The sequence below is a fragment of the Methylomicrobium agile genome (assembly GCF_000733855.1).
Lineage (GTDB): Bacteria > Pseudomonadota > Gammaproteobacteria > Methylococcales > Methylomonadaceae > Methylomicrobium > Methylomicrobium agile.
This window is the reverse complement of sequence record NZ_JPOJ01000001.1, coordinates 1,656,859-1,713,485: the sequence shown is the minus strand read 5'-3', so window position 1 is coordinate 1,713,485 and position 56,627 is coordinate 1,656,859. Positions and strand designations below refer to the sequence as shown.

Annotated in this window: 55 protein-coding genes, 2 pseudogenes and 1 riboswitch (2 of these 58 only partly in view); of the genes and pseudogenes, 38 read left to right on the top strand and 19 right to left on the bottom strand. The window is 55.3% G+C overall.

The genetic code is table 11. The features are described from left to right. Together CC94_RS0108305 and CC94_RS0108295 are read right to left on the bottom strand one after the other, a co-directional pair. Positions 1-635, bottom strand: the beginning of a protein-coding gene (locus tag CC94_RS0108305; protein WP_031430459.1) for an aldehyde dehydrogenase family protein. It extends 811 nt beyond the left edge of the window; the window shows 635 of its 1,446 coding nt (coding positions 1-635); the start codon lies at positions 633-635; the stop codon falls past the left edge of the window. 356 nt (positions 636-991) lie between these two features. Further along, the gene (locus tag CC94_RS0108295) at positions 992-3,235 is read right to left on the bottom strand and encodes an Rne/Rng family ribonuclease (RefSeq protein WP_005368838.1); all 2,244 of its coding nucleotides are present in this window, start codon (positions 3,233-3,235) and stop codon (positions 992-994) included. Between the two features lie 529 nt (positions 3,236-3,764). Between CC94_RS0108295 and rluC the strand changes: the two genes are divergently transcribed. The 6 genes from rluC to CC94_RS0108265 all read left to right on the top strand — a co-directional run bounded on the left by rluC (position 3,765) and on the right by CC94_RS0108265 (position 8,281). After that, positions 3,765-4,727: a 23S rRNA pseudouridine(955/2504/2580) synthase RluC gene (rluC, locus tag CC94_RS0108290; protein WP_031430457.1), complete on the top strand. Its 963-nt coding sequence runs from the start codon at positions 3,765-3,767 to the stop codon at positions 4,725-4,727. Beyond that, a complete protein-coding gene (locus tag CC94_RS0108285) occupies positions 4,711-5,358 on the top strand; it encodes an HAD-IA family hydrolase (RefSeq protein ID WP_031430456.1) in 648 nt (215 codons plus the stop codon). The genes rluC and CC94_RS0108285 overlap by 17 nt, the downstream gene beginning before the upstream one ends. 7 nt (positions 5,359-5,365) lie before the next feature. Then, positions 5,366-6,340, top strand: a complete 975-nt coding sequence (gene sppA, locus CC94_RS0108280; RefSeq protein WP_031430454.1) for a signal peptide peptidase SppA — start codon at positions 5,366-5,368, stop codon at positions 6,338-6,340. A 120-nt stretch (positions 6,341-6,460) separates the two neighbouring features. Then, positions 6,461-6,712, top strand: a complete 252-nt coding sequence (locus CC94_RS0108275; RefSeq protein ID WP_031430453.1) for a PepSY domain-containing protein — start codon at positions 6,461-6,463, stop codon at positions 6,710-6,712. Positions 6,713-6,735: 23 nt separating this feature from the next. Beyond that, complete coding sequence (locus CC94_RS0108270; protein ID WP_031430452.1) at positions 6,736-7,413, top strand: response regulator transcription factor; 678 nt, start codon at positions 6,736-6,738, stop codon at positions 7,411-7,413. Between the two features lie 94 nt (positions 7,414-7,507). Then, the gene (locus CC94_RS0108265) at positions 7,508-8,281 is read left to right on the top strand and encodes a Mut7-C RNAse domain-containing protein (protein ID WP_031430450.1); all 774 of its coding nucleotides are present in this window, start codon (positions 7,508-7,510) and stop codon (positions 8,279-8,281) included. 80 nt (positions 8,282-8,361) lie between these two features. Here the strand turns inward: CC94_RS0108265 and rapZ are convergent, their stop codons facing one another. From rapZ to CC94_RS0108225, 8 genes are all read right to left on the bottom strand, one after another. Continuing rightward, on the bottom strand, positions 8,362-9,219 hold the full coding sequence (gene rapZ / locus CC94_RS0108260) for an RNase adapter RapZ (protein WP_005368826.1): 858 nt from the start codon (positions 9,217-9,219) through the stop codon (positions 8,362-8,364). Positions 9,220-9,309: 90 nt separating this feature from the next. Next, the gene (gene hpf, locus CC94_RS0108255) at positions 9,310-9,597 is read right to left on the bottom strand and encodes a ribosome hibernation-promoting factor, HPF/YfiA family (protein WP_005368825.1); all 288 of its coding nucleotides are present in this window, start codon (positions 9,595-9,597) and stop codon (positions 9,310-9,312) included. A gap of 40 nt (positions 9,598-9,637) precedes the next feature. Continuing rightward, entirely contained in the window at positions 9,638-11,086 is a 1,449-nt protein-coding gene (locus CC94_RS0108250) for an RNA polymerase factor sigma-54 (RefSeq protein ID WP_031430449.1), read from the bottom strand. A gap of 27 nt (positions 11,087-11,113) precedes the next feature. Beyond that, the gene (gene lptB, locus CC94_RS0108245) at positions 11,114-11,839 is read right to left on the bottom strand and encodes an LPS export ABC transporter ATP-binding protein (protein ID WP_005368820.1); all 726 of its coding nucleotides are present in this window, start codon (positions 11,837-11,839) and stop codon (positions 11,114-11,116) included. A 6-nt stretch (positions 11,840-11,845) separates the two neighbouring features. After that, a complete protein-coding gene (lptA, locus tag CC94_RS0108240; protein ID WP_031430447.1) occupies positions 11,846-12,364 on the bottom strand; it encodes a lipopolysaccharide transport periplasmic protein LptA in 519 nt (172 codons plus the stop codon). Then, on the bottom strand, positions 12,351-12,917 hold the full coding sequence (gene lptC / locus CC94_RS0108235; RefSeq protein WP_005368816.1) for an LPS export ABC transporter periplasmic protein LptC: 567 nt from the start codon (positions 12,915-12,917) through the stop codon (positions 12,351-12,353). Before lptC ends, lptA begins: the two co-directional genes overlap by 14 nt. Further along, entirely contained in the window at positions 12,914-13,438 is a 525-nt protein-coding gene (kdsC, locus tag CC94_RS0108230; RefSeq protein WP_005368814.1) for a 3-deoxy-manno-octulosonate-8-phosphatase KdsC, read from the bottom strand. Before kdsC ends, lptC begins: the two co-directional genes overlap by 4 nt. 8 nt (positions 13,439-13,446) lie before the next feature. Further along, positions 13,447-14,424 carry a KpsF/GutQ family sugar-phosphate isomerase gene (locus CC94_RS0108225; protein WP_031430445.1) on the bottom strand — a complete coding sequence of 326 codons (978 nt, stop codon included), beginning with the start codon at positions 14,422-14,424 and terminating at the stop codon, positions 13,447-13,449. 292 nt (positions 14,425-14,716) lie between these two features. Between CC94_RS0108225 and CC94_RS0108220 the strand changes: the two genes are divergently transcribed. The 8 genes from CC94_RS0108220 (at position 14,717) to thiC (ending at position 22,472) form a co-directional block, all read left to right on the top strand. Beyond that, positions 14,717-15,544 (top strand): ATP-binding cassette domain-containing protein, encoded by an 828-nt coding sequence (locus CC94_RS0108220; protein ID WP_005368810.1) that lies wholly within the window; start codon positions 14,717-14,719, stop codon positions 15,542-15,544. A 10-nt stretch (positions 15,545-15,554) separates the two neighbouring features. Continuing rightward, positions 15,555-16,337, top strand: a complete 783-nt coding sequence (gene mlaE, locus CC94_RS0108215; RefSeq protein WP_005368808.1) for a lipid asymmetry maintenance ABC transporter permease subunit MlaE — start codon at positions 15,555-15,557, stop codon at positions 16,335-16,337. Between the two features lies 1 nt (position 16,338). After that, on the top strand, positions 16,339-16,812 hold the full coding sequence (mlaD, locus tag CC94_RS0108210; protein WP_005368806.1) for an outer membrane lipid asymmetry maintenance protein MlaD: 474 nt from the start codon (positions 16,339-16,341) through the stop codon (positions 16,810-16,812). Next, on the top strand, positions 16,809-17,120 hold the full coding sequence (locus CC94_RS0108205; protein ID WP_005368805.1) for an STAS domain-containing protein: 312 nt from the start codon (positions 16,809-16,811) through the stop codon (positions 17,118-17,120). Before mlaD ends, CC94_RS0108205 begins: the two co-directional genes overlap by 4 nt. Positions 17,121-17,169: 49 nt before the next feature. Beyond that, positions 17,170-18,435, top strand: coding sequence for a UDP-N-acetylglucosamine 1-carboxyvinyltransferase (gene murA, locus CC94_RS0108200; RefSeq protein ID WP_005368803.1), 1,266 nt, complete (start codon positions 17,170-17,172; stop codon positions 18,433-18,435). A gap of 9 nt (positions 18,436-18,444) precedes the next feature. Next, entirely contained in the window at positions 18,445-19,077 is a 633-nt protein-coding gene (hisG, locus tag CC94_RS0108195) for an ATP phosphoribosyltransferase (protein ID WP_005368800.1), read from the top strand. A 4-nt stretch (positions 19,078-19,081) separates the two neighbouring features. Further along, positions 19,082-20,392: a histidinol dehydrogenase gene (gene hisD, locus CC94_RS0108190; RefSeq protein ID WP_005368798.1), complete on the top strand. Its 1,311-nt coding sequence runs from the start codon at positions 19,082-19,084 to the stop codon at positions 20,390-20,392. A gap of 77 nt (positions 20,393-20,469) precedes the next feature. After that, positions 20,470-20,570, top strand: a riboswitch (TPP riboswitch). A 33-nt stretch (positions 20,571-20,603) separates the two neighbouring features. Continuing rightward, positions 20,604-22,472: a phosphomethylpyrimidine synthase ThiC gene (gene thiC / locus CC94_RS0108185; RefSeq protein ID WP_005368796.1), complete on the top strand. Its 1,869-nt coding sequence runs from the start codon at positions 20,604-20,606 to the stop codon at positions 22,470-22,472. A gap of 844 nt (positions 22,473-23,316) precedes the next feature. Here thiC and eno read toward each other — a convergent pair. Next, positions 23,317-23,493: pseudogene (eno, locus tag CC94_RS24610) on the bottom strand (phosphopyruvate hydratase); the annotation flags it as partial. Positions 23,494-23,692: 199 nt separating this feature from the next. Here eno and CC94_RS0108175 point away from each other — a divergent pair. The 6 genes from CC94_RS0108175 (at position 23,693) to CC94_RS23680 (ending at position 28,608) form a co-directional block, all read left to right on the top strand. Further along, positions 23,693-24,004 (top strand): DUF190 domain-containing protein, encoded by a 312-nt coding sequence (locus CC94_RS0108175; RefSeq protein ID WP_031430443.1) that lies wholly within the window; start codon positions 23,693-23,695, stop codon positions 24,002-24,004. 24 nt (positions 24,005-24,028) lie between these two features. Beyond that, entirely contained in the window at positions 24,029-24,499 is a 471-nt protein-coding gene (locus CC94_RS0108170) for an HAD family hydrolase (RefSeq protein ID WP_031430442.1), read from the top strand. A 389-nt stretch (positions 24,500-24,888) separates the two neighbouring features. Next, entirely contained in the window at positions 24,889-25,233 is a 345-nt protein-coding gene (locus tag CC94_RS24245; protein ID WP_215731668.1) for a hypothetical protein, read from the top strand. A gap of 56 nt (positions 25,234-25,289) precedes the next feature. Next, positions 25,290-25,457: a hypothetical protein gene (locus CC94_RS24240; RefSeq protein ID WP_215731667.1), complete on the top strand. Its 168-nt coding sequence runs from the start codon at positions 25,290-25,292 to the stop codon at positions 25,455-25,457. A 37-nt stretch (positions 25,458-25,494) separates the two neighbouring features. Further along, entirely contained in the window at positions 25,495-28,155 is a 2,661-nt protein-coding gene (locus CC94_RS0108155; RefSeq protein ID WP_031430441.1) for a cation-translocating P-type ATPase, read from the top strand. Between the two features lie 66 nt (positions 28,156-28,221). Continuing rightward, on the top strand, positions 28,222-28,608 hold the full coding sequence (locus CC94_RS23680; RefSeq protein ID WP_157203406.1) for a hypothetical protein: 387 nt from the start codon (positions 28,222-28,224) through the stop codon (positions 28,606-28,608). A gap of 1 nt (position 28,609) precedes the next feature. Here the strand turns inward: CC94_RS23680 and CC94_RS0108135 are convergent, their stop codons facing one another. Genes CC94_RS0108135 through CC94_RS0108125 form a run of 3 tightly spaced genes read right to left on the bottom strand, consistent with a single transcriptional unit; the run spans position 28,610 to position 30,375 of the window. Next, positions 28,610-28,924 (bottom strand): DUF190 domain-containing protein, encoded by a 315-nt coding sequence (locus tag CC94_RS0108135; protein WP_005368785.1) that lies wholly within the window; start codon positions 28,922-28,924, stop codon positions 28,610-28,612. Further along, a complete protein-coding gene (gene crcB / locus CC94_RS25220; RefSeq protein WP_005368783.1) occupies positions 28,900-29,607 on the bottom strand; it encodes a fluoride efflux transporter CrcB in 708 nt (235 codons plus the stop codon). The genes CC94_RS0108135 and crcB overlap by 25 nt, the downstream gene beginning before the upstream one ends. A 39-nt stretch (positions 29,608-29,646) precedes the next feature. After that, positions 29,647-30,375: a TSUP family transporter gene (locus CC94_RS0108125; protein ID WP_031430440.1), complete on the bottom strand. Its 729-nt coding sequence runs from the start codon at positions 30,373-30,375 to the stop codon at positions 29,647-29,649. Between the two features lie 486 nt (positions 30,376-30,861). Here CC94_RS0108125 and CC94_RS0108120 point away from each other — a divergent pair, with 486 nt between their 5' ends. Beyond that, the gene (locus tag CC94_RS0108120) at positions 30,862-32,490 is read left to right on the top strand and encodes a copper resistance D family protein (RefSeq protein ID WP_031430439.1); all 1,629 of its coding nucleotides are present in this window, start codon (positions 30,862-30,864) and stop codon (positions 32,488-32,490) included. 387 nt (positions 32,491-32,877) lie between these two features. Continuing rightward, a complete protein-coding gene (locus CC94_RS0108110; RefSeq protein WP_005368777.1) occupies positions 32,878-33,600 on the top strand; it encodes a DUF3581 domain-containing protein in 723 nt (240 codons plus the stop codon). 239 nt (positions 33,601-33,839) lie between these two features. On the opposite strand, the gene CC94_RS22230 is transcribed toward CC94_RS0108110, so the two are convergent. Then, the gene (locus CC94_RS22230; protein WP_005368776.1) at positions 33,840-34,148 is read right to left on the bottom strand and encodes a hypothetical protein; all 309 of its coding nucleotides are present in this window, start codon (positions 34,146-34,148) and stop codon (positions 33,840-33,842) included. 496 nt (positions 34,149-34,644) lie between these two features. On the opposite strand from CC94_RS22230, the gene CC94_RS0108095 reads away from it, so the two are divergent. The 9 genes from CC94_RS0108095 (at position 34,645) to CC94_RS0108050 (ending at position 44,955) form a co-directional block, all read left to right on the top strand. Further along, the gene (locus CC94_RS0108095) at positions 34,645-35,100 is read left to right on the top strand and encodes a hypothetical protein (RefSeq protein ID WP_005368774.1); all 456 of its coding nucleotides are present in this window, start codon (positions 34,645-34,647) and stop codon (positions 35,098-35,100) included. 264 nt (positions 35,101-35,364) lie between these two features. Beyond that, positions 35,365-37,911 carry a magnesium-translocating P-type ATPase gene (gene mgtA, locus CC94_RS0108090; RefSeq protein ID WP_005368773.1) on the top strand — a complete coding sequence of 849 codons (2,547 nt, stop codon included), beginning with the start codon at positions 35,365-35,367 and terminating at the stop codon, positions 37,909-37,911. An 11-nt stretch (positions 37,912-37,922) separates the two neighbouring features. Next, a complete protein-coding gene (locus CC94_RS0108085; RefSeq protein ID WP_005368770.1) occupies positions 37,923-38,633 on the top strand; it encodes a TVP38/TMEM64 family protein in 711 nt (236 codons plus the stop codon). A gap of 57 nt (positions 38,634-38,690) precedes the next feature. Then, on the top strand, positions 38,691-39,044 hold the full coding sequence (locus CC94_RS0108080) for a hypothetical protein (RefSeq protein ID WP_031430435.1): 354 nt from the start codon (positions 38,691-38,693) through the stop codon (positions 39,042-39,044). A gap of 295 nt (positions 39,045-39,339) precedes the next feature. Continuing rightward, positions 39,340-41,484: a hypothetical protein gene (locus CC94_RS0108075; protein ID WP_005368768.1), complete on the top strand. Its 2,145-nt coding sequence runs from the start codon at positions 39,340-39,342 to the stop codon at positions 41,482-41,484. Between the two features lie 447 nt (positions 41,485-41,931). Beyond that, a complete protein-coding gene (locus CC94_RS0108065) occupies positions 41,932-43,296 on the top strand; it encodes an arylsulfotransferase family protein (RefSeq protein ID WP_169740949.1) in 1,365 nt (454 codons plus the stop codon). After that, positions 43,286-43,501: a hypothetical protein gene (locus CC94_RS0108060; RefSeq protein ID WP_005368764.1), complete on the top strand. Its 216-nt coding sequence runs from the start codon at positions 43,286-43,288 to the stop codon at positions 43,499-43,501. The genes CC94_RS0108065 and CC94_RS0108060 overlap by 11 nt, the downstream gene beginning before the upstream one ends. 18 nt (positions 43,502-43,519) lie before the next feature. Then, positions 43,520-43,888 (top strand): hypothetical protein, encoded by a 369-nt coding sequence (locus CC94_RS0108055; RefSeq protein ID WP_005368763.1) that lies wholly within the window; start codon positions 43,520-43,522, stop codon positions 43,886-43,888. Further along, positions 43,885-44,955, top strand: coding sequence for a sulfotransferase (locus tag CC94_RS0108050; protein WP_005368761.1), 1,071 nt, complete (start codon positions 43,885-43,887; stop codon positions 44,953-44,955). The genes CC94_RS0108055 and CC94_RS0108050 overlap by 4 nt, the downstream gene beginning before the upstream one ends. Positions 44,956-45,467: 512 nt before the next feature. On the opposite strand, the gene CC94_RS0108045 is transcribed toward CC94_RS0108050, so the two are convergent. Continuing rightward, complete coding sequence (locus CC94_RS0108045) at positions 45,468-46,409, bottom strand: YfdX family protein (RefSeq protein WP_005368759.1); 942 nt, start codon at positions 46,407-46,409, stop codon at positions 45,468-45,470. A 416-nt stretch (positions 46,410-46,825) separates the two neighbouring features. Continuing rightward, the gene (locus CC94_RS0108040; RefSeq protein WP_031430431.1) at positions 46,826-48,136 is read right to left on the bottom strand and encodes an MgtC/SapB family protein; all 1,311 of its coding nucleotides are present in this window, start codon (positions 48,134-48,136) and stop codon (positions 46,826-46,828) included. Between the two features lie 242 nt (positions 48,137-48,378). On the opposite strand from CC94_RS0108040, the gene CC94_RS0108035 reads away from it, so the two are divergent. From CC94_RS0108035 to CC94_RS0108020, 4 genes are all read left to right on the top strand, one after another. Next, on the top strand, positions 48,379-49,038 hold the full coding sequence (locus CC94_RS0108035; RefSeq protein ID WP_005368755.1) for a response regulator: 660 nt from the start codon (positions 48,379-48,381) through the stop codon (positions 49,036-49,038). Continuing rightward, positions 49,035-50,432: a sensor histidine kinase gene (locus CC94_RS0108030; RefSeq protein WP_005368753.1), complete on the top strand. Its 1,398-nt coding sequence runs from the start codon at positions 49,035-49,037 to the stop codon at positions 50,430-50,432. Before CC94_RS0108035 ends, CC94_RS0108030 begins: the two co-directional genes overlap by 4 nt. Positions 50,433-50,542: 110 nt before the next feature. Further along, positions 50,543-50,899 (top strand): YgiW/YdeI family stress tolerance OB fold protein, encoded by a 357-nt coding sequence (locus tag CC94_RS0108025; protein ID WP_005368751.1) that lies wholly within the window; start codon positions 50,543-50,545, stop codon positions 50,897-50,899. 71 nt (positions 50,900-50,970) lie between these two features. Beyond that, entirely contained in the window at positions 50,971-51,729 is a 759-nt protein-coding gene (locus CC94_RS0108020) for a DUF2490 domain-containing protein (RefSeq protein ID WP_005368748.1), read from the top strand. A gap of 216 nt (positions 51,730-51,945) precedes the next feature. Here the strand turns inward: CC94_RS0108020 and tnpA are convergent. Then, positions 51,946-52,170 (bottom strand): annotated as a pseudogene (gene tnpA, locus CC94_RS0108015) (IS200/IS605 family transposase); the annotation flags it as partial. Positions 52,171-52,693: 523 nt separating this feature from the next. Further along, complete coding sequence (locus CC94_RS0108010) at positions 52,694-53,098, bottom strand: helix-turn-helix domain-containing protein (RefSeq protein WP_005368744.1); 405 nt, start codon at positions 53,096-53,098, stop codon at positions 52,694-52,696. A 500-nt stretch (positions 53,099-53,598) separates the two neighbouring features. On the opposite strand from CC94_RS0108010, the gene CC94_RS22965 reads away from it, so the two are divergent. From CC94_RS22965 to CC94_RS0108005, 3 genes are all read left to right on the top strand, one after another. Next, entirely contained in the window at positions 53,599-53,910 is a 312-nt protein-coding gene (locus CC94_RS22965) for a hypothetical protein (RefSeq protein ID WP_005368742.1), read from the top strand. Between the two features lie 263 nt (positions 53,911-54,173). Continuing rightward, positions 54,174-54,971 (top strand): putative carbohydrate binding protein, encoded by a 798-nt coding sequence (locus CC94_RS23675; protein WP_005368732.1) that lies wholly within the window; start codon positions 54,174-54,176, stop codon positions 54,969-54,971. Positions 54,972-55,161: 190 nt separating this feature from the next. After that, positions 55,162-56,627, top strand: the 5' portion of a protein-coding gene (locus tag CC94_RS0108005) for a hydrogenase maturation protein (protein WP_005368730.1). Its footprint extends 298 nt past the window's final position; only the first 1,466 of its 1,764 coding nucleotides appear in the window; the start codon lies at positions 55,162-55,164; the stop codon falls past the right edge of the window.

The window sequence follows — 56,627 nt, the reverse complement described above, 5'->3', positions numbered from 1 at the left end:
TCCATCGGCAACACCGATAAGGCGCCTTTCGGCAGACCGGCACGGTCGATGATCTTGGCCAGCGTCAGCGCCGTGATCGGTGTTTTCGACGCCGGCTTCACGACAATCGGGCAGCCGGCCGCGATCGCCGGGGCGATTTTATGCGCGACCAGATTCAGCGGAAAATTGAACGGGGTGATCGCCGCTACCGCGCCGACCGGAAAATAGTTGACGATGGCGTCTTTATGCAGGCCGGAACGGTGCCAGTCGATGCTGAGCACTTCGCCCGGCAGGCGCTTGGCTTCTTCGGCGGCGGTCTGAAAAGTCTGCGCCGCGCGTTCGATTTCGGCGTTCGCGGTCTTCAGCGGTTTGCCCGCTTCGCGCGCCATGATCACGGCCAGCTCGTCGCGGTGGGCAAGAATGCCTTGCGCAGTTTCGGCCAAAATTCGGAAGCGCTCGTAAACCGGTAAGTCGCGCATCGATCGGCGCGCTGCGCAGGCAGCGGTAACGGCCGCTTCATATTCGTCTGCGCCGGCGGTAAAAGTCCGGAAAACGCACTGCTGCGTATAAGGACTGAACACAGCGAGCGTATCGACGGCGGTTTTGAACTCTCCGGCCACGTAAATCGGATGAGGAGATTGCTGAATATCTGCCATACGCGTCTAGTCTCACGGAAATTCTCTTGCAGATCGGGAGCGAGCAAATCGCCCGTCCGGCTGAATCTTACCCTCCGGTTAGCGTCCAGGTTTAAGCCAAGGGATATAATCCTTCAGACAGAAAAACGGGGGAATTTATCCGGAAAACGGCGCCGGCAAGACCACATTCGCCCGGCCGGCGCTATAAAAGCGCCGAATGGATTTTCGTGAAGAGATAAATCGAGATTTCCGATGGGGCAACCCGAGCCGCATTCGCCGGACCGTAAAAATGTCCGAAGCCGGTAGCGCCGGCAACGAATGCCGATCGATAAAGCGCATGGCGGGCCGAAAAACCCGTCATGTCTTGGCATCGGCAATCAGTTATCGGCGCCGGATTCGGAATGCGCATTTTCCACCGTAACAGGAGCGGATTTAGCCTCGGCGCGGCGCGGGCGTTCCGGTTTCGGCGCGGCCTCCAGCTGCGGATCGGCGCCGGGAACAAAATCGTTCTTGGATGCGGAAGCCTCTTGATGGCCGGCGGTTTCGGCTCCGGCTTCTCCGGCGGCGCCATTCGCCTCCTGCCTTTTTTGCCCGGAATGTCTCGAACGGCGGCGCGGGCCGCGGCGCTTGCCGTTGAACGGTTTTTTCTGCTCGCCGTTGCCGTTGGTTTCAACGATCTGCATCTCGGCGTCAGGCACCACCGCCGCCGTTTCCGAAGCCTGCGCGTCAGGCTCCAAGGTCGGCTCGGACGCTTCGGGCTTTTGTTGTCCGGCCGGCTTCTGCGGCTCGCGCGGAGGACGCGGCGGGCGCGCCTCCTGTTGTCTTTCGGTCTGTTCCTTGCCTGGCCGCTTTTTGTTCCTGTCGTGCCGCGACGGTTTGTTTTTCTCCGCCGTCGGCGCCGGCTTTTCCTTGGCGGGCGTCTCGTCCGGCTGGGGTTTCGGCAAGCCGACCAGTTTGTGCCAGAAGCGTTTGATCAGGCTGGCCGCCTCGCTGCGGTTCTGCATCGGGGCCGGCGATTCGGGCAGAAACTCCCGGATCGCGGCCTTTTCGACGCGCTGTCTCGCCTGTTGCGCAAATTCCGGCAGCGCAACCTCCTCGGCCTTGATCTGTTGATAGCTGACTTTTTCCTCCGTCGCATCCTTCTCCTTGATCCGCTCGATATCGTAGGCGGGCGTTTCCAGATGCTTGCTGGGCAGGATGATAATGTCGACCTTCAGCCGGTTTTCGATCTGCTCGATGTTGTTGCGTTTCTCGTTCAGTAAAAAGGTCGCGCAGTCGATCGGCAGATGCGCAATCACCTTTTCGGTGCCTTTTTTCATCGCTTCTTCTTCAATGATCCGCAGCACCGACAGCGCGACCGATTCGACGTTCCGGATCGTGCCCTGGCCCTTGCAGCGCGGACAGGGCAGTTGGGTCGACTCGCCGAGCGACGGGCGCATCCGCTGCCTGGACATTTCGAGCAGGCCGAAGCGCGAAATGCGGCCGATCTGGATCCTGGCCCGGTCGATCTTGAGCGCCTCGCGCAGCCGGTTTTCGACCGCGCGCTGGTTCTTGCTCGACATCATGTCGATGAAGTCGATCACGAACAGGCCGCCGGAGTCGCGCAGCCGCAATTGGCGGGCGATTTCGTCGCAGGCTTCGAGGTTGGTGTTCAGCGCGGTTTCCTCGATGTCGCTGCCTTTGGTGGCGCGGGCCGAGTTGATGTCGATCGAGGTCAACGCCTCGGTATGGTCGATCACCAGCGCGCCGCCCGAGGGCAGCGGCACTTCGCGGCCGTAGGCCAGTTCGATCTGCGATTCGATCTGGTAACGGCTGAACAGCGGCACCGAATCCTGGTAGAGCTTGGCCTTGGGCAGGAAATGCGGCATCACCTGCTTCATGAAGCTTTTGACCAGGTTGAACGATTCCTCGTTGTCGATCAGGATTTCGTCGATGTTGCCGCGCAAATGGTCGCGTAGCGCGCGGATGATCACGTTGCTTTCCTGGAACACCAGAAAAGGCGCGGTCTGCTCGGTCGAAGAACGTTCGATCGCCTCCCAGAGCTGCATCAGGTAGTTCAGGTCCCATTGCAGTTCCTCGGCGTTCTTGCCGCAGCCGGCCGTGCGTACGATCAGGCCCATGCTGTCCGGAATTTCGAGCGCGGCCATCACTTCGCGCAGTTCGCTGCGGGTATCGCCTTCGATGCGGCGGGAAATGCCGCCGGCCTTGGGATTGTTCGGCATCAGCACCAGATAGGTGCCGGCCAGGCTGATGTAGGTGGTCAGCGCGGCGCCTTTGTTGCCGCGTTCTTCTTTCTCGATCTGGACCAGGATTTCCTGGCCTTCCTTCAACTGGTTCTTGATCGATTTGCGGCCGCCGCCTTCGCTCTCGCCTTCTTCGGCGCTTTGACGGTAGGCGGGGGAGATTTCCTTGAACGGCAGGAAGCCGTGTTTTTCGGCGCCGTAGTTGACGAAGGCGGCTTCCAGGCTCGGCTCGACCCGGGTAATGATGCCTTTGTATATGTTCGACTTTTTCTGTTCTTTCGAAGGAACCTCTATATCAAAATCATAAAGCTTTTGACCATCTACCAAAGCGACCCGCAATTCTTCCGCCTGCGTGGCATTGATAAGCATTCTTTTCATTTTGTATCCTTGTTTGTATCCTGCTCCTTGGTCAGACTTTACTCTTGCAGACTGATCGTTGTCCCTTGACTGGTCCGGCTCGGCAAAACGCATCGAATCCTGGGCGTTTGCGGCCTCCAACGTGTTTGGCTTGGCTTGGCAGGGCTTGTTCACGGAGTCGAGGGGCTTTGCTCCCTGCCCGGAGATTCGGCGCCCAAAAGGCCGGCCGGATTAAAATCGTCTCAAGCTAAACACTTGCCATGCTGTCTTTCTATCGTCTTGACGGTAAATTCTGTCTTCAACAGGTGTTATAAATCGTTCTTTTTAATCGTTTTTGCTATTCGCGGGGGCATGTGCCCGGAATTCTTCGCCATCAATGGCTTACGCCCTGGGCTGATCTTTTTGACGACGGTTCGGGGCGGTTTTCCGGATGGAAAAGCCGCCGGGAAAAGGGAAGTTCTTATACTATAGCCAGTCTAATATAACAACCTTATGGCTTGACATCAATTTAAACAATTAATCCGGCCGTAATGCTGGTATCATTTACCGCATGAATAAAGATTCCGAACCCTTACTACCTACCGTACAACTAGTCGAAATCACCGAAGACAACAACGATCAGCGCCTCGACAATTTTCTGCTGACCCGCCTCAAAGGCGTCCCGAAAAGCCGGATTTACCGGATCGTTCGCAAAGGCGAGGTACGCGTCAATAAAGGCCGCGTCGACGTCAATTACCGGCTGATGACCGGCGATATCGTCAGAATCCCACCTGTTAGGGTCGCCGAAAAAGCCGAACAGGCCGCCTTCGTGCCGCAGGCCTTGCGCGATGTGCTGCAGCGCGGTCTTCTGTATGAAGACGAAGGCTTCATGGTGATCGACAAGCCGGCCGGCTATCCGGTGCACGGCGGCAGCGGCGTCGACGCCGGAATCATCGAAGGCTTGCGCCGGCTTCGCCCGGAGGCGACCTTCCTGGAACTGGTGCACCGGCTCGACCGGGACACCTCCGGCTGCCTGATCGTCGCGAAAAAGCGCAGCGCCTTGCGCAGGCTGCACGAGCTGTTCCGCGACGATCATATACACAAAACCTATCTGGCGCTTTTGGCCGGCCAATGGGCGCGCAAGAAAATGGTCGTGAACGCGCCGCTGCTGAAAAACGTCAGCAAGGGCGGCGAGCGGATGGTGGTCGTCAGCCAGGCGGGCAAGGCGGCCGAAACGGTGTTCCGGCGTCTGAAGTTGTTCAAAAACGCGACCCTGATCGAAGCCACTCCGAAAACCGGACGCACGCACCAGATCCGGGTGCATGCCGCCTGGCTCGGTCATCCGATCGTCGGCGACGAGCGTTACGGCTTGGCGGAGGTCAACAAAGCCTTTCACGGCAAAGGCTACAAACGGATGTTCCTGCATGCGCGGGAACTGGCTTTCGAGCACCCGCTCACCGGCAAGCCGATCCGCTTCGAAGCGCCCTTGCCGCCGCAGCTGCAGGAACTGCTGGACCATGAAGAACCGGTTTGATTTGTTGATCTTCGACTGGGACGGCACGCTGATGGACTCGATCGGCTGGATCGTGCATTGCCTGCAGACCGCCGCCGGCCGGCTCGGCTGCCCGATCCCGGCGCCCGAAGCCGCCAAGGATGTGATCGGCCTGAGCATCGTCCGCGCGATGGATGCGCTGTTCCCCGAGGCCGGCCCCGAACTTCGGGAACAATTGGTGCGGGCCTACAGTCAAGAGTATGCGTCCAGAACCCTGGGGCCCGGCGATTTGTTCGCAGGCGTCCGGGACATGCTGGAAATGTTGAACGGCGCGGGCTACCGCCTGGCTGTCGCGACCGGCAAGACGCGCGCCGGGCTGCAAAAAGCGCTGCAGGCGACCCAAACCGAAGCGCTCTTTTATACCACCCGTGCCGCGGACGAAACCGCCTCCAAACCCGATCCCCTGATGCTGCTGGAGATCATGAGCCATGCCGAGGCGGTGCCGGAGCGCACATTGATGATCGGCGATTCGATTCACGACTTGCAAATGGCGCAAAATGCCCGGATATCCGCAATCGGCGTTTGCTGCGGCGCGCATCCCGAAGAAATCCTGCAACAATACCGGCCGCTGCGATGCTTACGGCAACCGGCGGAGCTGCTGAATATCATTTGAGGTAACCATGACGGAAAATCAACAAGACAAAGCGGGCGCGAATCCCTCCGGCGAAGCGGGCTGGGAACGATCCGTGCTCGAAAAAGTCGCGCTGGCCGCGATCGAGGAGCAGGCCAGGGCGCGGCGCTGGGGCATCGTCTTCAAGTCCGCGACGCTCCTGTATCTGACCGTGCTGCTGGGCGTGGTCGCGCTGCCGGCGCTAAAAAAGGACATCGGCGGCGATAAGGAGCATACCGCGGTGGTCGAGGTGATCGGCATGATCGCGGAAGACAAGGCGGCGAACGCCGATTCGATCATCAAAAGCCTGCGCAAGGCGGTCAAGGACGAGCATACCAAAGGCGTGGTCCTGCACGCGAATTCGCCCGGCGGCAGTCCGGTGCAGTCGCATTATGTCTATGAAGAAATCCGCAAGCTGAAGAAAGAATATCCGAAAACTCCGATCTATGCGGTGGTCGGCGATATCTGCGCCTCGGGCTGCTATTACATTGCCTCCGCCAGCGACAAGATTTTCGTGAGCCAGGCCAGCCTGGTCGGCTCGATCGGGGTAATCATGGACGGCTTCGGCTTCGTCGAAACGATGCAGAAATTCGGCATCGAACGGCGGGTGCTGACCGCGGGCGCGCATAAGGCGATGCTCGATCCGTTCTCGCCGCGCAAGGAAGACGAAACCCGGTTCATGCAAGACCTGCTCGAACAGGTGCACCAGCAATTTATCAAGGCCGTCAAAGACGGCCGCGGCGACCGTCTGAAAGACTCGCCGGACCTGTTTTCCGGACTGGTCTGGACCGGCGAGGAAAGCCTCAAGCTCGGCATCGCGGATGCTTACGGCAGCGACGATTCGGTCGCGAAGGAAGTCATCGGCGCGAAAAAGCTGGTCGATTTTACTGAGCAGGGAAGCGTGCTGGACCGGCTGGCCGGCAAGCTGGGCACTTCGTTCGGGCGCGAGATCGGCAGCCTGCTGCAAAACTGGGACCTGAAGTAACTGCGGTTCATGGCTTATTCAGCCAATTGGGTTAATATTGATTTTTAAACTAACCGTTTTTCAGTTGCAGGCATGCCGCGGCTCCCGCCTTCGAGAGCGCATGCCGGTGTCCGGATCATTATGAGACAGTTATCCGTGTTGCTTTTATTATGCGCTGCGTTGGCCGGCCATGCCGCAGCCGATGACTTCATCGTCAGAATCAGCCTCGATCAGGCGACCCGCCAGGTGCTCGGCAGCGGCAACCACCGTGTCCTGGGCGCGCAGACGATCAGGATCGACGGCAGGGAAGTGCATGTGATCAAGGTGCTGACGCCCGACGGACGCGTCCGCTATTTCCGGATCGACGCCGAAACCGGCGCCCCCGTGGGCTGATCGGCGCAGCAAACGGAGTTCTCATGCGTATTCTGGTAGTCGAAGACGAACAAACATTATCCGAGCAGATTCAGCGGTTTCTGGCCGACAAAGGTTTTGCGGTCGATAAGGCGCATAACGGCCGGGACGGCTTGTTCATGGTCAGGGAATACCCGGTCGATGCCGCGATCATCGACCTCGGCCTGCCCGATTTTTCCGGAATAGAATTGATCCGGCGTCTGCGCAAGGACAAAATGACCGTGCCGATCCTGATTCTGACCGCGCGCAGCCGCTGGCAGGAAAAGGTCGAAGGACTCGAAGCCGGGGCGGACGATTACTTAGTCAAGCCGTTCCACTACGAAGAGCTCTTGGCGCGAATCAACGCCCTGCTGCGCCGTTCGGTCGGCCGGGCGCATCCGGTGCTGACCCACGGCAATATCGAGCTCGACACGGTCGCGCAGGAGGTCAGCGTCGACGGCGTCAAGCTCGAGCTGACCGCCTACGAATACAAGGTGCTCGAATATCTGATGTTCCGGAAGGGCGAGCTGATTTCGAAAACGGTATTGACCCAGCACATCTACGACGAAGATTTCGACCGTGACAGCAATGTGATCGAAGTCTTTATCGGCCGCCTCAGAAAAAAACTCGATCCCGACGGTACCCGCAAGCCGATCGAAACGCTGCGCGGGCGCGGCTACCGGATTCCGCTGGAGCCTTCCTGAAGGGCCTGTGTCGGCGGCTGACGAAATTTGAAGTACGCCGGCCTGGGCTTACGCCTCCCTTCTCCCGTTGGCTTGACGGTCAATCCCGCCTCCCATGAAAAGCCCGTCCTCTAACCCGGACTGCCGGTTTGAAAGTACCGCCGAGTTCCGTTTTTACGAAGAGCTGAACGATTTTTTGCGCCCGCAACAGCGCAAGCAAACGCTGATTTACCGCTTCAACGGCCATCCCGGCATCAAGGATCCGATCGAAGTGCTCGGGGTGCCGCATACCGAGGTCGATCTGATCGTCGTGAACGGCGCATCGGTCGGCTTCGGTTACCGTCTCAAAAATGCCGACCGGGTCGCCGTCTATCCGGTATTCGAAAGCTTCGACATTTCCCCCCTCGTCCGCCTGCGCGCGGCGCCGCTGCGCGCTACCGCCTTCATCGTCGACGTGAATCTGGGCAAGCTGACCCGATTGCTGCGGCTGTTCGGTTTCGATACGCTGTTTGCCGACGCGCTGGACGACGGGGAAATCGTGGCCGCTTCGGTCGAGCGGCAGCGCATCATTCTGACCCGCGACCGGCGCATGCTATACGCGAAAGCGGTCACGCACGGCTATTGGGTGCGGGCGGTCAAGCCTTTGGATCAGCTCGCCGAGGTGGTAAAACGCTTCGACCTGGCTAATCAACTGAAGCCGTTCAGCCGTTGCGCGGCCTGCAACGGCCTGATCGAGCCGGTCGAAAAACGGGCGGTGATGGATTTGCTGGAGCCGAAAACCCGGCGGTATTACGAACGCTTTTACCGGTGCCCGGCTTGCGGGAAAGTGTATTGGGAGGGATCGCATATCGATCATATTCGGCAGCGCTTTGCCGAATATCTTCGGTAAGATCAGGCAACTTCGTTTTCATCGTCAATCGATGCTTCCAATTGCCCAGGTTTGTAAAGCCCGGCAGGTCTTCGCAATCATCAATGCAATTCCCGGTGCCGGACGATCACGTTCAGGAACGGGCTGCGGAAACGCTTGGCCAGCGAGTCGATCAGGTAGACCGAGCGGTGCTGGCCGCCGGTGCAGCCGACCGCGATGGTCAGATAACTGCGGCCTTCGGCTTCGAAGCGGGCAACCCAGCGTTCGAGAAGACCGGCGATGTCCTGGTAAAACTCGTTGACCAGCGGCTGGCTTTTCAGAAATTCGATCACCGCATCGTCCTTGCCGGTCAAACCGCGGAGCTCGGGCAGCCAGTAAGGATTGGGCAGGCTGCGCGCGTCGAACACGAAATCGGCGTCCAGCGGAATGCCGTGCTTGAAACCGAAGGACTGGAACTGCAGCGAGATTTGCCGGGTATCGCGCTCGCCGATCTGATTGCGGATCAGTTCGCGCAATTCGTGGTAATGCGTCCGGCTGGTATCGATCACGAAGCTGGCGTAGCGCGCGATCGGGGTCAGCATTTCCTTTTCGATCCGGAGCGCTTCCTTGAGCGGGGTATTGAAATCGGTCAGCGGGTGCTTGCGGCGCGTTTCGCTGTAGCGCTTCAGCAGCACCGACTCTTCCGCCTGCATGAAGATCACTTCGCAATCGATTTTTTTCTTGCGAATCGCGTTCATGCTCTCGGAAAAATTCAGCAGGCTGTCCGACGGGTTCCGCGAATCGATTCCGATCGCGGTTTTGGCGTAAGTGACCTTATCGGTCAGCATCACGCGGGTGATGAAATCGTCCAGCAGCGAGACCGGCAGGTTGTCGATGCAATAATAACCGCAGTCCTCCAATGTATCGAGGGCAATGCTTTTGCCCGAGCCTGAAAGTCCGCTGACGATCAATAGTTTCATGGGAAAAAGGTCCAGGGTTCAGGGTTCACGGGGAGAGGCCGGATGCGGCTGCGCTATGTCCCTTGCACCCTGTACCCTGTGCCCGCTTTATCAATGCCCCAAATGCTTTTCTTTGTGTTTGATGATTTGACGGTCCAGTTTGTCGACCATATTGTCGATCGCAACATACATGTCGTCCTGCTGGTCTTCGGCGAACAACTTCGCGCCGCTGATTTGCAGAGTCGCCTCGGCTTTGTGAATCAACTTTTCGACGGCCAGGATGACATGGACGTCGGCCACGTTGTCAAAATGGCGAGCCAGCTTTTCAAATTTCGAATCCACGTGCGCTTTCAGCGAGTCGGTGATTTCGAGATGATGGCCGGTGACGATAACGTGCATATTAAACTCCTCTTTTGTTGAATGATTGTTATGCGAAGGCCTACAAAATGCGTTTTCTTTCGCTTGATGAGGCGATCAGCATGGCTTCGCGATATTTCGCAATGGTTCTGCGGGCGACTTGAATGCCCTTTTCTTGCAGCAGTTCGGCTATTTTACTATCACTGAGCGGTTTTGCCGGATTTTCGTTACCGATAAGTTCCTTGATGAAGGCGCGTATCGCGGTGGACGAGCATTCGCCGCCGCCTTCGGTCGAGACGTGGCTGGAGAAAAAATATTTGAATTCGTAGATGCCGCGCGGCGTGTGCATGTATTTTTGGGTGGTGACCCGGGAGATGGTCGACTCGTGCAGTTCGAGTTCTTCGGCGATTTCTTTCAAGACCATCGGTTTCATCGCGATCGAGCCGTGTTCGAGAAAGCCGGTCTGTTTTTCGACGATGCTGCGCGCGACCCGGAGCAGCGTATCGTTGCGGCTGTTCAGGCTCTTGATGAACCAGCGCGCCTCCTGCAGATGATCCTTCATGCAGACGTTGTCCTTGCTGTCGTCGGCGCGTTTGATCATCGACGAATAGTACGGGTTGATGCGCAGTTTCGGCGCGATGTCGGGATTCAGGCTGACCTGCCAGCGGCCGTTCCGTTTGGCGACGTAGACGTCGGGAATCACATAGCTCGATTCGGCCTCCTGGATTTTGGCGCCGGGCTTCGGGTCGAGGGTCCGGATCAGCGCGACCGCGGCGGCAAGCTGCTGCTCGCCGAGATTCAATTTCCGCATCAGTTTGTTGCGTTCCTGCGTAGCCAACAAATCCAGATATTGGGTCACGATGCGCAAGGCTTCCGCGTGGTAAGGCGTATCCGGCGGTAACTGCTCCAGCTGCAGACGCAGGCTCTCGGCCAGATCGGCAGCCGCCACGCCGGGCGGGTCGAAATGCTGGAGCCGGTGCAGAACCGCCTTGACTTCGTCGACGTCGAGCTCGCCGATCTGGCTGGAAAGGCCTTCGAAAATCTCCTCGATGCCAGCCGTTAAATAGCCTTCTTCATTGATCGAATCGATGATCGCGAGCGCAATCGCATGGTCGCGTTCGGTAAATTTGGTCAGATCGACCTGCCAGAGCAGGTAGTCGTGCAGCGTCGACGATTTGCTGCGCTGGGATTCGAAATCATGCTCGTCCGAACCGTCGTTGCCGCTCCATTCGGGCGTGGCGTCGAAAATGTCTTCCCAGGAAGAATCGACCGGCAATTCGTCCGGAATGTCGGTCAGCGAACCTTCGCTGGTGACCGTGTCGGAGTTGTCGACCTTTTTTTCCGGTACCGGCTCGAGCATCGGCGCATTATTCTCGTCTTCGCCGAGTTCCAGCATCATGTTCGATTCGAGCGCCTGTTCGATTTCCTGCTGCAAATCGAGCGTCGACATCTGCAAGAGACGGATCGCCTGCTGCAATTGCGGCGTCATCGTCATTTGCTGGCCGAGTTTGAGATGGAGCGACTGTTTCATGGCGGTGAGTAAGGTAAGCGTTCGGATTTAAAGACTAAACTTATCGCCCAGATACACTTTGCGCACCTCTTCGTTGGCGACGATCGCATCGGCCCCGCCTTCGGCGATGACCCTGCCGTCGTTAAGTATATATGCTCTGTCGCAAATACCCAGCGTTTCCCGGACATTGTGTTCGGTGATCAAGATGCCGATGCCGCGGTCTTTCAGATGGACGATGATGTTTTTGATGTCTTCGACCGAAATCGGATCGACGCCGGCGAACGGTTCGTCCAGCAGGATGAAGCGGGGATGGGTCGCCAGCGCCCTGGCGATTTCCAGACGCCGCCGTTCGCCGCCCGAAAGACTCATGGCCATTTGCTTCCGAAGGTGCGGAATGTGCAGTTCCTCCAGCAGGTTTTCGATGGCCAGATTGACCTCGCCGCGGCTCAGGTCGCCGCGCAGTTCCAATACGGCCCGAATATTGTCCGCGACGCTGAGTTTGCGGAAGATCGACGCCTCCTGCGGCAGATAGCCGATGCCCAGACGGGCGCGCAGGTGCATCGGGTGATGGGTAATGTCCAGGTCGTCGAGGGATATCCGGCCGCCGTCGGCCTTGACCAGGCCCACCATCATGTAAAAGCTGGTCGTCTTGCCGGCGCCGTTCGGCCCCAGAAGGCCGACGATCTCGCCGGTATTCACTTCGAGCGAGACGCCTTTCACGACATGGCGCTGATTGTAGTTCTTGATCAGTTGGCTGGCGGTGAGTCGGGTCATCGCGGTTTATTTCTTGGCTTTCGCTTTCGGTTGCAGGGTTACGCGCACGCGCTTGGAATCGGTCGATGTGTCGCCGGCCTTGACCAGCGAAGTAGTGATGTCGTACTCGATATAATCGCTCTTGTAGGTGCCGTTGCCTTGTTTGACCGTGGCGTTGTTCTTCAGAATCAGCAGGTTCTTCTTCGGGTAATACTCGCCGATCAGCGCATCGCCGAGAATGTCTTCCTTGCCGGGGCTCGGTGTTTGCTTGAAATGGGCCGGATTACCGGTAAACACCAGTTTTTCCGCATCGCCGTCGACGAAATGCACGACCAGTTTGTCCGAATTGACCTTGATGCTGCCCTGAATCGAAATCACGTCGCCGGTGTAAATGCTGACCGCGGCCTTGTCGTCATAGGTCGCGGTATTCGAATCGATCGTGATCGGCTGCTCCGCATCGGTCGCCAATGCATAGGCATCGGTCCCGTATAGACCGGACAGCAGCAGACAAAGGCTTAAAAAGCCGCAAAATTTACTTGGTTTCATATTTACCCTGTACTTTCGACAGCAGCTGCAGATGCACCGGCTGCTCGAAGACCAGTTTCATACCGACGCCGACGGTACGGTTGGGCGGACTGATCAATTCGGCCCATTCGTCGGTTTCGGCGTAATGCGTTTCGGGTTTGACCCTGGCATTCGAGGTATTGATCAGCAGCGGCCTCACGCCTTTGCCCGCGGCCCGCTCGACCTTCACCTTGCCGTTCAATTGCAGATCCTTGCCGTCGGCGGACAAAATACCCGCTTCCGCATGGATCACCCAGGAAGGCGCCGTTTCATTATGGAAAATCATCAGCGGTTTGTCCAAATGGGTGGTGCCGTCGTCGCTGTAATGGGTCATCCTGTCGGCCGTCAATTGGTTCTTCAGCAGACCGTTTTCGCCCATCTCCCATTTGCGGTAGCCGACGCTGAAATAATCCGGGCTGTGCGGCGGCACCACCAGCACGCCGCCTTCCTCGGTGACGGTCAGCCTGACCAGCCCCCAGCTCAACAGGGCGAGCACGCCCAGCAAGGCATGCAGGCGTAAATGGCGCAGCCTCATTGCAGGTAACTGTTCAAAATCGCTGCGTAATTGCCCTGCGCCTGCATGATCAGATCGCAGACCTCCCGGACCGCGCCGCGGCCGCCGGGCAGTGCCGTACTCCAGTGCGCATGTGCCTTCACGTCCGGATGCGCGTCGTTCACCGCGACCGCGAGGCCGGCCCGGACCATCAGCGGCAAATCCAGCAGGTCGTCGCCGACATAAGCCGTCTGTTCGGGCGTGCGCCCGGTCCTGCCGAGCAGTTCTTCGAAGGCGTGGCGTTTGTTCTCGTGGCCCTGGTAGACGTATTCGATGCCGAGCATCTTCATCCTGATCGCGACCGACTTGGACTTGCGCCCGGAAATGATCGCGATATCCACGCCGGTGCTTTTGAGCAGTTTGATGCCGTGGCCGTCGCGGGCATGGAAAAACTTGTACTCGTTGCCGAAAAAATCGAACAATAGCCGGCCGTCGGTCAAAACGCCGTCGACGTCGAGCACCAACAGTTTGATTTTTGCGGCTCTTTCAATCACTGCTTGCATGAGTATTCCTAGACGATGCCGGCCCGGATCAGGTCGTGCATGTTCAACGCGCCGACCGCGCGGCGTTCGGCGTCGGTCACGATTAGCGCATTGATGCGTTTTTGTTCCATGATTTGCATCGCTTCGGCCGCCATCGTACCGCTGCCGATCGTGGTGCAGTTGGCGGTCATCACTTCGGCGATCCGGGTCTTATGGATATCGAAGTTCCTGGCGAGCATGCGGCGCAAGTCGCCGTCGGTGAAAATGCCCGCCACCTTGCTGTCCGCATCGACGATCGCGGTCATGCCCAGTTTCTTTTCGGTCATTTCGAGCAGCGCTTCGCTGATCAAGGCATTTTCGCGCACCGCCGGCATCTCGGCACCGGTATGCATGATGTCGCTGACCCGGAGCAGCAGGCGCTTGCCGAGGCTGCCGCCCGGATGCGACAGCGCGAAATCGTCGCGCGTAAAACCGCGCGCTTCCAGCAGCGAAACCGCGAGCGCATCGCCCATCGCCAGCGCGGCGGTGGTGCTCGACGTCGGCGCCAGGCCGAGCGGACAGGCCTCCTGGGCGACGCCGACATGGATATGCGCGGTCGCCAGCAAGCCCAGGGTCGAGGCCGGATTGCCGGTCATCGCGATCAACGGCACGCCGAGCCGCTTGATGATCGGCAGGATCGTCAACACTTCCTCGGTTTCGCCGGAATTGGACAACGCCAGCACCACGTCCTGCTGGGTGATCATCCCGAGATCGCCGTGACTGGCTTCGCCTGGATGCACGAAGAACGCCGGCGTGCCGGTGCTGGCCAGCGTCGCGGCGATTTTGCCGGCGATATGGCCCGACTTGCCCATCCCGGTCACCACGACCCGGCCGGCGCAGGCAAACATCAGCCGGCAGGCCGTGGTGAAATGCTCGTCGATGCGTTCGGACAGCGCCGCAACGGCCTGCGCTTCCACCTGGATCACCGCCAGCGCCAGGGCGCGCAGCTCCTGATCGTGCAGCATCATCTGCCGGGACGGCGGCCGGGCCGCAGAATTAAAATCATCGACGAGCATCGGTTAAACATAAGGCATACATTATGCCATGAGTCGGCCGGTAATGGTCTATAGGCGGACAGTGAAAATTAGGAAGGCGCGTCCGCAGGGGGTTGATTACCAAACCGCACGGGATGCGAAAGAAACCCGGCATCCCGGACGGCGGCGGCGCGGCGCCGCCCGTTCATGATAATGTATTGACTTTATAAGGATTACTCAGTGAGAATAGAAAGTTCATATTGCCATTCCCAACCTGAAGCCGCGCATGGAAAACCGCGTAAAACAACAAGACAATCTGGTCAGCGTGCGCAATCTTTCGTTTTCCCGCGGCGAGAAAAAAATCTTCGAGGACGTTTCGCTGTCGATCGAACGCGGCAAAATCACTGCAATCATGGGGCCCAGCGGCACCGGCAAGACGACTCTGCTGAAACTGATCGGCGGCCAGTTGGCGCCCGCCTCCGGCTCGGTTCACGTCGACGGCCTAAATGTGCACCGGCTTAAGCGGGCGGAATTGTACAATCTCAGAAAGCGCATGGGCATGCTGTTCCAAAGCGGCGCGCTCTTGACCGACATGAGCGTTTACGACAATGTCGCGTTCCCTTTGCGCGAGCATACGCATCTGCCCGAGTCGATGATCCGCACCCTGGTGCTGATGAAGCTGCACGCGGTCGGCCTGCGCGGCGCACGCAACCTGATGCCGAGCGAACTGTCCGGCGGGATGGCCCGGCGGATCGCCTTGGCACGGGCGATTGCGCTCGATCCGATGATGATCATGTACGACGAACCGTTTACCGGCCAGGACCCGATCTCGATGGGCGCGCTGGTGCATCTGATCAAATCGCTGAACACGACGCTCGGCCTGACCAGCATCATCGTTTCGCACGACGTGCAGGAAACGCTGGTGATCGCCGATTATGCCTACCTGATCTCGGACGGCAAGGTGGCCGGCCACGGCACCCCGGAAGAAATCCGGCAATCCCCGTCCGAGTGGGTGCAGCAGTTCATCACCGGAGCGGCGGACGGTCCGGTGCATTTCCACTATCCCGCCAAAGACTATTTCGACGACCTGATCTCGACAGGACGGCGGTACTGATTTCCGGACGATGATTAAGTTTCTGAATTTTTTGGGCAGGACAACCACGACCGGCTTCACCAAGCTGGGGCGAGGCTCCTATTTTCTGCGGGATACCCTGGCCGGCATCGGGAGCATGGCGCTGCGCCCGCGCCTGGTGGTCAACCAGATCTATTTCGTCGGCGTCTTGTCGTTCCTGATCATCGTGATTTCGGGACTCTTCGTCGGGATGGTGTTGGGCCTGCAAGGCTATTACATTCTGTCCGATTTCGGCGCCGAAGAAACGCTGGGCCTGATGGTGGCCGCCTCGCTGGTCAGGGAACTCGGTCCGGTGGTGACCGCTCTGTTGTTTGCGGGCCGCGCCGGGTCCGCGCTGACCGCCGAAATCGGCCTGATGAAGGCGACCGAGCAGCTTTCCGGGATGGAGATGATGGCGATCGATCCGATCAAGCGGATCATCACCCCTCGCTTTCTGGCCGGCTTCATCGCGATGCCGCTGCTCGCGGCCCTGTTCAGCGCGGTCGGCATCGTCGGCGGACAACTGGTCGGCACGGGGCTGCTCGGCGTCGACGACGGCGCCTACTGGTCGCAGATGCAGGCCAGCATCGATTTCGAGGACGACATCGTGAACGGCGTCATCAAAAGCCTCGTGTTCGGTTTCGTAACGACCTGGATCGCCCTGTTCGAAGGCTACGACACGGTGCCGACCTCCGAAGGCGTCAGCCGCGCCACCACCCGCACCGTCGTGAATTCCGCTTTCAGTATTTTGGGTCTCGATTTCATCCTGACCGCACTCATGTTTGGAGACGATTAACATGCAGCACAGCAACACCCAGGATACCCTGGTTGGGCTTTTTGTCGCCGCCGGCATTGCCGGCCTGTTTTTCCTGGCCCTGCAGGTCAGCAATTTGAGCTCTTTCGTCGAGCAAGACACCTACTCGGTCACCGCCAGCTTCGAAAACTCGGGCGGACTGAAAGTCAAGTCTCCCGTATCGGCCGCGGGCGTCAAGATCGGCCAGGTCAGATCGATCAGCTTCGATCCCAAGACCTACCAGTCGGTCGTCGAAATGGCGATTTACTCGAAATACAAGACTTTGCCGACCGACACGACCGCCAGCGTCTTTACCGCGGGTCTGCTCGGCGAGCAATACGTGAACCTGGAGCCGGGCGGTTCGGACGAGTATCTGCAGAACGGCGGCAAGATCGAGATTACCCAGTCGGCGATCATTCTCGAAAAGGCGATCGGCCAGTTCCTGTTCAAATCGGCCGAAGAAAAGGCCAAGAAATGAGCGGCCTGAACATCATCGACAAGGGAGCCGGCCATTATCTCGTCGAGGGCGATCTGACCTTCGCGACGATCGACAAGCAGACGGTCAAATCGCTGAGTTTCTTGACCGCCTACAAGGAGATCACGCTCGATCTCGGCCAGGTCCGGAATACCGACAGTGCCGGCCTGGCGTTGATGATAGAATGGATCAAATATTGTCGGGCCAAGCGCACTTTGCTCCGTTTCAGCAATGTGCCGAAACAGTTGCTGAGCATGGCCCGGCTGAGCGGTTTCGACCAGGACGCGCATTTCGCGGTCCATCTCGGATAAAACCGGCGCCAATGACTTTCTTACCGAATCTATTGTTTACAAATTTCCTATGGACAAACTGATCATCACCGGCGGCAAACCCCTCGCCGGCGAATTGCGCGTTTCCGGCGCCAAAAATGCCGCGCTGCCGATTCTGGCCGCCACCCTGCTTGCGGAATCTCCGGTTACCGTCGGCAACATCCCGCACCTGCACGACATCACGACCACGATGGAGTTGCTCGGCCGGATGGGCGTACGCCTGCTCGTCGACGAAAAAATGAACATCGAAGTCGACTGCCGCTTCATTCACAGCTATGAAGCGCCTTACGAACTGGTCCGGACCATGCGCGCCTCGATCCTGGTGTTGGGCCCGCTGCTCGCGCGCTTCGGCGAAGCGCATGTGTCGCTACCCGGCGGCTGCGCGATCGGCACCCGCCCGGTCGACATCCACCTGAACGGCCTGATGAAGATGGGCGCCGAAATCAAGGTCGAAAGCGGCTACATCCGCGCACGCGCCGAAAGACTGAAAGGCTGCCGCCTGGTGCTCGAACAGGTCACGGTGACCGGCACCGAAAACCTGATGATGGCGGCCTGTCTTGCGGAAGGCACCACGATCATGGAAAACGTCGCGAAAGAGCCGGAAGTGACCGACCTTGCACATTTCCTGAATGCGCTCGGCGCGAAAATTTCCGGCATCGGCACCGACGTGCTGACGATCGAAGGCGTCGAAAAACTCGCCGCCGAGAATGTCCATTACAACATCATGCCGGACCGGATCGAAACCGGCACCTATCTGGTTGCGGCCGCGATCACGCGCGGTTCGGTCAAGTTGAAGAACACCCGCCCCGACATCCTGGATGCGGTGCTCGAAAAGCTGGCCGAGGCCGGCGCCGAAATCTCGACCGGGCCGGACTGGATCAAGCTCGACATGAACGGCCGGCGGCCGAAGGCCGTGTCGGTGCGCACCGCGCCGTACCCGGCGTTTCCGACCGACATGCAGGCGCAGTTCATCGCGCTGAACTCGGTCGCGGAAGGAGTCGGGATCATCACCGAAACGGTGTTCGAAAACCGCTTCATGCATGTGCAGGAATTGCAGCGGATGGGTTCCGACATCAAGCTCGAATCGAATACCGCGATCTGCACGGGCGTCGACAAGATTACCGCCGCGCCGGTGATGGCGACCGACCTCAGAGCCTCGGCCAGCCTGGTGATCGCCGCATTGGCCGCCGAAGGCAGCACGGTCGTCGACCGGATTTACCATATCGACCGCGGCTACGACCATATCGAAGAAAAATTGCAGCAACTCGGCGCCACGATCCGCCGCGTCCCCAATTAAGGTAGCCCGATGCTGACCATAGCCGTATCCAAAGGCCGGATTTTCGAAGAGGCGCTGCCGCTCCTCGAAGCCGCCGGCATCACCCCGGTCGACGATCCGAAGACCTGCCGCAAACTGATTCTTCGAACCACCCGCGAGGACGTGCAGCTGGTGATCATCCGCGCCACCGACGTGCCGACCTTCGTCGAATACGGCGCGGCCGACCTCGGCATCGCCGGCAAGGACGTGCTGCTCGAACACGGTGCGGAGAGCCTGTACGAGCCGCTCGACCTGAACATCGCGCGCTGCCGGCTGATGACCGCCGCGCACAAGAACGCGCCGCCCTTGTCCGGCCGGCGGCTCCGCGTCGCGACCAAATACGTGAAGATCGCGCAGCGCTATTTCGCGAACCAGGGCATCCAGGCCGAGATCATCAAACTGTACGGCTCGATGGAACTGGCGCCGCTGGTGGGTCTGGCCGACTGCATCGTCGATCTGGTCGAAACCGGCAATACGCTGAAAGCGAACGATCTGGAGCCGCGCGACCTGATCATGCACATCAGCTCGCGGCTGGTCGTGAACAAGGCCGCGATGAAGATGAAAAACCGCGCGATCGCGGAACTGCTGAATCAATTCGAAGCGACTCTCGCCACTCAAGGTTAACGCCATGCCCAAGATCACCCTGACCCGCCTCGACGCCGCCTCGCCCGACTTTGCCGCCAGACTGGACCGGCTGCTGGCCTGGAACGAAAGCGACGACCTCTCGGTTCATCAGCGAGTGCTCGAAATCATCGCCGAGGTGCGCGCACGCGGCGACCGGGCGCTGATCGACTATACCACCCGTTTCGACCGGCGCGCATTGAGCGATGCATCCGAACTGGAGCTGGACAAGGCGCAGCTGCAAGCCGCTTTCGACACGGTGTCCGAAGCGCAGGCGAAGGCGCTGCAAACCGCAGCAAGCCGGATCCGTGCCTATGCCGAGCATCAAAAAATGGCATCCTGGCGCTATACCGAAGCGGACGGCACCGTACTCGGCCAGAAGATCACCCCGCTCGACCGGGTCGGCCTGTACGTGCCGGGCGGCAAGGCCGCTTACCCGTCGTCGGTGCTGATGAACGCGATTCCGGCCAAGGTCGCCGGCGTTCCCGAACTGATCATGGTCGTGCCGGCCCCGCAGGGCGAATTGAACCGGCTGGTGCTGGCCGCCGCCCATATCGCCGGCGTCGACCGCGTGTTCACGATCGGCGGCGCCCAGGCGGTTGCCGCCCTGGCTTACGGCACCGAAACCGTACCGCCGGTCGCGAAAATCGTCGGTCCCGGCAACATCTATGTCGCGACCGCGAAGAAACTGGTTTTCGGCCAGGTCGGGATCGACATGATCGCGGGCCCTTCCGAAATCCTGGTCATCTGCGACGGCAAGACCGATCCCGACTGGATCGCGATGGACCTGTTCTCGCAGGCCGAACACGACGAAAACGCGCAGGCGATTCTGATCAGCGACGACGGCGCGTTTCTGGATGCGGTCGAGCAGAGCATCGACAAACTGCTGCCGGAAATGGAGCGCGCCGAAATTATTGCCGCTTCGCTGAACGGACGCGGTGCGTTAATTAAAGTCGAGAGTCTGCTGCAAGCCGCCGGCGTCGCGAACCGGATCGCGCCGGAGCATCTGGAATTGTCGGTCGACGATCCGGAAGCATTGAGCGAACACATTCGCCACGCCGGTGCGATCTTCCTCGGCCGGCACACCGCCGAAGCCTTGGGCGACTACTGCGCCGGCCCGAATCACGTGCTGCCCACCTCGGGCACCGCGCGCTTTTCCTCGTCGCTCGGGGTTTACGATTTCCAAAAACGCACCAGCCTGATCAACTGCTCGCCGCAAGGCTCCAGCGAACTCGGCAAGACCGCGTCGATTCTGGCGCGCGGCGAAAGCCTGACCGCGCATGCGCGTTCTGCGGAATACCGGATCAAAGCCGGCTAAAAGGCTGAGCCAATGCTTAGCCAGCTCAGTAGCCTGAGCTTGCAAAACCGACTGTTTTACTTTATTTTAGCGAAACCCGTATAGGCTGGGGGTGCTTGCCGCGCGGCGGCAGGCTGAGAATCACCCTTTGAACCTGATTCCGGTTAATACCGGCGTAGGAAAGCCCTAACTTCCTTGCGCCTTGTCTGTTTTTTGTTGTTGGAGAAACGCAATGAGCGCCGTCCTCAAAGATCTGACCGCCGATGCGGTCAGCCAAGTCAAAATCGATCCTTATCCGGCCTCGGAAAAAATCTATGTGCAGGGCAGCCGCCCGGACATTCGGGTGCCGATGCGTAAAATCACCCTGTCCGATACGCCCGCGCATTTCGGCGCCGAAAAAAATCCGCCGCTGTATGTGTACGATACCTCGGGCCCTTACACCGACCCGAACGTTGCGGTCGACCTGAAGAAAGGGCTGTCTTGGGTCCGGGTGAACTGGATTCTGGAGCGTAACGATACCGAAGAACTGGAAGGCCCGACCTCCGCCTACGGCCATCAGCGCCTGCACGATCCGGCCACCCAGCACCTGCGCTTCGAGCATATCCGCAAGCCGCGCCGCGCGAAGGCCGGCATGAACGTCACCCAGATGCATTATGCGCGCAAGGGCATCATCACCCCGGAAATGGAGTTCATCGCGATCCGCGAGAACCAAAAGATGGACGCGATGCGCGAATTGTGGAAAGACCAGCATCCGGGCGAATCGTTCGGCGCCTCGATTCCGGACGTGATCACGCCCGAATTCGTGTGCAGCGAAGTTGCGCGCGGCCGCGCCATCATCCCGGCCAACATCAACCATCCCGAACTGGAACCGATGATCATCGGCCGGAACTTCCTGGTCAAGATCAACGGCAACCTGGGCAACTCGGCGGTCACGTCCTCGATCGAGGAAGAAGTCGAAAAGATGCTCTGGGGCATCCGCTGGGGCGGCGACACGATCATGGACTTGTCGACCGGCAAGAACATCCACGAGACCCGCGAGTGGATCCTGCGCAACGCGCCGGTGCCGATCGGCACGGTGCCGATCTATCAGGCGCTGGAAAAAGTGAACGGCAAGGCCGAGGAACTGACCTGGGAAATCTTCCGCGACACGCTGATCGAACAGGCCGAGCAGGGCGTCGATTATTTCACGATCCATGCGGGCGTCCGGCTGAAATACGTGCCGCTGACCGCGAAGCGGATGACCGGCATCGTCTCGCGCGGCGGCTCGATCATGGCGAAATGGTGCCTCGCGCATCATACCGAAAGCTTCCTGTACACGCATTTCGAAGAGATCTGCGAAATCATGAAGGCTTATGACGTTTCGTTCTCGCTGGGGGATGGCCTGCGTCCGGGCTCGATCTACGATGCGAACGACGCGGCGCAGTTCGGCGAGCTCGAAACCCTGGGCGAACTGACCCAGATCGCCTGGAAGCACGACGTGCAAACGATGATCGAAGGCCCCGGCCATGTGCCGCTGCACATGATCAAGGTCAATATGGAAAAGCAGCTGAAAGAATGCGGCGAAGCGCCTTTCTATACTTTGGGGCCGCTCACGACCGATATCGCGCCCGGCTACGACCACATCACCTCCGCGATCGGTGCGGCAAACATCGGCTGGTACGGCTGCGCGATGCTCTGCTACGTAACGCCGAAAGAACACCTGGGCCTGCCGAACAAGCAGGACGTCCGCGAAGGCATCGTCACCTACAAGATCGCCGCGCATGCGGCCGATTTGGCGAAAGGCCATCCCGGCGCGCAGGCGCGCGACAATGCGATGTCGAAGGCGCGCTTCGAGTTCCGCTGGGAAGACCAGTTCAACATCGGCCTCGACCCCGAAAAGGCGCGCGAATTCCACGACGAAACGCTGCCGAAGGAATCGGCGAAAATCGCGCATTTCTGCTCGATGTGCGGCCCGCATTTCTGCTCGATGAAAATCAGCCAGGATGTGCGCGATTACGCCGCCGAGAAGGGGCTGAACGAAGAGGAAGCGTTAGCGAAAGGCATGGACGAAAAATCGAAGCAGTTTCTCGAAGAAGGCGCGGATATTTACCACAAGGTGTAAAAAAACCAGGGCAAGGCGGAAAAACCCCGCCTCGCCTTTTACCGGCCTCGTTTCTCCCTTTTACGTTATCGCTAACCCCTCGGCAATCCCGGAGAACGGCCAATCTCCGCAGGGTAAGCGCCGCAGCCTGCCGCTTGATTCCAGCCCCACAGGGCCAGTGAACAGCCTTTTGAAAAAGTAATACATAACCTGAGTTCGGGATAAGAAATCCAGCGCACACCTTTTCGCGTAAAAATCCGTTTCAGCAAACTTAATACTGAACGGAATCGGCAGGCGCTTATCGACCGCTTCGTAGGGTACGCTGTGCGTACCTTTTTCGGCGGTAAACGGTACGCACTCGGCAATTGCTCCTGCATTGCTCTCGATCGCCTGTTCCCGACGCGATCTACCTTCTGCCTCCCTGCAGCAACTGTGTTAAAAATCAAGCTAAACTGCATAGCCGGGATCCCCTTCGCGGTCATTTTTCGTCAAGGTATTGAGAATGGTCAGCAGCTTTCTCATGCAGGCCACCAGGGGACCTTTTTGGGCTTGCCACGAGACAGCAGGCGGTCGTAAAAAGCTTTGGTCGGCTTATGAAACGGACGGCGCTCAGCGTTGCCATATACCGTGTCGATCGAATCAACTGACGTCCACCAAAGACCTGTCGCCGCCCTGCCTTTTGGCCGCTGTCCCGGCAATAAGGCGCCAAGCCCACCAACCCGTAAGGTGGAACCGGCTTGCCGGGTTCCGCCGAATGAGATTCTGCCGCGGAATGTCGGATCGCTTGAATCACGGACAAACACGGGGCATAGTCCATCCTGTTGTCCCGGCCGCCCATACCGAAGAACAGGAAGCGGCTATGGCGGCGTTTTTCATTCCCGTCGCGCAGCTCCATTGCCTCGTTCTCGCCGGTCGAGGCGCCGGATGGAACAGAAGCCGTACCGATCATACCGTTATCCAACCGGACGTTTACCCGCACCGTGGGGTTTCCTCGGGAATCGAGGATTTCATAGGCTTCGAGATTCTGAATACGCGCAGTCATGAGCCATCTCTCCATAATTAACGATGTGCTGAAAAAGAGGATATGCTGGGAATATTATCAATCCTTTCACACGCCGCCATGACCGGAACATGACAATTTTGCCAGAATCGGGTGCATCGCTGTGCGAAACGTTAAAGACGGGAGCATAATACTTTCCCGATATCATCCTTTGTTGGACTGAGAAAGTTGGAGACAGGTCATGACAAACCGGCAAATTACCGTGGTGCGAATTTATCTGCGCGAAAGCGAGCATCTCCTGCATAAAATCATCAAGCATTTGCACGATGACGCGAAGGTGCTTGGCGTCACCGTCTTCCGCGGCATCGAGGGTTTCAGCGAGGATGGGACGATACGTACTGAATCTTTAGTGGATTTATCGCTCGACCTGCCGCTGGTTATCGAGTTTTTCGATGATCCGGACAAGGCTGAAGCCGTCGTCGAAACCCTGGTCGACAAGCTGCACCTGCACCACATCGTAAGTTGGCCGGCACTCGCCCATACCCGGGTTTAACGAGATGATCAGTGAGGCATAAAAATGCTTGAGATCGACATTCCAGGATACAAAACTTTGCGGCTGGAACATTTGCTGCTGGATTACAACGGAACGTTGGCTTATGACGGCGAGCTTTTGGATGGCGTCGATGTCGATTTGTCCCAATTATCCCATAACTTGCATATCCACATTCTGACCGGCGATACTTTCGGCCGCGCGCGCGAAGAATTGTCCGGCATACCTTGCGAACTGGTTATCCTGTCTGCTTGCAATCAAGACAGCGCGAAATTGGATTATCTTCAGCGGTTGGGCGCTAAAAATTGCGCCGCTATCGGCAACGGCCGCAACGACCGTCTGATGCTGAAAACCGCCGAGCTTGCCATCGCCGTCGCCCAGCACGAAAGCGTTGCGGTGGAGGCGCTGATGGCGGCGGACATTCTTGTCCCGAATATCGGTGCCGCCTTGGGTTTGCTTTTACATCCTTTGCGTTTGATGGCCACATTGAGGTCGTAAATGCTGCACCCGGAGCCGAGTTGGCGGAGAGGCGAGTGTCCTATTGTCCTCGGCATTCGACCGCAAAGGCTCCGTTCTGGCAACCGCTATCAACACCGAATTGCCCGCAGTTCGCGCCAAGCTGCTGAGCGTGCTCCAGGCAACTGCCGATGCGTTCGGTTTGTGCCATCGATGAGGACGATCTGCCGAAACCCGCCAATCTTCCGGTATACGGTAAAAAGCGATTTTTTATTGGCGCAGCGCTCCATCGAAAACGATGGAGCGGGTTTGTCGTCTAATGATTTGGAAACGTTGCGGAAAGATGGGGAGTCGTTGCGGCAAACGAGTGGCTGAGCCATGCTTCCGGCAGACCCATTTTCTTTCCTCACTACATCGGCGGGAGCGGCACCATGAATCTTCGGCGCGTGGTATTGAATGTGGATATGGCGGTCAAACAACCGTCGCCGCATCCCAAGCACCGCCTTGATCTGGTCGCGGATTGGCGCGACGGCATTTTGACCGCGTTGACGCTGGCGTCCGGCAGACTGCTCGATGCCGATACGCCGATCGATGCCGGCCTGCCAGTGCGTGTCGCCACGGCGGCCGCCGTGTCGGGAGGATTCATTTTGTTTGTCGCGCATTATGCCGAACTGCGCAGTGAATTGATTCATGCCGAACGGCAATTAAACTTAAGATCGCACGGCTGCCTCGCTGCCACGCGTCTAGGGCGCATGGCCCTGTATAACGCCGCCTAATTGCCGGCATATGCAGTTTTTGCGGAGCGCTGTTGCCCTTGCTGCTGGGAGCGCTTATGCCCCAGGTTTCGTGGTGCGCCATTGTCGTTGCGTTGGGCGTTTTGGCGTTGCTGGGCGGCGCGTTGGGCAAAGCCGTGCATGGCAGCCCTTTCGCTTGGTCGGCCGCCCTTTTGGCGGGCGGCGTACTGTTGGCGTATATCGGCAGCCGTCTGGAAATCATTTGACGCGCTCGCAGGCTTGTTTCATCGCCCCTCAGAAATCATGAAGAAATCACGGCCTCCGCCGCAACGTAAATATTCTCCGCCGCCCTGGCATCTGCTCGAATCGTGGCAAACTACCGCCTGGCTCAAGGTCGATCCCGAAAAAGGTTTGAACCAGGATGAAGCGCGGCAGCGGCTGGCGGCCTACGGTCCCAACGTGCTCCGGGAACCGCGGCGCAGGAGCATGGCGAGGATGTTTTTCAGCCAGTTCGCCGATTTCATGATTATCGTGCTGATTTTAGCCGGCGCGGTATCGGGATTCATCGGCGAATTGACCGATACCGTCACGATCATCGTGATCGTCGTGTTAAACGCCGTCATCGGCTTTGTCCAGGAGTATCGGGCGGAACAGGCGATCATCGCGCTCAAGCGCCTGGCGAGCCCCATCGCCCAGGTGCTCCGGGACGGCGAAATCCGCACCGTCGCGGCGCATGAACTGGTTCCCGGCGATCTGGTCCTGCTCGAAGCCGGCAATGTCGTTCCGGCCGACCTCAGATTATTGGACGTGGCCCGGCTGAAAGTCGAGGAAGCCGCGCTGACCGGCGAATCCCACCCTGCCGAAAAAACCGGCGCATTGATCAAGGAACTGGATTCGCCGCTCGGCGACCGCCATAACATGGCTTATAAAGGAAGCGTGGCCACCTATGGGCGGGGCGTCGGCATCGTCATTGCTACCGGAATGGACACCGAACTCGGCAAAATCGCCGAGCTGCTGCATCGCGAACGAGAAACCAAAACGCCGCTCCAGCAACGTCTCGCCCGTTTCGGTCAACGCCTGTCGTTATTGATTCTGGCGATTTGCGCCATCATTTTTCTGGCGGGTCTGCTGCGCGGCGAAACGCCGCTACAGATGTTCCTGACCGCGATCAGCCTGGCGGTAGCCGCAATTCCCGAGGCGTTGCCTGCGGTAGCCACGGTATCTCTGGCCGTGGGCGCACGCAGGCTGGTAAAGAAAAACGCGCTGATCCGGCGCCTGCCCGCGGTGGAAACGCTGGGATCGGTGACCTTTATTTGTTCGGACAAGACCGGCACGCTGACGCAGAACCGCATGGTTGCGGAAGCGTTTTATGTGGGGAATCGGTTACACAATAATATCGATGGCAATTTTCCCAGCTTGCTGCTGCGCGCTTTTGCCCTCAACAACGACATTCGCTGCGGCCGGAATGGCCGGCTGCACGGCGATCCCACCGAAATGGCTTTATACAAAGCCGCCGCCGATGCCGGTTATGACGGCGCCCAATTAGCCAAGGAAGCGCCGCGGCTGGATGAAATCCCTTTCGACTCCGAACGTAAACTGATGACCACGCTGCATTCGGAAAACAGCGAAGTCATTGCTTACAGCAAAGGCGCTCCGGAAAATTTACTGCCGCGCTGCGGCACGCAATGGACGGCCGACGGGCCGCAAGCGTTGGATAGCAAAAAAATTATGGCCGCTGCCGAGCAAATGGCTGCGAACGGTTTGCGGGTATTGGCGCTGGCATACCGTTATCTGGCCGAACAGCCGCAAGCGCCGAGCGCCGATGAAATTGAAACCGAACTGTGCTTTTTAGGTTTGGCCGGATTGCTGGATCCGCCAAGGCCGGAAGCCCGCGAAGCCGTGGCACTGTGCAAGAGCGCCGGCATCACGCCGGTGATGATTACCGGCGATCATCCGGCGACCGCACTCGCCGTCGCAGTACGGCTAGGGATTGCCGAAAAAGCCGATAAGGTGCTTATCGGCCGGCAACTCGCGAACATGAGCCTTGCGGAATTCGAAAAAGAGGTCGAGTCGGTGCGGGTTTACGCGCGCGTTGCGCCGGAACAAAAGATCAAGATCGTCAAAGCGCTGCAGGACAGAGGCGAATTCGTGGCGATGACCGGCGACGGCGTCAACGACGCCCCGGCGTTGAGATGCGCCAATATCGGCATCGCGATGGGAAAAATCGGCACGGACGTGGCCAGGGAAGCGGCGCACATGGTGCTGCAGGATGACAACTTCGCCACCATTGTGACGGCGGTCCGCGAAGGCCGGCGCATTTACGACAACATCCGCAAGTTCGTCAAATATGTCATGACCGGCAATTCGGCGGAAATCTGGACGCTGTTTTTGGCGCCTTTTGTCGGTTTGCCGTTGCCTTTGCTGCCGATTCAAATTCTTTGGATCAATTTGGTTACCGACGGTTTGCCGGGGCTGGCCTTGGCGGCCGAACCGGAAGAACGCGGCACCATGCAGCGCCCGCCGCGGCCGCCGCAGGAAAGTCTTTTTGCTCAGGGCATGTGGCAGCATATCCTGTGGATAGGCCTGCTGATGGGTGGGATTTCGCTATTTTCGCAAGGCTGGGCTTATTTTGGCGGCTCCACGCATTGGCAGAGCATCGTGTTCACCGTCTTGACCCTGTCGCAGATGGGGCACGTGCTGGCGATACGTTCCGAATCGGTGTCGCTGTTCGGCCGGGGATTTTTTTCCAACCGGCTTCTTTTAGGCGCCGTGGCTTTGACCTTCGCACTGCAAATGGCGGTGCTGTATGTCCCGTTTTTGCAGCCTATCTTTAAAACCGAAGCCTTGAGCGCCACTGAACTGTTGTTCAGCTTGGCGCTTTCTTCGGTGGTCTTTTTTGCGGTAGAGATCGAAAAGTGGCTGCGCCGCCGCGGTTGGCTTTACCGAAACCATCACAACGGTTAAAGCCTTTTGCAGGCAATCGGAGAGATTCCATGAACAACAACGCTGCGCCTTTGACGGCCATGCGCTTTGTCGGCGCTGATCGGCAGCGTCAGCCTGTTCGCCGACATGACCTACGAAAGTGCGCGTGCGATCACCGATCCGTTTCTTGCCGTTTTGGGCGCAAGCGCCGCGACGGGGGGGTATTGTTGCGGGCTTCGGAGAACTGGTCGGTTATTTGTTGCGCCTGGTTTCGGGGTATCTGGCGGACCGGACGCGGCTCTACTGGCCGATCACGATGATCGGCTATGCCGATTAGCCGCTGATCGCCTATCATTTCGAAAAAGCACGGACAGTATGCCGGATGTTCCACGCGGCGGCGATAAACGCGGCAAAAAACAGCACGATGAGATCGTGCATCGGGTTTTATTAGCGCGTGGAGACGCGAAGTTGGCCTTTATGCCAGGAAGTTTTTAAATTACTCGCCGGCAACATGACTGACGCCGGCCCAACTGACAATATGCGGCAAATGCAGGTGTTGGATGAGTTTATCGATCACGGCTTCCATCTGGGCCGGCTCTCCATAAAATTCCACGACCAACGGCAGATCGAGCGAAAGATCGACCAGTGAAGCGGTACGCAAGACGCCGTCCGGGCCGAATCCGCTGATGCCTCGAAAAACGGTTGCGCCCTGAACGCGCTCATCGTCGTGAAGCAATTTCATCACGTCATGCTGCTGATGTTCGCCCTCGCGCAGATAAACGCGCACTATCGTGACGGATTGAGCTGCCATAACCAATTTCCCATGACTGTACCTAACCAAACCGCCGCCACGCCGAACAACGCGTTGATGATGAAAAGACTTAACAAACCGTGAAATTCAAAACGAATTTCGGTCAAATTGAAGGCCAACCACAAGGTCGATGCGATGGTGATCAGCCCCAAAATCAGAATCAGGCCGACGGCCCTCATCTCCAAAGATAAATTGAAGCGATGAAACAGATATTCCGCCAGCACGGTCAACAAAAACGCCGCGATCACGCCCAATCCCAAATGCAGGTAAGGCAGGCCGTGACCCAGCCACGGGTACGAATCGCCGGTGAAGAGTTGCCGCCCCACGATCATGCCTATCCATACCGCGGCCAGGCAGAGCACAACGCTGAGAAAAATATTCAGCCCTGCTTTGAGCAGGCTGCCCTCTTCGAATAAATTCAACGTTTCCAGCGCGAATGTGGAAAAAGTCGTGTAAGCGCCTAGAAAACCGACCAGAACCGCCGCCCGATACTCCACGGCCACGGCGAAACGCTGCAGCATCAGCGCCGTCAAAAATCCCATGAGGAACGAACCCGACACATTGATAAACAAGGTGCCGTGGGGAAAACTGCGGCCCAGCCAGGTATAGATGCCGTTGGCGACAAGAAAGCGCGTGACTGCGCCGACCGATCCTCCCAGGGCGATGGCAATGATTTGATTCATCAGTCTGTGCTCAGCGTAAACAAGGCGTTGTCCATGATTTCAATTTAACGATTTTACGATCAGCGTCAGGCCGGAAACCGCCAGAAAAGCGGCAAAAAAACGCTGATACTTGGCGCGGTCGAGCGCGTTGTAGAGCATCTCGTCGCTGAGCATGAACACCAACATCCCGACCAGCAGATAAACGGCCGTATGGTTGATCGACAGGTCGATTTGTTGGGCGCTGAACAGCCACAGCGTCAGCAACTGCACGGCCGCGAAGGTGGCGTAAGACGCGGCGACGGTAACTCTGGCGGCGTCTTTTTCATAGTGTTTGTGATGCACCAGCGCGGTCAACAACGAACCGCCCAAATTGCTGACCCCATGCACGATGCCCATCAGCAAAAAATACGTTTTTTCAAACGCCATCATCCGGTCGAGCATTTTGGCGATCGACGCCGAGTATTCCTTGCAGGCGATAAATAATAAAAAGACGCCGATCAGCAAACTGATGTTGATCCGCGCATGCGTCACCAGAAACAGGAACAACGCAATCGGCGGCAAAGTTAAAATCAATACGTTACGGTAAAACGCGAAATCGATATGAACATGATGCTTGATGATTTGCAACAGGTTGATGCCGATCGAAATCGGCAACAACACGACCAGAACCTCCACGAACCCGTGCCCGAACAACAACAATAACGGCGTGCCGAACAGCAAAACGCCGGCACCGAATAGGGACTGGATCATTGTGGTCGCGACCACCGTGAGCATGATATCGACTGGCATCGGCTATTCCGCTTGTCATTGCTGATGAGATCAGAGTATTGCCATACATTTTTCGATATGGCGGAGGGAAAGGTAGAAAGTTTATTTTTTATACGCCTGATCTGTCAACAATCCCTTTTTAACGGCAAGCAAGGCAACAGCCAAAGGCGGAAGATTGTTCGCAATGGCTCTAATCCTGTCTGTCGATCGGTATTCGAGCCGCTTTTTTGCTCCGGCCTTTGTTTAAGGTCGGTTTCAAAGATTTGGCGCATAGGTTATGAACGCTTTATCCAATCATACCCATTCGGCTTCTTGCTTTATCGGATCTGGAGCGGTACATTCGCAGCTACAGGCAAAAACACGGAGGTTGGCGTCATGAAATTCCCCCACATGCGACGTTTATTCATCACCTTTCTTTCCGGCCTTGCGTTGACCCGGTTCAGGATGCGGGCCTGCCGATACGCTTCCGCCGGGCCCGTATAGCGCCTCCCGGCGTATTTTCATCTCATGTATCTGCAGGGAGTCGCGGATTTTCTCGACGACATTCTCGGCGGCTTTGCGCTGATCGGTTTCAGCTCGATCGTGGGCGGGCTGCTGTGGCACCTGACGGTACTGGATACGGTCTCCGATACGCCTTCGGCTATCCCGATGCGGCGCCGGAACGCCTGGGGCATCTGGGCGGGCGCGGTCCTGCTGGCCGCAGCTACAGGGCTCGAACTGATCGTGAAAGCGGCCATTCTAGCCTCCGCGCTGGGCGAGTTTCCGTTCGCCGCCTATGCCGGCAGCATTCAATTCAAAGCCGGCGCATTACGCTGCCTGCTGGCCTTGGCGCTGGCGGGAACGGCCTACCGTTTGTTTCGTTTTCCGCAAAATGCGGCGGCCCGAAAGCTGGCCGCCATTCTGGCCGTCGCGTTGATTATCGGCGGCGCATGGCGGGCCCATGCCGTCGCCCGCTTCGAAAACCGCGCTTTGTTGATGGCGATTACGGCCGTGCATCAAACGGCGGCCGGGGTATGGGTCGGCGGTGTCCTGCAACTGCTCCTGCTGCGCGAGCTCGGGCGCCGCGATGCCGCGGCCCGGGCTTTTTGGCCGCTGGCCCTGGCGCGGTTTGCCCGGCTGGGAATCCCGGCGGTTCTCGTCCTGATTTCAACGGGACTGGTATTGGCCTGGCACTATGTGGGAAACTTGAAAGGCATGGCCGGGACCGGCTACGGCAGCCTGGTTGCGGTCAAAATCGCCTTGCTGGGATGCGCGCTGGGTTTCGCGCTGCTGAACTATCGCGCCGCGCGGCAGCCGGCCTCCGGCGACATCGAGCGTAAGACGCCGTATTACATCGAGACCGAGTCCCTGGTACTGGTCACCGTGTTGTTCATCGCCACCGGCCTGGCGTCTCAGCCGCCCGCTGCGGACATTCCCGAGGCCACGGCCAACCTGTCCGAAGTGGCTGCCATGTTCATGCCCCGCCTGCCACGCCTCACTTCCCCCAGCCATGCCGAATTCCTGGCGGGCGAAGCCGGCCGCACCGCCGTCGTGGATCAGATTCCTTCCCGAGCGGCTGCAGCCTGGTCGGACTACAATCACAACGTCTGCGGGCTGTTTATCGCGCTGATGGCGATTGCCGCCCTCGTCTCCTATCATTCCCGCTTCCGCTGGGCGCGGTTCTGGCCCCTGGGCTTCGCCGGCATCGGCCTCTTCCTGTTCTTCCGCAACGATCCCCAGGCATGGCCGCTGGGTCCGATGGGCTTTTGGGAAAGTACGCTGGGCGACGGCGAAATCATGCAGCACCGTATCACCACGCTCTCGACCTTTGCGATGGGCGCGCTGGAGCTTCGGGTCCGCAGAGGAAAGGGCGGCGCCCGGCTGCCTTATGTGTTTCCCGCTTTGATGGCGCTCGGCGCCATTGTTCTGTTTGTTCACGGCCATGCGGGCTTTGAACTGAAAAGCGAATATCTGATCCGGTCCACCCATACCGCGATCGGGTTCCTGGCGATCGTGATGGCCGGCGGCCGCTGGCTGGAACTCCGCCTGATGCAGGCGGGGCATCGGACGGAAGGGCGTTTCGCCGGCATTGCCGGCTGCCTGGCCATGCTCGCGGTCGCCGTGATCCTGCTGTTTTACCGTGAACCTTTATACTGATGATGATCCGCGCCAGACGGGGCATGTTGCCCCGTCCGTAACGTTTACCGAGTATTTCCGAATATCATCAATTGTCAGAATGTTGGGGACGGGGCTGCAAACCCATACCGTTAAGATAAGCCGGAGCCAAGCCATTCCGAATGGAGTACAAAGCTGGCTTTGTCGCTCCGTTTCGTCAGTTGCAAAGCCAGCCTTGCAACGCCTCGGGGCTCAGCTTAACGGCATGGGTTTGCAACCTCGTCCCGCGTCATCTTCGACAGGTTGCGCAGGAAATAGGCGAATCGGCCTTGCCGGTAATAGCCTTTATACTGGTAAGGGAATTATTCGGTGAAATGGATCAAGTGCTATGGTAGAATGGTCCGTTTGCTCAGAAAATAAAATAAGAATATGTTTTTAAAAGCATTTTATGAGGATCGTGACGGATTTGCCGCCATTTCCGCCGAGCGGGCGAGCCGGTTTGCCAAAGAGGTCGCTCATGATTTCAATCCCCTGCACGATGTGGATGCCAAACGTTTCTGCGTACCCGGCGATCTGCTGTTTGCGCTGGCCTTGGAAAAATATGGGCTGAGCCGGCATATGCACTTCGTCTTTTCGGGCATGGTGGGGCATGGCGTGCTGTTGGATTTTCCCGACACCGATGCCGGAGAGATCGAGGTGAAAGACAATCAGGGCAAAGCCTATCTGCAGATCGAACGCTCGGGCGGCCTGAGCCGGGATTCGGCATTGATCGAAAGCTTTACTCGCGATTATGTCGCCTTTTCAGGGCAGAACTTTCCCTATGTGCTGGTCCCCTTGCTGGAGAAAGAAAACGTGATGTTCAGCCTCACGCGCCCGCTGGTGATTTACGAAAGCATGACCCTGTCGTTCGATCATCTTGATTTTCAGCAGGCGTCCGTGGAAATGATGGAGCCGAAGATGGAAGTCAACGGCAAGCGCGCTTCGGCTTATTTACACTTTCGGATCAAGGCGGGCGAAAATAGCGTGGGCGCAGGCTTTAAAAAACTCGCGATCAGTATTCAGGGCGGTTACGAATCCGGGCCGATGCAGGCATTTGTCGAAGAGTATCTGGCCAGAAAAAACGACTATCTCGGCAATTTGCCAGTTCCGTAGTGCGTGGATGCGCTGAGCTTGCGAAGCGCATCGATCGCGCCCTTTATACCCTAAAGGGCGCTCGGTGCAGCCTATCGTCACTGCATCCTACGGGCAGGGCGAGACTACCGTTAAATAAGCGGCGAGCGAAAAAGAATCGAGGCGGTTAGAGAAACGCCGCTCCCGCAAGCTTACCCATCGGTCCGAATCGTTTTACCCTATTTTTTGACTCTCTTCGCCCGCTCCGCAGAAAACGGGAACTACCGTGAGGGAGGCACGGCAAGCCACCGGACCACCGGGGCGCCAACCGGTCTGGAAAAAGTGAATTCGGCCGGTTTGAGCACGAGCGTATCGGCAAAAGTCGTAATGCTGTCGTGCGGGGGAAATACCGTTGCGGCCGCAGCCATCGGCGATAGGACGGCGAAAGTTCCGACTCCCAGCAGCGTGGCCAGGAATCCGGTCGGCCTGAAAAAGCCGATGTCGACGGCTTTATCCCACAGGGTAATTTCTTCGGATTGTGCCGGTGTCGCGCAGACAAGCAATATACAAATTAAGAGGTGTCTGATCATATTTTTGCGCCCATCGCTTTTATTTCAGAGTTTCCGGCTGCCCGGCCGCGTCATTTTATCCGCAAACGCGGCCGGCCGATACCCATTCCGGTACACATTCACAAAAATGGCCCTGCAGTCTTTCAAGTGGTCAACCCCAAAACGAACGGCGGAAGGCGCCGGCCAGAGCAAAAGCTCCCCGAAAAGCCAAAAACGGGCCATTGCAGCCAGCACCGGACGGTATGGCAATCAACGTCGACAGGATGCCGAAATCCCGCGCGGTGTATAACCACCGGATTACGGGGGCTTTTTCAACCATCAAGGCCGCCCATTCCGTTAATTCAATCGCCGCTATCTTTTAAGCGGCTGTTTTTAAAAATATTTAGTAAAAATAAACTTTTGGCATGCTTTCTGTATCTCCTGGATGTCGGAAAAACGATTTCGATAACATCGCCATGATCGATAACGGAACCCGGCATCGATCAACTTTATCTTGTGGAACATTGAGGAGTCTTTTATGTTCAAGATCATCAGTACCTTATTAATGGCTTCCGCCATCTCTTTTTCCTCCCATGCGGCAACGGAAGACGCTGCCTCGAAACGCGAAGAAGCGGCCAAAGCCCGTGAGGAATATATAAAACACCATAAAGCCGCCGCCGAACAGTACAAGGCCGGCAAATATGAGGATGCAAGAGGGCATGCTGAAAATGCCGGCAAGGATTGGGAAGCAGCCCATACGAGATCCAAAGAAGCTGCCGAACAGTACAGGGCAGGAAAACATGAAGAAGCAAGGGGGCATGCTGAAAATGCCGGCAAGGATTGGGAAGCAGCCCATACGAGATCCAAAGCCGCTGCCGAACGCTACAAGGCAGGAAAACACGAAGAAGCAAGGAGGCATGCTGAAAATACCGGCAAGGATTGGGAAACAGCCCATACTCGGGCCAAAGCCGCTGCCGAACGTTCCACCAAGTGATTCCTGTGTCCCCGGCAGCGTAACCGCTGCCGGGGCGTTGATGAAAATGCCCGAGCATCAACGGGAGAAAAAATGCGTTTTAATGGCCGGGCAAGCGACTCAGGCAACGGCCTCTGGAGAGATGGGTTAAAAAATCACCGAAAATTCGTTGACCGGGCTGCAAAATTCTAAAGTACCGTCAATGATTTCAGACAAGTTGCGGCATCCTCAGGGATGACTACCCGAGAAGAGAGACGCAAACGATCAACAACGCCGGAGTGCTCCGTGAAAGAGAATCGCCGAACCGCAAAAACAAAAGCCGATCCGGCCTTTTTCTGGTCCATTGGCGTGGAGCGGCATCTGGTGCGGTTGCAAACCTCGGCGCAAGGCTTGAGCGGCGGGGAAGCCAGAGCACGCCTTAAACGTTTTGGCATCAACCGATTGAACGGAAAGAAAAAAACGGGGGCCTGGCGGCTGTTTTTCGCGCAGTTCAAAAGCGCCATCATTCTGATTTTACTGTTCGCAACGGGATTATCCTTTTTCCTGCATGACAAAGTCGATGCGCTGATTATTTTATCCATCGTCCTGATCAGCGGCATCCTGGGGTTCTGGCAGGAAAAAGGCGCGGCCGATGCGGTGGAAAAATTGCTCGCGCTGGTGCAAATCAAGGTCGCCGTACTGCGGGACAATACCCTGGCGGAAATTGCGGCGGATGAATTGGTGCCCGGCGATATTGTCCTGCTGAAAGCCGGCGACATCATTCCGGCCGATTGCCAGTTGCTGGCGGCCGAACATCTTTTCATCGATGAAGCGATCCTGACCGGGGAAAGTTATCCGGTCGAGAAATCGCCGGAGCTCGTTGCCGCCGATGCGCCGCTCGGCCGGCGCAGCAATGCGTTGTGGATGGGAACGCATGTGCAAAGCGGCGAGGCGAAGGCCTTGGTTATCGCGACCGGCCGGAGTACCGAATTCGGCAAACTGTCCGGACGCCTCAAGCTCAAAGCGCCGGAAACGGAATTCGAACGCGGCGTCAGGCGCTTCGGCTATTTGCTGATGGAAGTGACATTGATGCTGGTGATCATGATTTTCGCGGTGAACGTTTATCTCCATAAACCGGTGATCGACTCCTTCCTGTTTGCGCTGGCGCTGGCCGTCGGGTTGACGCCGCAATTGCTGCCCGCGGTGATCAGCATCAATCTGGCGCACGGCGCCAAGCGCATGGCGGCCGAAAAAGTCATCGTCAAACAGTTGGCGTCGATCGAAAACTTCGGCAGCATGAACGTCTTGTGTTCCGATAAAACCGGCACTCTGACCGAAGGCAGGATTCAGGTGCACGGCATCCTGGACGTCGAAGGCAATCCCGGCGACAAAGTCTCGCGTTTCGCTTATTTCAACGCCTACTTCGAAACCGGCTTCAACAATGCGATCGACCAGGCGATCCGGGACTTTCGCAGTTTCAATGTCGAGAATTGCCGCAAATTGGCCGAAGTTCCTTATGATTTTTACCGGAAGCGCTTGAGCGTGCTGATTTCCGATGCCGGCGCGAACGTTCTGATTACCAAAGGCGCGCTGACCCATGTACTGGACGCTTGCTCCCACAGTGAAAACCCCGACGGTACCCTGACCGATATCGAAGCGGTGCGCGAGTCGATTCAACAACGCTACGAACTGTTCAGCGCTCAGGGACTTCGCACCTTGGGCATTGCCTATAAACCGCTGTCCGAAGTGCCGGAGCAAGTTAAAGACGAAGAACGGGGGATGCGTTTTTTGGGTTTTCTGACCCTTTTCGATCCCCCTAAAAGCCACTGCGCGCAAACGATCGGCCGGCTCAGGCAGCTCGGCGTCACACTCAAAATCATCACCGGCGATAACCGGCTGGTGGCCGAAACCGTCAGCCGGCAATTGGGACTGGACACCGCCGAAATGCTTACGGGGCGGGAAATCGAACAGATGAGCGGCAATGCGTTGATCCATCGGGTGGCCGGGATTAACGTCTTCGCCGAAGTCGAGCCCAACCAGAAAGAGCGGATTATCTTGGCCTTGAAACAGGCGGGTTTTGTGGTCGGTTACATGGGCGACGGCATTAACGATGTCTCGGCCCTGCATGCGGCCGATGTGGGCATTTCGGTCGACGGCGCGGCCGACGTCGCCAAGGAGACCGCGCAGATCGTACTGCTGGAAAAAGATCTGGACGTCCTGATCGAAGGCGTCAAAGAGGGGCGCATGACCTTTGCGAACACATTGAAATACGTCTTGATGGCCACCAGCGCCAATTTCGGCAATATGTTCAGCATGGCCGGCGCTTCGTTGTTCCTGTCTTTTCTGCCGTTATTGCCGAAGCAGATTCTGCTGACCAACCTGCTGACCGATATTCCGGAAATGACCATCGCCTCCGATAATGTGGATGCCGACATGGTGACCCAACCCCGGCGCTGGGATATTCGATTCATTCGCAAATTCATGTTCGTCTTCGGCCTCGTCAGCTCGCTATTCGACTATCTCACCTTCGGTTTGCTGTTATGGCTGGAAGTGCCCTCCACGCAATTCCGCACCGGCTGGTTTTTGGAATCGGTCGTGTCGGCCGCCTTGATCGTATTGGTCGTTCGCAGCCGCAAGCCGGTCTTCAAAAGCCGGCCCGGCAACGCTCTCTTAAGCGCGACTTTGGCGATCATCGTTTTGACGATCGCCTTGCCTTATCTGCCGTTCGCCTCATGGATCGGCTTTCAGCCGCTTCCGCCAACGATCCTGGCTTTGCTGGGGACTGTCGTGATTTTCTATATCGCGGCCGCCGAAGCCGCCAAGCGGATATTTTATCGCTTCGTCAAAATTTAAGGAGTCCCTTCATGATGCCGTTGCCCCGATCCCGCCTTACCTGGAAATTAGCAGCACTCCCGGTCTTTGTCGCGCTGGTTTTGCTGCTGGGACACGAACTCGAACTCTATCTGCCTGATGTGGAAGTCTGGATCCAGGGCTTCGGCGTGTTCGCGCCGTTGGGCTTTATCCTCCTGTTTACGGTGCTTACGCCGGTTTTTGTGTCGGTGGATGCGCTCTGTTTGGCGGCAGGGGTGTTATTTCCCCTTGCGACCGCCGAAACGGTGGTCATTATCGCCACTTATCTGTCGGCTTCCGCCATATTTTTTCTGGGGCGGGATTTTTTGCGGGCCAGGGTTGAGACGTTCCTTGCCGGACACCAGCGCTTTGCCGCCCTGGACAAGGCGATCAGCGGAAAGCGGGCCTTCCGGGTCATGTTTTTATTGCGCCTGACGCCGCTCCCTTTTGCCATGCTCGGTTACGCTTTATCGGTTACGGGGGTCAAGTTCCGGCCCTATTTAGGGGCGACGACCGGCATTTTGGTTTACAACGCCAGCCTCGTCTATTTCGGTTATGCGGCCAAGCATTTAACGGGCCTGGTTCAAAACCGGCCTGCGGCCGGCTTTGTTTCCTACGGTTTGCTGGTCTTGGGATTAGGGGTTTCGGTCGCGGTATTGATCTTTATTGCAAAAATGGCAGCCAATTTATTGAAGGAATTGAGCTTGGAAAATTCCGCGCATTGAAGCGGAAAAGGCGATAGGCCTCTCGCCCAGCGGCTTTTAAATCTTCGGAGAATCATGATGGCAACTCGACGCAATCCCGGGCTGATAACCAAAGTAATCATCATCGGTATCGTAATAGCGGTTCTCAGCTACCTGTTTCATCCCGAGGTGGGCCGGTTGAGCGTGACGATCGATGGCCAACCGGCCGCCGACCCGCTCGTCCGCATCGCCGCCATCCCGACCTTTCTGGCGATTGCAGGGCTCGCCGTTATCCTGACGATCATGCTGTTTCTAGGGATCGGAATGTTCATTTTTCTGGGCTCGCTATTGCTCGCTTTAGCGGCTTGCTTTATGTTGGCGCCCTATTTCTGGCCGGTACTGGCGATCGCTTTCCTGTTAATCGCGGTGATGTCGATCAGCCACGAAAGATGACGCGCTTTGAGGCCGGATTTTCTCTCCGCAAAAACGGCTCGCCGTCCCCCACCGCTACCCGATACCGACTTTCTACGTGTGCTTCCGCACAGACGCCTTCAAGCCGGCTGTCTTAATCTTCAGCTTGAGTAACCCGGCATGGTATTTTGCAACTGCCGATAAATCCTGAAACGGGATGACAGGGGCGAAAAACAATCCGCTTGGGCAAACGGTTCTGCCGGAAAACGATGCCCGCCAGCTTCTTGCGATGCACCGATCGCAGCGAAACCGAACCATTAGACAACAAGGATCCGTCATGAACAACGCCGAATACACGTTAGCGGCCCCGCGCCGCCCCCAGAAGATACGCAGCCGCCGCTGGCGGTTGCCACGCTTCAGCCGGATACGGACGGCTGCCCTGATCCTGGGAATCTCTCAGTTTTTGCTGCCCGGGTTAAACGCGGTGGAAGCGGCGAAAGCCGATAAATTGAACGGCCATGCCGTCGTTTTGGATAGCGGCAAGAAAATCATACCGTGGACGCCCAATCCGGCGCACGGCTATGGCGAGGTGATGGCCAGGGCCTGGGATTATTTCCTTAACCGCGTTCCCAACGATCCCGCTACCGGGAAGCCCGCCTACTTCAGCCAAAGTTATCTCAATCCCGATACCCAGCAGATGGCCAACTGGCCGCACAATCCGGCGGGACTCTACGCCATGCTGATAGAATCGGCGCTGAAATATTATGCGTATTCCGGCAATCTCGCGGTCATGCAAAAGGTCGAGGAATTGGCCGTTCACCAGTTGGATAACGGCATGACGCCCTCCGACTGGGTTTGGAGCAGTGTGCCCTATGCCAGCGGCGATGCCGGTTCTCTGACCTATCGGGGAGCCGCCTACGGGGACGAGTCGGGCCGCGGGGACGGAACCTTCTATCTCGAACCGGACAAAGTGGGCGAATTGGGTTACGGCTGGCTGCAGCTCTACCGGTTTAGCGGGAACGTCCGGTATCGGGATGCCGCCATCCACGCGGCCGATGTGCTGGCAAGCAAGGTACGGACCGGAGATTCCACCCAATCGCCCTGGCCGTTTCGCGTCCATGCCCAAACCGGGCAGATCCGGGAGAACTACTGCGCGCAGGTAGTCGGTGCGATCGCACTGTTCGATGAACTGATCCGGTTGACGCTGGGCAATACGGCCGATTACCGGACGGCGCGCCAAAGCGTGTGGAACTGGACGATGGCCTTTCCGATGCAAAACAATGTCTGGGCCAACTATTTCGAAGACATCCCGATTCAAACCGACCTCGGCAACATCAACCAGTTGAATCCGATGATGCTGGCCCGTTATCTGATGGAGCATCCGGAAAACGACGCGAACTGGGAAACCCATGTTCGCGGCCTGATTGACTGGGCCGAGAAAAACTTCGCCGACCCGCAATACGGCGCCAACATCATCCGGGAACAGGAGGAATTCCAGCATCCGATGGGCAGCCACACCTCCCGCTACGCCTCGATCAACGCCATGCTTTATGCGCGAACGGGCGATCAGGTTGCCAAGGAAAAAGCCTACCGGGCTTTCAACTGGGCGACTTATATGGCCAGGCCCGACGGTGTCGTGATCGATGGCCCGACCGTGAACAGCCAGTGGTTCACGGATGGATACGGCGATTATATCCGCCACTTTATGACCGGCTTGCAGGCGATTCCCGAATGGGCGCCCGCCGGCGAAACCCATATCACCGGCTCGTCGTCGATCGTCAAATCGGTGAGTTACAGCGCCGCCGGGGTGGACTACGTTACCGCGGACGCCGCATCGACCGAAGTGCTGCGGGTCGCCTTTGTGCCGTCCGGCGTGTCGGTTGACGGCCAACCGCTCGGCCAGCGAAAGGATTTGGCCGGGCCGGGCTGGACCTTTTCTCAGGCAACCGGCGTGATGCGTATCCGGCATGACAAGGGAACGTCCGTAAAAATTAACGCGAGTACCGGTTCCGGGAATAACGGCCTTTTGGGTAGCTGGAACGCCTACAGCCAGTCCAAACTGAAGGTCTGGCGGCTCGGCTCCAGGTCAGGCGCAAACGATTCGACCTTACAGTTCAACGACGATGGAGCCTTTACGCTAACCGAAACCGAACCCCTGCAAACCTATGTTTATACCGGCCATTGGGTGCTCGTCAACGGAAAGAAGCTGACCTTGGAGCTGGACCAGGCCGGCCAGTCGGAACTCATGCGCCTGTGGACGAACCGGCTGGAAGAAGTGGCGGCCGAAAAAAGCCTGTCCCTGGACGACGTCAACTTTTCGGGATTAACCTTTGCCTTGTCCCGGCCCCGCATTCCCAAGAATAAACGCGTGCCCAAAACGGTTATTCTCAAGGCCAGAGGCTGGATCAACGCTTCCGCGAATGGCCAGGAGATTAAGAGAAGGTTCGCATACAGAAACCGCATAACCTTTTTGCAGGGTTAGCCCGGCGCCAACCGGCCGAACCCTTCCCGCCGATAGCGGTAGAGAGCCTCGCTGGACGAAGCCCGGACCGTCCCCGCGAATCGCTTCGCAAAACAACGGCACAGAGCATAACGGAGGGCGATCCCGAGCTTCTCGTTCGACAAAATAGCTTGGCCGGCCTTGTAAGAAAATGGTTCCGCGCATCAACGAACTTGTCAAAACTGCCATCAGCCTGCATTTCTCCGATTACGCTTCGCTAATCGGAGCTACGGCCCTACGGCCCTTGCAAAAACAGGCCGGCCGCGTGCTCCGCTCCCAATGGCGGAACCGGTAAACCGGTTCCGCCATTTTAAATTCTTAATTGCTTCCCCTACAGGTTGTGTTATTATCCCGGTCAGTTAGAAAATCTAAACGGCCAGATAATTAGGAACTGTTATTGGGTTCCTTGTGCCATTGATCACTAATACGATGGAAGAGTTTTTATTTAAAAAAATTGAAGTCTGGATTGTCGTTCTCCTTGGAATTTTTGGTGTGGCGGGGACAGTTTTCTTTGGCGCCGCCGTACGCTATTATCACGAAGGAGGAAATTCCGGTCAATTTGGCGCATGGGCCGATACCATCGCAGCCATTCCGTCTACCGCCAAGACAATCGTTAAAGGCAAGCATGGCAAAGCCGCCATGGAAGCGCACGAACAGCGATTCGATGGTCACTCCGGGTTTGTGTTCAATTATCAAGCCGGAGAGCGTCCCGATTTAGGCTACCTCCTGCTCAATCGCTATGACTTTGATCTTGGCATGTCCGTGTCCGAATTGGTTGATTTGAACACTCAGGAAACCTTGCATCGATGGCATTTTGATGTGGACCCGCTCTGGAAACAATCAAAACGGGTCAATCATCTAGAAGTCGATCATGCGACAAAGCGGTTTCGCAACCAACACGCCTATTTATTGAACAACGGATCGATCCTAACAGGAGTACAAGGTCCTTTGCTTTCAGCCGATCTTTGTTCCAATCTCAGCCTAATAAATGACCAAGCTTCATATCACCATTCAATTGAAAGAGACGACAAGGGCAATTTCTGGATTCCCAAACATTTTGTACCCAAAACGGTAAAAATCGGCAGCAAGCAATTTTCCGATGATGGGATTGCATTGCTTACCCCTGATGGAAAGGTGCTTTCAGAAAAGTCCATCATCTCCATACTGGATCAGAACGGTTTGGGCTACCTGATTTACGGGATGGGCCGCTACAATGACGATCCAATCCATCTGAATGATATTCAACCGGTTCGGAAAGATGGCCTCTATTGGAAAACGGGCGACATCTTTCTGAGCATCCGCAATTTATCCATGATCTTATTGTACCGCCCCAGTGCCAATCAAGTGCTCTGGTACAAGCAGGGACCGTGGATCCATCAACACGATGTCAACATTTTGGATGATCACAGAATCAGCGTCTTTGACAATCATGCCAGATTTGAATTTGATAAATCCACTGAAAACCTGGTTGTCGATAGTTCAAACAATGTGTATATTTTCGATTTTCAGTCGGATTCCGTTACCTCCCCTTTCCAGAATGCGTTTACATCTCTGGATATCCGCACCCCCACGGAAGGTCGCGGAAAAATCATCAGTTCCGATGAGATCTTTGTCGAGGAAACGAACTATGGGCGATTGCTCCAGTTCAATAACCGGGGAGAGATTATCTGGCAATATATCAACCGCGCATCGAACGGCAAAGTCTACTACGTATCATGGTCTCGGTTAATCTCTAGAGCGCGTGGAGACCGGATACGAAACGCCATAAAAGAGAGCCAATGTTATGAAAACTAGCTATTTACCCTTTCTGATTTTTATCTTAATGTCAACGCCGGCATACGCCTACATTGGCCCTGGCATGGGGGCCGGTGTTATTGCAAGTGTCCTGGGTATCATTGCCTCGATCTTTCTCAGCATATTTGCCGTCATTTACTATCCCATCAAGCGGGCGTTAAAAAAGAGAAAGAATCGTTCGCCGGCACATGACGAACGGCATTAAAAAATTCAAAGAAAAAATATGAATGAATTAGCCATTATTGGCGCTACCTGTCTGAGTAGTGAAATGGTACTGTGGTTGCCTCTGCCCAAAACAGCTAGAACTTTGGTCGATACACTGCATAGATCAAAAAAGATACTCTTATCAAAACATATTTCCGATGATTGGAAAGAAAAAATTCTACCGGTCTATGCGTTTCGGATCTTTAAGCAAAGTGTATTCCTGCCGATATTAATCGCTCTGATCATGGCGCCCATTCTGCTTATTTCTTGGGCGCTTTCACCCTCCTTCATCAGGACGATCGTCGATCTCACAAAGCCGTTCACGTTATCGATAATGGTTGCCACATCGGTTGTATACCTCATGATTCGAATGAAATTTTCTAGATGACCGGTTATTCGATTTCTGATCAGATCCTTCATCGCTTTATTCTCGGTTCATCATTTATAAACGAGTTTCTATTTGATTTGGAATGCTCGATTTTCGAAGAAAAAAAAGCATCTGAATTGACTCATAGGCCGGTCTTCATCACAGGGCTTGCCCGCGCTGGGACAACTATTTTGATGAGATCGTTGTACGAGTCCGGTCAATTTGCATCTTTGACCTACGACGACATGCCCTTTGTCATGGCACCCAATCTTTGGCGACGAATGACGTCAAAAAATAAGAAGGTTCGCATCAAAAGTGAGCGCGCTCATGGCGACGGGATCGAAGTTGACTTTGATTCACCGGAAGCGCTCGAGGAAGTTTTCTGGCGTACCTTTCATGGAAAGGAATATATTCAGCGCACAAGTCTAAGACCTCACGAGATTTCTTTGGAGACCCATCGCGCGTTCGAAAGTTATCAGGATCTTGTGTGTAAGAAGTACGGCAAAGCGCGCTATCTCGCAAAAAACAACAATCATATTCTCAGAATAAAAAGCCTGGCACGCTACTGTAACCACGCAGCCATTTTGATTCTTTTCCGCGATCCCCATGACCAGGCCAGTAGTCTTCTGAATCAACACAATAAGTTCCTCACGAGTCCGCCATTTACTCGGACTTATATGGAGTTACTTGCTCATCATGAGTTCGGCGCTACCCACAGGCCTTTTATTTTTAAAAAAAATCAACCCATCGAAGGCGATCCAAAAACCCTCGACTACTGGCTAGACCGTTGGTGCCAATATTATCAGTACCTGCTCGAATTTCTTGCCGAGCACAACCCGCAGAATGTGATGTTGGTGTCGTATCAGCGCCTGTGCCGGGAGCCGGAATATTGGAAAGCCATCTGTAAATTTGTCGACATTCCTAATATCCCTGCAAATTTTTCGGCGCCGCCTTCCGAGCATTTACCATCATCAATTGAACGGATCGAGCACGCGAATGCGCTATATAACGCGCTCGAACAAGCGGCTGCGGCCAAGATCGCCGATCCTAAACAACATCCCAAGACCGAAAATATAACGGGCTGTTGAAAAACGGTAGAATATTTATGTTTCCCGCACCCACTGCCCGCTATAAAAGGACTGTATGGCGGTGCGTAGCTTCGGCATCGGGGGCCACGATTCCAGCTCCCAATCTTCGGCGGGTAGGCGTAGCCTTGATTGCGTAGGCGTAAAATGTCAATACCCTACTTACGCGCATCTGGAATCACTTAAAGCCATGCTTCGAGAATATAAAGCTTAAGAAAGCCTATAACCCTCCCCGGCAACCCTTGCTGCGATTTTGACTTCGAGTCGCTCTGCGCATATTCCGTGCAAACCCATATCGATAGCTCGTAGAATGCGCTGACCATCGGGAAGCGCATCGTTCGCGAGAGAGGCGCTTTCTTGCGTTGACATAGGGTGCGCGATCACGAACGACGCGCTTCACTTCATTCAGCACATCCTTGTAGCTCTTGTAGGGCGGATTCGCCGCTAGGCAATCCGCCTCGCTTTGAAGCTTGGTTTTTCTATTCACCGACTTTACTCGGCTAGAGTTTTAATATTTATTTTTCCGGATGAATCACTTTATTCTTGAGATTTAAGAAGGTACTTTTGACCTTATCCCAAGCAGCCGCGGATTTTTTTGAATGAATTACGTCCTTTATATCGTCAATAGCGGTATAAAGCAGCTTGTAATCCTCTTTTTCACCATAGCCCAATGTTTCGGCCAATAACAATTGACTTTTGGCATCATTGGTCAATTTTTGAATGGCTTCTCGGCTGGCTTGCTGCGATAGATCCTCTTTATGCTCCAACTCAGACGCTTCCGTTAACATCGATTCCGCCCGCAACAGCGGCAAAGGAATCATTTCAGTAATGTCGACCAGCGTATTTAGGGTTTCGTATAACGCCGTTTTAGCTTCATCCATTTTGCCTTTGTCGATGAGGGCAATGATGTCTTTAATGGCGGCAGGGAATGTGCCTAAAGGAATGCTTGTGGTGGTAATTCGCACTTCACTGACCAACTGGTCCAGAATTTTACGGGCATCTTGGACTTTGTGTTTCGCCAGAAGGGTATCGGTTTGGTTAAGCAGGGTCTGCACATCCTTGACGTCGGCGGACTTGCCGTTCAGTTCGAAATCGTTGACATCGGCTTCGACATTGGCCGGAATGAGTTCAAGATCTGGGTATTTAGCCAAAACAATATCCAGCTTACCCGAAACCTCCTGCAATAATGCCTTTGTCTTTTTCGAATCCTGTTTTTGCAAGGCTATCAATGCATTTTGAGTACCGGCGATAGCTTCCAATGCTTCATGCTCGACTTGTACCTGTCTTTCGCCCAGAAATTTTTGCTTCAAAGACTGGGACTCTTTATCTCCCAACTTCGCCGAAGGGCCAACTGTAGCGGTAGGGGGAGCCGCCGAAATCGACTGCATTGTTCCAACAGACGCGGCTAATACGATGGCTATCGCTAGGCCGGATTTTTTCAATTGATAACTTTTCATGCTTTACCTCGTATGTGAAAGAACCGTCATGAGCCGTGCAAAATTCACTCATGCAGGGATTGTCCATGATTGGATAAAAAGATTCTTATTACTTCGCAAAGGAAAAAGCAAACTGTGTGCCATCATATAAAGTAGTAATTCCGAAGGGGCTGACCCGATTAGTCCAGATATTTAAAAACCCTTGAAGGACTTAGACTTATTTTCATTTCCCTTGAATGTACATGCCATCAATTTGATTTAAACGGGAGGGTGCGTCCGCTCAAAAAAGATGTTTTTAATGGTTTAAATAAACGCATGATTTTGGTTGAATACCACCGATAGGAGAGAGACGATCGAACGATTGCCTGCAATCCGCTTACTACAAGGGTTTCAGAATTTTAATTCTGAGCCTGTTAAATACAATTACCGTTCCATCGCTATCCCATCCTTGATTCGTATAAGCCGATTAATATCGGCAAGAACCTTTCTGAAAAAATTGTCCCTGTAAGCCCCGCAACGGCTACAAAAAATAGAGAAGTAACTAATTTTCTAATCAAAGAACCATTTCTGGTTTGAAGAACAAATGAAAAACTAAAAGCAATGCTTGCAAACGAAGCCAATATCGAAGCCTTACTTGCGAGTGCTGCCGAAATGCTTCCGTGCGACGCAAGATTGGCTGAAGCGGCCACGGCACTGGCGCTCGACATTAACCCGCCAATAATGCTAACGGTATAAAATCCGGTTTCTCCGAAAATACTTTGGGATATTGTTCCAAATATGTGAATGACTAGAAATATAAAACCATATTTCAAGGCAGTCCATAAAGAAAACGGTAAACCCAGTTTTAATTGTATGGGTTCGTTTTCGACGATAGCTCTACCACTACGCTGGCTGATTAAAACCAAAACGGCGCTTGTAAAAAACATCAATACAAACGCCAGCCAATTATTTAATAAAACATTTGGCGCCAGGATAAGCAAGAGCATCGCATTACGCGCTAACATCGCCGTTGTTGCCAATAATATGCTTCTATAAGCATAGTCGACCAACTTATCGTTATCTTTAAGGCGACGGGTAAGTTCAATGACAGTAAAATTACTATTTACCAATCCTCCTAAAAAACCCGAAATTTCCGTGCCTCGCGCGCCATAAATCTTTAAAAGAACATAGTTGGCAAATCCTATGCCTGAAATTAATATGACTGTCACCCATGTCGCTCTTGGATCGATCAATTTCCAGGGACCAATTGAACCGGATGGTAGTGCCGGATAAATAACAATGGCCAGAATCGCCAAAAGTAGTGCAGAACGTAGTTCGCTTTCCGTTAATCCGACCGAAAAACCGCTTAGAGGTTCTTTCAAGGCCAAAAGTGCGGTGACTATAACCATAACCGCCGCGGGAGAAATGGTATGTCCTTGTCCGCATAGAATGCCAGCGAAACAGGTGATTAACATGGCGGCGGAGGTTGTTAACTCGATAGTTTTTTTAGTATGCAATAATTGAATATTTAGGGTATACGTCAATAGCCCGACCAGGAAAAGGCTCAGTAAGGCAAAATTTTCCCCCATTGCGCCTCCTATTCCGCCGAGTAATCCAATAAATCCGAATGTTCTAAGACCGGCTTCTTTGTCGCGTCTTTCTCGCTCGAGCCCGATTAACAAACCTAATATCAGACTCAGCGACAAACGAATTAAAGTTTCGCCGTAAGGCCAAATAATCGTAGGCAACAAAATGGATTGATTCTGCATGTTATTTTAAAAATTTAATGATTAATAGATTCTATATTCAACACTTAAGAAAAAGCTCACTTATCCCAAATACACGATAATATCCAATCCGTTGGATTGTTAGTCTTCAACCTCTGAGTTAGTCGACTTCCGAGCGAAAAAAGAGAGTTGTCAAATACGGTGCAAAAGTTAACAATAATGACGAGATAGCCTAATCCTTGAACAGGTCTTTTAAAATCGATATAGCCCGCCTTCGATAAATTATGCGTATCCTGCTCGCCGAAGACGATCCGTCGTTAGGCGCCACCCTGCAATCCTGGCTGCAACTCGACGGCTATGCGGTCGATTGGGTTAAACGCGGCGACCATGCCGAAACGGCGTTGCGCGCCCAGCCTTACCAATGCCTGCTACTCGACCGTGGTTTGCCGGGATTGAGCGGAGACCGTTTGCTCTCCGGCCTGCGGGCTCATGGCAACGACATGCCGGTATTGCTGATTACCGCCCGCGACGCCTTGTCGGACCGCATTGCGGGCCTTGATCTCGGCGCCGACGATTATCTGGTGAAACCTTTCGACTTGGAAGAATTATCGGCGCGCCTCCGCGCCGCTATCCGGCGCGGCTCCGGGCAGGCCGCCGGCGTGCTGCGTCACGGCGGCATCGTGCTTGACCCGGCAGGCAAACAGATTACCCAAAACGGGGCGGCCGTCGTGTTGACGGCACGAGAATTCGCCATCCTCCATGCCTTAATGCTGCACGGCGGCCGGCCGGTCAGTCGCGATCGGCTCGAAGACGCCCTGTACGGCTGGGGCGAGGAAGTGGAAAGCAATACGGTCGAGGTACACATTTACCACCTGCGCAAAAAGCTGGGGCGCCGCCTGATCCGCACCCTGCGCGGCCTGGGTTATGTGCTGGAAGCGCCGTGACCGGTTGGCTTTCGCAATGGCTGCGCGGCAAGACCGGCGGCGTTTATTCGCTGCGTAGGCGATTGTTGGTTTCGGTGCTGGGGGCCAGCGCGCTGTTATGGTCGATCAGTTTGGCGATCATGGTCAATATTGCCTGGGACGAAACCAACGATGTGTTCGACGACGGTCTGGAAGACGCCGCGCAATTGATTCGCGCGGCGGGAGCCGATTTGTCCGGGCCGGCCGTGGCGAATACCGACCCGATAGACCGCGATCGCCGCCATGCCGGCATTTATTACCAACTCGTCGCCAATAACCGCGTATTGCGCCGCACCGGGCCGACCCCCGATGAACCGTTCGTGACCGATTTCGATCGGCACAAAGGGTTTCGAACCGCATGGGTCGGCATGGCGCCGTGGCGGGTATTCGTCTTGCGCGACGAAGAGGGCGGCCTCGAAGTCCAGGTCGGCCAGCCGCTGGAAGCACGCACCGAAATTCTCGAAGAATTGGCGGACGATCTGATCTGGCCGGCCATGACGTTACTGGCATTACTCGGCGCGGTTATCTGGCTGGCGATCAGCCGGTTGATCGGACCGATCGAACAAACGGCGTTGACCATCGCCGGCAAGACGCCGGAAGACTTGACGCCGGTGGCGGTTGTCGAACAACCGGTGGAATTGCAACCGATCGTCAATGCGCTCAATACCGTGTTGGGCCGTTTGGACCATGCGCTGCAAGCCGAACGCCGCTTCACCGCGGACGCCGCCCACGAATTGCGCACGCCGCTGTCCGCGCTGCGGATGAAGATCCAGTTGCTGGAACGGCAGCATCCCGAGCATCGGCCGTCGTTACGCCAGCTCTACCAGGACACCGACCGCTGCACCGCGCTGATCGAAAATCTGCTGGCGCTGGCCCGTTTCGATGCCGCCCAGGCGTCGGCATTGCCGCGCGAACCTGTGGCGTTGCCGGATTTGCTCGACGAACTGCGCTGCTATCATTTGCCCCAAGCCGAAACCGGACAGATCGGGTTGGCCGTGGAGTGCCGCGTGGCGGCATTAGTCGGCAACACGGATCTGTTGCGTATCGCGCTGCGCAATTTGCTCGACAACGCGCTGCGTTACTGCCCGCCGGGGTGCCGGGTGCGCATCGAAGCGCAGTATATTGCCGGCGGGATACGTCTGGCGGTGCGCGACGACGGTCCGGGAGTCGAAGCATCCCAGCGCAGTCGGCTGGCCGGGCGTTTTTTTCGGGTGCTCGGCAGCGACCGGAGCGGTAGCGGCCTAGGGCTGTCCATCGTCGAGCGCATTGCCGCGCTGCACGGCGCCACGCTGCATTTCGAGACCGGCCTCGATCAACGCGGCTTGAGCGCAGTGCTGGACTTTCCCATCGCCGGGCAGGAAAAAAACGCCGTTTAGCTTCATATTCGCTTCATCGCCGCATGGTCAAATGGTTGCCACGATCCCGGTGCATACCCACGTTTGTACGGGACGTGCCTTTCATTTATCGATTATTTGGAGAAGCAGCCATGAAACGCTTATCGACCTTAACGACCTTGATTATTCTCGCTTTCGTTGCCAATGCCGCGCTGGCGGAATACGCCGGCCCAAGCAATGTGCCGGCCATGACCGTCAAGCAATTGCTGGATACCGGCACGGACGACCAATACGCGACCTTACGCGGCCGGCTAGTGTCGCACGACGGCGGCAAACATTACACCTTTGCCGATGACAGCGGTAAATTGCGCGTGGAAATCGAACCGCAACTGCTGCCGGCCGGCCAAACCCTTGACGCCAAGACCCGAGTGGAAATCAGCGGCGAGTTCGACAAAGACTTCGGCGAGGCGGAAGAATTGGAGGTCAAACAACTCAAAGTGTTGCCTTGATTTATCCAGGGAACGGCTGGCTTCGCTCCGTTCCCTTTTATGAATTTTGCAAAACAATACGGATGCCAACGATGTCCGGAATCGTTAGCAAAGCGCTAAACAATCTTCATTTCCACAAATTGCCCGCCAGATCGGCTGGGTTCGTCCTGCTGGCGGGCAGCCTGTGGGGGGCAACGGCACAAGCCGATTCCGTGGAAAACATGGCGGGCAGTTGGAGTTCGCTCACTCTTTCCGGAAAGCTCGGCGATTTCTCTCCCGGGCTTCGGGGATTCCGCTGGACCCTTATCGATCAGACGCGCCTGCGGGACGACAGTCCCTCTGCCTGGCGCCTCAACGAAGACCAGTTCTATGCGCAGATGGGCTTTTCCGTCAATTCCTACGCCAGCGTCTGGCTGGGCTATGTCCATGATTGGCATCATTCTCTCGGCAAGACCGACTACCACGAAAGCCGGCCCTACCAGGACCTGCTGTTCGACTTTCCGGTCGCGCGCTTCAAGGCCAAGCTCCGCACCCGTCTGGAAGAGCGGGTCAACCAGTCTACGGGCAACGTGGGTATCCGTCTGCGACAAATGGCCACGCTCCGGCTTCCCCTGGCATTCATCGATCCGAAACTGTCGCTGTACTTGGGCGACGAGGTGCTCTGCCATCTGAACGCCAATAGTTTCGGGGCGACGGGTTTCAGCGAAAACCGCGCGATGGTGGGATTCAGTTTCCAACTCAACCGGCAGCTCGGCGTGGACCTGGGGTATGTGGGGCAAACCATTCAGGAAACCGGCGGTGACGTAGTTCTCACGCATAACGTGAATGCCAACCTAAGTTATCGATTCTAATATCATACGGTTTAAATATATCAAATGACCACAGCAACCCGCTTGTCATGAAAGACTACCGATTTTCGGACCTATCTTGTGCTTTGACCGTCACGATTGTTTTGGCTTCTGGATGCGCTAGAGCATTTTCAGATTGACTAAACAACCACCTGCTAAAGCAGGTGGGTTCGAGTAACGGACTGAAAGTCCGGATACGCGTCGACTCAACGACGCGTCTTAATCCGGCTCCATCTTAAAATTATCGTTCGGGTTGGGTTCAAAATGATGCTCCAAATAATCTTTGATCATCTCTTCCTTCATCTGCCCTACTGTGGCGCAGAAATACCCTCGCGCCCAAAAGTGTTGCCCCCAATAACGCTTCTTCAAATGCGGAAACTCTTCAAAGAGATAACTCAATGTCCGACCCTTGATTCGCCTCATTATTTCGCTCGGTGCCATAGACGTGTAGGTCGGGCACGCGTTTTTTGTGCCCGACATTTCCCATGCTTTGAAAGGTAACAGGGTTTCAGACCCGCGCAACATTCCGAAGCAGGATCCTCGGGCAACGATAAAGCGGTTGCCCGACCTACACGGCTTGTTGCATTGTTAAAACGGCAGAGACGGGATTGCAATCCCGTCCCGCTTGGGGCACCTCTCTCGTGAACGATCACGAACGATGCATTTCACTTCGTTCAGCACATCCTATGGCCCTCTTGTAGGGCGGGGATTCGCCGCCAGGCAATCCGCCATTGCTTTGAAGTCTGTTGGCGTTTTGCTATCGCGAAAACGCCCTACAACTTTGCTCTTACGCTTGACGTGGATAACAGCCTGTAGGATGGGTAGAGGCGTGGCCGAAACCCATCAACCCCACGCCCATACTCGGCCGCAAGCCAAAAAGGAGACATACATTTATTTTCAGCTCATAACCCAATTATCGCGACTCCGGTTGTAATGGGTTTCACTTCATGCTACCCATCCTACCGTGCTAAATTGCCGTTTTAGCGCGTTTCAATAGATCGATGATTTCTTTCAGTCGAGAGATTTCTTCTTTTAACCAATCGATTTCTTTGCTCTGGTGATCGATAATCAGATGCGCCTTTTCGAGTTCCTGAACGCATTGAGCTTCAGTCAAAAGAATGGTGTGCGCTAAATTGCTATGCGTACAATTTTCCGCAAAATTAAAGACCGTTTTATCGTTGGTATCGATCAGTTCTTGCGTATCCACGCCAATCGCGTGAGCGATTTTTTCCAGTTTATCTAACTTGATAGCTGTTTCTCCCCGCTCGATTTTTGCATAAGTATTGACTGCACAGCCGAGCTTCTCCGCAAGCGCTTCTTGCGTCCAGCCTTTCCATTGCCGCATCACTCTCAGCTTTTCGTGAATTTGCATCAAATACCCCTAAATTGAGTTGTCATCACTCTTTTTCGATCTGTAATCAGCATCGGCCCTTAAATTAAAATGAAGTCATTGGCGCGTGATGCTGATCGTTACTAGCGGTGTTTTGGGAATCGCTTGTACCGGCCGGATTTGTTTGAGCGATATGCGCTAACGGCAACTTCCGTACGGCAAAGCCAATTGAATATCGGCCAATTATAAAATCTGACAAGTTTTTGTCAAAACTAAAACCCGCATGGAATTCATCGATTAAACCGATTAGTGCCAGCGGAACCGGGTAGGTCGGGTAACAGCTTCATCGTTACCCGGTGTTTAGGAGGCAATCTTGCTCTGCTATTGCAACAATCCGAAACCGGCTACCCAATTAAAACCTGAAAATGTCGGGCTACAGGGCTGGGGCATGCGCGAATTGATCGTCATACGAATTACAAAACGATTTAACGGTGAATGCCCAACTCCGCTAGATCTATGCAATGGGCAACAATGGAGTAACGATGTCAAAAAAGATGAATTTGCTTTACTTGAGTATAGGAGTTTTGCTTACAGGATGCACTTCTCAACTCCTCTCGAATGAGCGTATTGCTTCTGAAACCGCAGGAATCATCGGCGTTTCTCCGCAAGAGGTAACAGTCGAGAATAGACGGACAGAAATGACGAATACCTATTACATTGCCAAGACCAAAGATGGCAGCAGAGAATTAAGTTGTGTCATTAACGGTGGAAACATTGTCACCTTTGGTTTAGTCAATGCGCCAAGATGTGCGAAAAAGGGAGAGCCGATTAACGCATCTATATTCCATTACTAATGGAATAACCCGGTAAGGTGGATTCGCCGATAGGCAATCCACCAGGCTTTGAAGCCTGTTGGTGTTTTGCTATCGCGAAAACGGGCTACGGGCTACGAGCTAGAAAGCGTTAGGTATGCAACTAACAATGATTAAGGCAGGCAGAAAACTACTTGTCGCAATGCTGAATATTCTCAAGTTAATCTGCACATTATCGAGTATTCGATTAATTAAAGTGCGGACATACCAATTTTGTAAATAAACGACAATGAGTAGGAGACAACGTGATTTTTAAGAATAAAATTCAGCAGATGGCATTATCATTTTTTCTGAGTATCGGCGTTGCCGCAACTCCCATCTCGCCACTATCCGCAGATGTAACCATCAATAAGTTTCGTGGAGCCTGGAATGACACGACCAAATATAAGCCAGGCAATATTGTGACATTTAACGGCGCAGTCTATTTGGCTTTGGTTAAAAATTTGAATATTGAGCCGGACACCGACTCCAGCCAATGGTTTACCCTAGCACCGAACCATGATGCCGCTAATACCAGCGTGAATACTTTATCTAGCCAAGTGAATAAGCTAAGTGACGACGTAGCTTATTTACAAGGGCATCCTGCGCCAACACCCATCGCGTTAACGTATCAAAACCAATTTATTAATGCTCAGGTCACTGCCGTATCGTTGATTCGTGGTAAGTATAATGGTACTTACACTGATGACGTGACGACAAGCTTTACAATTACAAACAAAACATCATTAGATATTTATGTATTAGCAAAAAGTAGTTCTTTTTATATAACTACCAACCAGGGTGGAGCTTGCGAACAAAGGAGTCCCAGTGGACTAGATGCTTCACCTGGTAATAATAGTACAGGGCGATTAGATAGTAAAAACTTTGCGAAACTCGCTCCTGGATCAAGCTTATCACTAACTCTTAAGTGTACTGTTGATTACCCGCCATCTAGTGATACGCTTCCAACATCTGTTAATTTTGGCGGCGTTTTCTATTATTTTGATGAGGCGAATCCCAATGCTTCGTTCTCCGTTGCCTTTACCGGCGTAGCACCTAATTGATCGTACACGCCAAGTAAGCCCGGTAGCCCGGTAGGTCGGGCAACAGCTTCATCGTTGCCCGACATTTGGGCTACGGATATTTTCTACAATCGAAGATAGCGTAAACATAGGAAAAAGCGAGGTCAGGGTTGGCCGAGGCCAACGCGCTATCCCTCACCCCTAAAGGACGGTGTTTCTCGCGTACAAATTGATGAAAATTTTGTTGGTATCCACAGCATTTAATGGTTTAACTCAAAAATTTTTTAATGAATTGAGAGATAATAATCATGATGTTTCTGTTGAATTGCATCACGATGACGATCAACATCTGATCGATGGTGTTGAAAGATTTGACCCAGATATCATTGTGTGCCCATTCTTGACTAAAAAAATTCCAGCCGAGATTTATAATAAAAGGCTTTGCATTATCGTGCATCCAGGTATTCGCGGTGACCGTTCGGCCTCTTCATTGGATCACATGATCATGCGAAACGATGCCGAATGGGGCGTCACCTTGTTGCAAGCTGACGATGAAATGGATGCGGGAGATATTTGGACATCGCATAATTTTCAAACCCGCTGGACAACAAAAAGCTCAATCTACAATCGCGAAATTTCGGATGCTGCCCTGAAAAGTTTGAAAACACTGTTGATGTGCGTTAGTTCAACGCATTTCAAACCAGTACCCTTGGATTACAGCGATCCTTCCATAAAAGGATCTTTTCAGCCATTTCTCAAGCAAGCGGATCGAAAAATCGATTGGAAAAAGGATACTGCTGAATTGATTTGCAGAAAAATTCGTGCCGCTGATGGCACTCCAGGCGTGCTGGATATTGTTAACGGAAAAGAATATTTTCTGTTTAATGCCTATGTCGCTAAAGATTTCTCCGGAAAACCAGGGGTTTTGATCGCTCAAGCTAATAAGGCGGTTTGTATCGGGACAGTTGATGGTGGGGTATGGATTGGCCACTTGAAACCAAAAACAGCCGATAATACAGGCATTAAACTTCCAGCAATGCTTCATTTAAAAGCTCAATTGCCAAAAGTTGATATTGATTACCAAAAAGAAGGGCGACAGTTGCCTGTGCAAGAAGTTTGGCATGTTATTGAAAACAATATCGCCTATTTGCATTTTGAATTTCATAATGGAGCAATGAGCACAGAGCAATGTAATTTGATGCTCGATGTCTATCGGTATTTAAAATCGCTCAATGTTAAGGCAATTGTTTTAATGGGTGGTGAAGATTGTTTTTCTAATGGCATTCATCTAAATACAATCGAACATGCGGGCGCTTTTAGCTTAACTGAAAACGAAAAGCACAAAAAGCAAGCTGATGAATCTTGGGCCAATATTCTAGCGATCAATAAGATTGTAAATGAAATAGTTAATACCACAGACAAAATGGTGTTTAGTGTTTTTTCAGGTAGTGCCGGTGCTGGTGGCTTTTATCTTGGTCGAGCTGCCGATATTTGCTATGCGAGAAAGAATATAGCGATAAATCCGCATTATAGAAATATGGGCGGCCTATATGGTTCGGAAGCACATACATATATGCTTAAAAAGTATGTAAAAAATCAGGATGAAGCCCGAAAATTGGTTACCAAATGTTTGCCAATTAGCCCTGTAAAGGCACATGCATTAGGTTTGATAAACTATGTGTTGGATATGGATCACAG

What these genes read in the sequence shown, in the direction of transcription:
- CC94_RS0108295 (WP_005368838.1), bottom strand. Translation starts at nt 3,235, where the DNA reads ATGAAAAGAATGCTTATCAATGCCACGCAGGCGGAAGAATTGCGGGTC.
- rluC (WP_031430457.1), top strand. Translation starts at nt 3,765, where the DNA reads ATGAATAAAGATTCCGAACCCTTACTACCTACCGTACAACTAGTCGAA.
- CC94_RS0108285 (WP_031430456.1), top strand. Translation starts at nt 4,711, where the DNA reads ATGAAGAACCGGTTTGATTTGTTGATCTTCGACTGGGACGGCACGCTG.
- sppA (WP_031430454.1), top strand. Translation starts at nt 5,366, where the DNA reads ATGACGGAAAATCAACAAGACAAAGCGGGCGCGAATCCCTCCGGCGAA.
- CC94_RS0108275 (WP_031430453.1), top strand. Translation starts at nt 6,461, where the DNA reads ATGAGACAGTTATCCGTGTTGCTTTTATTATGCGCTGCGTTGGCCGGC.
- CC94_RS0108270 (WP_031430452.1), top strand. Translation starts at nt 6,736, where the DNA reads ATGCGTATTCTGGTAGTCGAAGACGAACAAACATTATCCGAGCAGATT.
- CC94_RS0108265 (WP_031430450.1), top strand. Translation starts at nt 7,508, where the DNA reads ATGAAAAGCCCGTCCTCTAACCCGGACTGCCGGTTTGAAAGTACCGCC.
- rapZ (WP_005368826.1), bottom strand. Translation starts at nt 9,219, where the DNA reads ATGAAACTATTGATCGTCAGCGGACTTTCAGGCTCGGGCAAAAGCATT.
- hpf (WP_005368825.1), bottom strand. Translation starts at nt 9,597, where the DNA reads ATGCACGTTATCGTCACCGGCCATCATCTCGAAATCACCGACTCGCTG.
- CC94_RS0108250 (WP_031430449.1), bottom strand. Translation starts at nt 11,086, where the DNA reads ATGAAACAGTCGCTCCATCTCAAACTCGGCCAGCAAATGACGATGACG.
- lptB (WP_005368820.1), bottom strand. Translation starts at nt 11,839, where the DNA reads ATGACCCGACTCACCGCCAGCCAACTGATCAAGAACTACAATCAGCGC.
- lptA (WP_031430447.1), bottom strand. Translation starts at nt 12,364, where the DNA reads ATGAAACCAAGTAAATTTTGCGGCTTTTTAAGCCTTTGTCTGCTGCTG.
- lptC (WP_005368816.1), bottom strand. Translation starts at nt 12,917, where the DNA reads ATGAGGCTGCGCCATTTACGCCTGCATGCCTTGCTGGGCGTGCTCGCC.
- kdsC (WP_005368814.1), bottom strand. Translation starts at nt 13,438, where the DNA reads ATGCAAGCAGTGATTGAAAGAGCCGCAAAAATCAAACTGTTGGTGCTC.
- CC94_RS0108225 (WP_031430445.1), bottom strand. Translation starts at nt 14,424, where the DNA reads ATGATGCTGCACGATCAGGAGCTGCGCGCCCTGGCGCTGGCGGTGATC.
- CC94_RS0108220 (WP_005368810.1), top strand. Translation starts at nt 14,717, where the DNA reads ATGGAAAACCGCGTAAAACAACAAGACAATCTGGTCAGCGTGCGCAAT.
- mlaE (WP_005368808.1), top strand. Translation starts at nt 15,555, where the DNA reads ATGATTAAGTTTCTGAATTTTTTGGGCAGGACAACCACGACCGGCTTC.
- mlaD (WP_005368806.1), top strand. Translation starts at nt 16,339, where the DNA reads ATGCAGCACAGCAACACCCAGGATACCCTGGTTGGGCTTTTTGTCGCC.
- CC94_RS0108205 (WP_005368805.1), top strand. Translation starts at nt 16,809, where the DNA reads ATGAGCGGCCTGAACATCATCGACAAGGGAGCCGGCCATTATCTCGTC.
- murA (WP_005368803.1), top strand. Translation starts at nt 17,170, where the DNA reads ATGGACAAACTGATCATCACCGGCGGCAAACCCCTCGCCGGCGAATTG.
- hisG (WP_005368800.1), top strand. Translation starts at nt 18,445, where the DNA reads ATGCTGACCATAGCCGTATCCAAAGGCCGGATTTTCGAAGAGGCGCTG.
- hisD (WP_005368798.1), top strand. Translation starts at nt 19,082, where the DNA reads ATGCCCAAGATCACCCTGACCCGCCTCGACGCCGCCTCGCCCGACTTT.
- thiC (WP_005368796.1), top strand. Translation starts at nt 20,604, where the DNA reads ATGAGCGCCGTCCTCAAAGATCTGACCGCCGATGCGGTCAGCCAAGTC.
- CC94_RS0108175 (WP_031430443.1), top strand. Translation starts at nt 23,693, where the DNA reads ATGACAAACCGGCAAATTACCGTGGTGCGAATTTATCTGCGCGAAAGC.
- CC94_RS0108170 (WP_031430442.1), top strand. Translation starts at nt 24,029, where the DNA reads ATGCTTGAGATCGACATTCCAGGATACAAAACTTTGCGGCTGGAACAT.
- CC94_RS24245 (WP_215731668.1), top strand. Translation starts at nt 24,889, where the DNA reads ATGAATCTTCGGCGCGTGGTATTGAATGTGGATATGGCGGTCAAACAA.
- CC94_RS24240 (WP_215731667.1), top strand. Translation starts at nt 25,290, where the DNA reads ATGCCCCAGGTTTCGTGGTGCGCCATTGTCGTTGCGTTGGGCGTTTTG.
- CC94_RS0108155 (WP_031430441.1), top strand. Translation starts at nt 25,495, where the DNA reads ATGAAGAAATCACGGCCTCCGCCGCAACGTAAATATTCTCCGCCGCCC.
- CC94_RS0108135 (WP_005368785.1), bottom strand. Translation starts at nt 28,924, where the DNA reads ATGGCAGCTCAATCCGTCACGATAGTGCGCGTTTATCTGCGCGAGGGC.
- crcB (WP_005368783.1), bottom strand. Translation starts at nt 29,607, where the DNA reads ATGAATCAAATCATTGCCATCGCCCTGGGAGGATCGGTCGGCGCAGTC.
- CC94_RS0108125 (WP_031430440.1), bottom strand. Translation starts at nt 30,375, where the DNA reads ATGCCAGTCGATATCATGCTCACGGTGGTCGCGACCACAATGATCCAG.
- CC94_RS0108120 (WP_031430439.1), top strand. Translation starts at nt 30,862, where the DNA reads ATGTATCTGCAGGGAGTCGCGGATTTTCTCGACGACATTCTCGGCGGC.
- CC94_RS0108110 (WP_005368777.1), top strand. Translation starts at nt 32,878, where the DNA reads ATGTTTTTAAAAGCATTTTATGAGGATCGTGACGGATTTGCCGCCATT.
- CC94_RS22230 (WP_005368776.1), bottom strand. Translation starts at nt 34,148, where the DNA reads ATGATCAGACACCTCTTAATTTGTATATTGCTTGTCTGCGCGACACCG.
- CC94_RS0108095 (WP_005368774.1), top strand. Translation starts at nt 34,645, where the DNA reads ATGTTCAAGATCATCAGTACCTTATTAATGGCTTCCGCCATCTCTTTT.
- CC94_RS0108085 (WP_005368770.1), top strand. Translation starts at nt 37,923, where the DNA reads ATGATGCCGTTGCCCCGATCCCGCCTTACCTGGAAATTAGCAGCACTC.
- CC94_RS0108080 (WP_031430435.1), top strand. Translation starts at nt 38,691, where the DNA reads ATGGCAACTCGACGCAATCCCGGGCTGATAACCAAAGTAATCATCATC.
- CC94_RS0108075 (WP_005368768.1), top strand. Translation starts at nt 39,340, where the DNA reads ATGAACAACGCCGAATACACGTTAGCGGCCCCGCGCCGCCCCCAGAAG.
- CC94_RS0108065 (WP_169740949.1), top strand. Translation starts at nt 41,932, where the DNA reads ATGGAAGAGTTTTTATTTAAAAAAATTGAAGTCTGGATTGTCGTTCTC.
- CC94_RS0108060 (WP_005368764.1), top strand. Translation starts at nt 43,286, where the DNA reads ATGAAAACTAGCTATTTACCCTTTCTGATTTTTATCTTAATGTCAACG.
- CC94_RS0108055 (WP_005368763.1), top strand. Translation starts at nt 43,520, where the DNA reads ATGAATGAATTAGCCATTATTGGCGCTACCTGTCTGAGTAGTGAAATG.
- CC94_RS0108050 (WP_005368761.1), top strand. Translation starts at nt 43,885, where the DNA reads ATGACCGGTTATTCGATTTCTGATCAGATCCTTCATCGCTTTATTCTC.
- CC94_RS0108045 (WP_005368759.1), bottom strand. Translation starts at nt 46,409, where the DNA reads ATGAAAAGTTATCAATTGAAAAAATCCGGCCTAGCGATAGCCATCGTA.
- CC94_RS0108040 (WP_031430431.1), bottom strand. Translation starts at nt 48,136, where the DNA reads ATGCAGAATCAATCCATTTTGTTGCCTACGATTATTTGGCCTTACGGC.
- CC94_RS0108035 (WP_005368755.1), top strand. Translation starts at nt 48,379, where the DNA reads ATGCGTATCCTGCTCGCCGAAGACGATCCGTCGTTAGGCGCCACCCTG.
- CC94_RS0108025 (WP_005368751.1), top strand. Translation starts at nt 50,543, where the DNA reads ATGAAACGCTTATCGACCTTAACGACCTTGATTATTCTCGCTTTCGTT.
- CC94_RS0108020 (WP_005368748.1), top strand. Translation starts at nt 50,971, where the DNA reads ATGTCCGGAATCGTTAGCAAAGCGCTAAACAATCTTCATTTCCACAAA.
- CC94_RS0108010 (WP_005368744.1), bottom strand. Translation starts at nt 53,098, where the DNA reads ATGCAAATTCACGAAAAGCTGAGAGTGATGCGGCAATGGAAAGGCTGG.
- CC94_RS22965 (WP_005368742.1), top strand. Translation starts at nt 53,599, where the DNA reads ATGTCAAAAAAGATGAATTTGCTTTACTTGAGTATAGGAGTTTTGCTT.